At 37.3% G+C, this 56,687-nt stretch carries 64 protein-coding genes and 1 tRNA gene; 51 read left to right on the forward strand and 14 right to left on the reverse strand.

The window, feature by feature from the left end; genetic code table 11:
* Positions 1–109 precede the first annotated feature (109 nt).
* The 3 genes from GHI93_RS07135 to GHI93_RS13010 all read right to left on the reverse strand — a co-directional run bounded on the left by GHI93_RS07135 (position 110) and on the right by GHI93_RS13010 (position 1,848).
* Positions 110–640 (reverse strand): hypothetical protein, encoded by a 531-nt coding sequence (locus GHI93_RS07135; RefSeq protein ID WP_153496369.1) that lies wholly within the window; start codon positions 638–640, stop codon positions 110–112.
* 93 nt (positions 641–733) lie between these two features.
* A complete protein-coding gene (locus GHI93_RS07140; RefSeq protein WP_031561246.1) occupies positions 734–1,102 on the reverse strand; it encodes a TIGR02328 family protein in 369 nt (122 codons plus the stop codon).
* A 140-nt stretch (positions 1,103–1,242) separates the two neighbouring features.
* Positions 1,243–1,848: a helix-turn-helix domain-containing protein gene (locus GHI93_RS13010; protein WP_211368884.1), complete on the reverse strand. Its 606-nt coding sequence runs from the start codon at positions 1,846–1,848 to the stop codon at positions 1,243–1,245.
* 464 nt (positions 1,849–2,312) lie between these two features.
* On the opposite strand from GHI93_RS13010, the gene GHI93_RS07155 reads away from it, so the two are divergent.
* The 15 genes from GHI93_RS07155 (at position 2,313) to GHI93_RS07220 (ending at position 10,864) form a co-directional block, all read left to right on the forward strand.
* A complete protein-coding gene (locus GHI93_RS07155; RefSeq protein WP_153496371.1) occupies positions 2,313–2,516 on the forward strand; it encodes a DUF1655 domain-containing protein in 204 nt (67 codons plus the stop codon).
* Positions 2,513–2,665 carry a hypothetical protein gene (locus tag GHI93_RS12835; RefSeq protein ID WP_170272413.1) on the forward strand — a complete coding sequence of 51 codons (153 nt, stop codon included), beginning with the start codon at positions 2,513–2,515 and terminating at the stop codon, positions 2,663–2,665. Before GHI93_RS07155 ends, GHI93_RS12835 begins: the two co-directional genes overlap by 4 nt.
* Complete coding sequence (locus GHI93_RS07160; protein WP_153496372.1) at positions 2,662–2,943, forward strand: hypothetical protein; 282 nt, start codon at positions 2,662–2,664, stop codon at positions 2,941–2,943. Before GHI93_RS12835 ends, GHI93_RS07160 begins: the two co-directional genes overlap by 4 nt.
* 41 nt (positions 2,944–2,984) lie before the next feature.
* Positions 2,985–3,218 carry a hypothetical protein gene (locus tag GHI93_RS07165; RefSeq protein WP_211368885.1) on the forward strand — a complete coding sequence of 78 codons (234 nt, stop codon included), beginning with the start codon at positions 2,985–2,987 and terminating at the stop codon, positions 3,216–3,218.
* Positions 3,215–3,463, forward strand: coding sequence for a hypothetical protein (locus GHI93_RS07170; protein ID WP_153496373.1), 249 nt, complete (start codon positions 3,215–3,217; stop codon positions 3,461–3,463). The genes GHI93_RS07165 and GHI93_RS07170 overlap by 4 nt, the downstream gene beginning before the upstream one ends.
* A 2-nt stretch (positions 3,464–3,465) precedes the next feature.
* Complete coding sequence (locus tag GHI93_RS07175; protein WP_153496374.1) at positions 3,466–3,771, forward strand: hypothetical protein; 306 nt, start codon at positions 3,466–3,468, stop codon at positions 3,769–3,771.
* Positions 3,771–3,962 (forward strand): hypothetical protein, encoded by a 192-nt coding sequence (locus GHI93_RS07180; protein WP_153496375.1) that lies wholly within the window; start codon positions 3,771–3,773, stop codon positions 3,960–3,962. Before GHI93_RS07175 ends, GHI93_RS07180 begins: the two co-directional genes overlap by 1 nt.
* Positions 3,949–4,275, forward strand: coding sequence for a hypothetical protein (locus tag GHI93_RS07185; protein WP_153496376.1), 327 nt, complete (start codon positions 3,949–3,951; stop codon positions 4,273–4,275). Before GHI93_RS07180 ends, GHI93_RS07185 begins: the two co-directional genes overlap by 14 nt.
* 9 nt (positions 4,276–4,284) lie before the next feature.
* Positions 4,285–5,079 (forward strand): bifunctional DNA primase/polymerase, encoded by a 795-nt coding sequence (locus tag GHI93_RS07190; protein WP_153496377.1) that lies wholly within the window; start codon positions 4,285–4,287, stop codon positions 5,077–5,079.
* A 10-nt stretch (positions 5,080–5,089) separates the two neighbouring features.
* A complete protein-coding gene (locus GHI93_RS07195; RefSeq protein WP_153496378.1) occupies positions 5,090–6,718 on the forward strand; it encodes a DNA primase family protein in 1,629 nt (542 codons plus the stop codon).
* Between the two features lie 221 nt (positions 6,719–6,939).
* Complete coding sequence (locus GHI93_RS07200) at positions 6,940–7,122, forward strand: hypothetical protein (protein WP_153496379.1); 183 nt, start codon at positions 6,940–6,942, stop codon at positions 7,120–7,122.
* 26 nt (positions 7,123–7,148) lie between these two features.
* Positions 7,149–7,757, forward strand: a complete 609-nt coding sequence (locus GHI93_RS07205) for a V-type ATP synthase subunit I domain-containing protein (RefSeq protein ID WP_153496380.1) — start codon at positions 7,149–7,151, stop codon at positions 7,755–7,757.
* An 8-nt stretch (positions 7,758–7,765) separates the two neighbouring features.
* Positions 7,766–8,356 carry an HK97 family phage prohead protease gene (locus GHI93_RS07210; protein WP_153496381.1) on the forward strand — a complete coding sequence of 197 codons (591 nt, stop codon included), beginning with the start codon at positions 7,766–7,768 and terminating at the stop codon, positions 8,354–8,356.
* A 500-nt stretch (positions 8,357–8,856) separates the two neighbouring features.
* Positions 8,857–9,165: a sigma factor-like helix-turn-helix DNA-binding protein gene (locus GHI93_RS07215; RefSeq protein ID WP_153496382.1), complete on the forward strand. Its 309-nt coding sequence runs from the start codon at positions 8,857–8,859 to the stop codon at positions 9,163–9,165.
* Between the two features lie 691 nt (positions 9,166–9,856).
* On the forward strand, positions 9,857–10,864 hold the full coding sequence (locus GHI93_RS07220) for an alpha/beta hydrolase (protein ID WP_153496383.1): 1,008 nt from the start codon (positions 9,857–9,859) through the stop codon (positions 10,862–10,864).
* A 122-nt stretch (positions 10,865–10,986) separates the two neighbouring features.
* Here the strand turns inward: GHI93_RS07220 and GHI93_RS07225 are convergent, their stop codons facing one another.
* The gene (locus GHI93_RS07225) at positions 10,987–11,874 is read right to left on the reverse strand and encodes a DegV family protein (RefSeq protein ID WP_153496384.1); all 888 of its coding nucleotides are present in this window, start codon (positions 11,872–11,874) and stop codon (positions 10,987–10,989) included.
* Between the two features lie 149 nt (positions 11,875–12,023).
* Here GHI93_RS07225 and GHI93_RS07230 point away from each other — a divergent pair, with 149 nt between their 5' ends.
* Positions 12,024–12,752: a pseudouridine synthase gene (locus tag GHI93_RS07230; RefSeq protein ID WP_153496385.1), complete on the forward strand. Its 729-nt coding sequence runs from the start codon at positions 12,024–12,026 to the stop codon at positions 12,750–12,752.
* Positions 12,753–12,859: 107 nt separating this feature from the next.
* On the opposite strand, the gene GHI93_RS07235 is transcribed toward GHI93_RS07230, so the two are convergent.
* Positions 12,860–13,474 carry a TetR/AcrR family transcriptional regulator gene (locus GHI93_RS07235; protein WP_153496386.1) on the reverse strand — a complete coding sequence of 205 codons (615 nt, stop codon included), beginning with the start codon at positions 13,472–13,474 and terminating at the stop codon, positions 12,860–12,862.
* Positions 13,475–13,782: 308 nt separating this feature from the next.
* Here GHI93_RS07235 and GHI93_RS07240 point away from each other — a divergent pair, with 308 nt between their 5' ends.
* The 8 genes from GHI93_RS07240 (at position 13,783) to rpiA (ending at position 24,365) form a co-directional block, all read left to right on the forward strand.
* Entirely contained in the window at positions 13,783–18,072 is a 4,290-nt protein-coding gene (locus GHI93_RS07240) for a 2-hydroxyacyl-CoA dehydratase (protein WP_153496387.1), read from the forward strand.
* 51 nt (positions 18,073–18,123) lie between these two features.
* Entirely contained in the window at positions 18,124–18,630 is a 507-nt protein-coding gene (locus tag GHI93_RS07245) for a YkgJ family cysteine cluster protein (protein ID WP_153496388.1), read from the forward strand.
* Between the two features lie 105 nt (positions 18,631–18,735).
* Positions 18,736–19,596: an Rgg/GadR/MutR family transcriptional regulator gene (locus GHI93_RS07250; RefSeq protein ID WP_153496389.1), complete on the forward strand. Its 861-nt coding sequence runs from the start codon at positions 18,736–18,738 to the stop codon at positions 19,594–19,596.
* Between the two features lie 180 nt (positions 19,597–19,776).
* The gene (locus tag GHI93_RS07255; RefSeq protein WP_153496390.1) at positions 19,777–20,649 is read left to right on the forward strand and encodes a hypothetical protein; all 873 of its coding nucleotides are present in this window, start codon (positions 19,777–19,779) and stop codon (positions 20,647–20,649) included.
* A complete protein-coding gene (locus GHI93_RS07260; protein WP_153496391.1) occupies positions 20,642–21,457 on the forward strand; it encodes a hypothetical protein in 816 nt (271 codons plus the stop codon). The genes GHI93_RS07255 and GHI93_RS07260 overlap by 8 nt, the downstream gene beginning before the upstream one ends.
* Positions 21,458–21,819: 362 nt before the next feature.
* Complete coding sequence (locus GHI93_RS07265; protein ID WP_153496392.1) at positions 21,820–22,620, forward strand: hypothetical protein; 801 nt, start codon at positions 21,820–21,822, stop codon at positions 22,618–22,620.
* A 507-nt stretch (positions 22,621–23,127) separates the two neighbouring features.
* Positions 23,128–23,376: a hypothetical protein gene (locus GHI93_RS07270; protein ID WP_153496393.1), complete on the forward strand. Its 249-nt coding sequence runs from the start codon at positions 23,128–23,130 to the stop codon at positions 23,374–23,376.
* A gap of 308 nt (positions 23,377–23,684) precedes the next feature.
* Positions 23,685–24,365 carry a ribose-5-phosphate isomerase RpiA gene (rpiA, locus tag GHI93_RS07275; protein WP_153496394.1) on the forward strand — a complete coding sequence of 227 codons (681 nt, stop codon included), beginning with the start codon at positions 23,685–23,687 and terminating at the stop codon, positions 24,363–24,365.
* Positions 24,366–24,409: 44 nt separating this feature from the next.
* On the opposite strand, the gene GHI93_RS07280 is transcribed toward rpiA, so the two are convergent.
* Positions 24,410–24,856, reverse strand: coding sequence for an NUDIX hydrolase (locus GHI93_RS07280; RefSeq protein WP_153496395.1), 447 nt, complete (start codon positions 24,854–24,856; stop codon positions 24,410–24,412).
* 176 nt (positions 24,857–25,032) lie between these two features.
* Here GHI93_RS07280 and mreC point away from each other — a divergent pair, with 176 nt between their 5' ends.
* From mreC to GHI93_RS07320, 8 genes are all read left to right on the forward strand, one after another.
* A complete protein-coding gene (gene mreC / locus GHI93_RS07285; protein ID WP_153496396.1) occupies positions 25,033–25,896 on the forward strand; it encodes a rod shape-determining protein MreC in 864 nt (287 codons plus the stop codon).
* Positions 25,896–26,429 (forward strand): rod shape-determining protein MreD, encoded by a 534-nt coding sequence (gene mreD, locus GHI93_RS07290; protein WP_153496491.1) that lies wholly within the window; start codon positions 25,896–25,898, stop codon positions 26,427–26,429. Before mreC ends, mreD begins: the two co-directional genes overlap by 1 nt.
* Positions 26,430–26,523: 94 nt before the next feature.
* Positions 26,524–27,852, forward strand: a complete 1,329-nt coding sequence (locus GHI93_RS07295) for a coiled-coil domain-containing protein (protein WP_153496397.1) — start codon at positions 26,524–26,526, stop codon at positions 27,850–27,852.
* 80 nt (positions 27,853–27,932) lie between these two features.
* Complete coding sequence (locus GHI93_RS07300; protein ID WP_153496398.1) at positions 27,933–29,111, forward strand: peptidoglycan bridge formation glycyltransferase FemA/FemB family protein; 1,179 nt, start codon at positions 27,933–27,935, stop codon at positions 29,109–29,111.
* 15 nt (positions 29,112–29,126) lie between these two features.
* Positions 29,127–30,398, forward strand: a complete 1,272-nt coding sequence (locus GHI93_RS07305) for a carboxylate--amine ligase (RefSeq protein WP_153496399.1) — start codon at positions 29,127–29,129, stop codon at positions 30,396–30,398.
* A 28-nt stretch (positions 30,399–30,426) separates the two neighbouring features.
* Positions 30,427–31,167 (forward strand): class A sortase, encoded by a 741-nt coding sequence (locus GHI93_RS07310; RefSeq protein ID WP_153496400.1) that lies wholly within the window; start codon positions 30,427–30,429, stop codon positions 31,165–31,167.
* A gap of 118 nt (positions 31,168–31,285) precedes the next feature.
* Positions 31,286–32,413 carry a molecular chaperone DnaJ gene (gene dnaJ, locus GHI93_RS07315; RefSeq protein WP_153496401.1) on the forward strand — a complete coding sequence of 376 codons (1,128 nt, stop codon included), beginning with the start codon at positions 31,286–31,288 and terminating at the stop codon, positions 32,411–32,413.
* A 70-nt stretch (positions 32,414–32,483) separates the two neighbouring features.
* Entirely contained in the window at positions 32,484–33,011 is a 528-nt protein-coding gene (locus tag GHI93_RS07320; RefSeq protein WP_153496402.1) for a YqeG family HAD IIIA-type phosphatase, read from the forward strand.
* Positions 33,012–33,233: 222 nt separating this feature from the next.
* On the opposite strand, the gene zwf is transcribed toward GHI93_RS07320, so the two are convergent.
* Together zwf and GHI93_RS07330 are read right to left on the reverse strand one after the other, a co-directional pair.
* Entirely contained in the window at positions 33,234–34,742 is a 1,509-nt protein-coding gene (zwf, locus tag GHI93_RS07325) for a glucose-6-phosphate dehydrogenase (protein WP_153496403.1), read from the reverse strand.
* Between the two features lie 77 nt (positions 34,743–34,819).
* On the reverse strand, positions 34,820–34,999 hold the full coding sequence (locus tag GHI93_RS07330; protein ID WP_153496404.1) for a hypothetical protein: 180 nt from the start codon (positions 34,997–34,999) through the stop codon (positions 34,820–34,822).
* 184 nt (positions 35,000–35,183) lie between these two features.
* Between GHI93_RS07330 and GHI93_RS07335 the strand changes: the two genes are divergently transcribed.
* From GHI93_RS07335 to GHI93_RS07350, 4 genes are all read left to right on the forward strand, one after another.
* A complete protein-coding gene (locus tag GHI93_RS07335; RefSeq protein ID WP_153496405.1) occupies positions 35,184–36,044 on the forward strand; it encodes an MIP/aquaporin family protein in 861 nt (286 codons plus the stop codon).
* Between the two features lie 92 nt (positions 36,045–36,136).
* A tRNA-Leu gene (locus GHI93_RS07340) sits at positions 36,137–36,219 on the forward strand.
* A gap of 60 nt (positions 36,220–36,279) precedes the next feature.
* Complete coding sequence (locus tag GHI93_RS07345) at positions 36,280–36,486, forward strand: hypothetical protein (RefSeq protein ID WP_153496406.1); 207 nt, start codon at positions 36,280–36,282, stop codon at positions 36,484–36,486.
* A gap of 32 nt (positions 36,487–36,518) precedes the next feature.
* Positions 36,519–37,400 carry an NAD(P)-dependent oxidoreductase gene (locus tag GHI93_RS07350; protein WP_153496407.1) on the forward strand — a complete coding sequence of 294 codons (882 nt, stop codon included), beginning with the start codon at positions 36,519–36,521 and terminating at the stop codon, positions 37,398–37,400.
* Between the two features lie 55 nt (positions 37,401–37,455).
* Here the strand turns inward: GHI93_RS07350 and GHI93_RS07355 are convergent, their stop codons facing one another.
* Together GHI93_RS07355 and GHI93_RS07360 are read right to left on the reverse strand one after the other, a co-directional pair.
* Complete coding sequence (locus GHI93_RS07355) at positions 37,456–38,076, reverse strand: DUF4230 domain-containing protein (RefSeq protein WP_153496408.1); 621 nt, start codon at positions 38,074–38,076, stop codon at positions 37,456–37,458.
* Positions 38,077–38,431: 355 nt separating this feature from the next.
* Positions 38,432–38,641 carry a Sec23/Sec24 zinc finger-containing protein gene (locus tag GHI93_RS07360; protein WP_153496409.1) on the reverse strand — a complete coding sequence of 70 codons (210 nt, stop codon included), beginning with the start codon at positions 38,639–38,641 and terminating at the stop codon, positions 38,432–38,434.
* Positions 38,642–39,042: 401 nt separating this feature from the next.
* Here GHI93_RS07360 and GHI93_RS07365 point away from each other — a divergent pair, with 401 nt between their 5' ends.
* Positions 39,043–39,201 (forward strand): UTRA domain-containing protein, encoded by a 159-nt coding sequence (locus tag GHI93_RS07365; RefSeq protein WP_153496410.1) that lies wholly within the window; start codon positions 39,043–39,045, stop codon positions 39,199–39,201.
* Positions 39,202–39,315: 114 nt separating this feature from the next.
* On the opposite strand, the gene GHI93_RS07370 is transcribed toward GHI93_RS07365, so the two are convergent.
* Genes GHI93_RS07370 through GHI93_RS07380 form a run of 3 tightly spaced genes read right to left on the reverse strand, consistent with a single transcriptional unit; the run spans position 39,316 to position 41,573 of the window.
* The gene (locus tag GHI93_RS07370; RefSeq protein ID WP_170272414.1) at positions 39,316–39,891 is read right to left on the reverse strand and encodes a hypothetical protein; all 576 of its coding nucleotides are present in this window, start codon (positions 39,889–39,891) and stop codon (positions 39,316–39,318) included.
* Between the two features lie 3 nt (positions 39,892–39,894).
* Complete coding sequence (locus GHI93_RS07375) at positions 39,895–41,049, reverse strand: SPFH domain-containing protein (RefSeq protein WP_153496412.1); 1,155 nt, start codon at positions 41,047–41,049, stop codon at positions 39,895–39,897.
* Between the two features lie 11 nt (positions 41,050–41,060).
* Complete coding sequence (locus GHI93_RS07380) at positions 41,061–41,573, reverse strand: zinc finger Ran-binding domain-containing protein (protein ID WP_153496413.1); 513 nt, start codon at positions 41,571–41,573, stop codon at positions 41,061–41,063.
* Between the two features lie 212 nt (positions 41,574–41,785).
* On the opposite strand from GHI93_RS07380, the gene GHI93_RS07385 reads away from it, so the two are divergent.
* Positions 41,786–42,091 (forward strand): helix-turn-helix domain-containing protein, encoded by a 306-nt coding sequence (locus tag GHI93_RS07385; RefSeq protein WP_153496414.1) that lies wholly within the window; start codon positions 41,786–41,788, stop codon positions 42,089–42,091.
* A 196-nt stretch (positions 42,092–42,287) separates the two neighbouring features.
* On the opposite strand, the gene argS is transcribed toward GHI93_RS07385, so the two are convergent.
* Positions 42,288–43,976: an arginine--tRNA ligase gene (gene argS / locus GHI93_RS07390; protein WP_153496415.1), complete on the reverse strand. Its 1,689-nt coding sequence runs from the start codon at positions 43,974–43,976 to the stop codon at positions 42,288–42,290.
* Positions 43,977–44,136: 160 nt separating this feature from the next.
* Between argS and argR the strand changes: the two genes are divergently transcribed.
* From argR to glnA, 13 genes are all read left to right on the forward strand, one after another.
* Positions 44,137–44,583, forward strand: a complete 447-nt coding sequence (gene argR, locus GHI93_RS07395; RefSeq protein ID WP_153496416.1) for an arginine repressor — start codon at positions 44,137–44,139, stop codon at positions 44,581–44,583.
* A complete protein-coding gene (locus GHI93_RS07400; protein WP_153496417.1) occupies positions 44,573–44,923 on the forward strand; it encodes a YlbF family regulator in 351 nt (116 codons plus the stop codon). The genes argR and GHI93_RS07400 overlap by 11 nt, the downstream gene beginning before the upstream one ends.
* Positions 44,924–45,022: 99 nt before the next feature.
* Positions 45,023–47,545 carry a DNA mismatch repair protein MutS gene (mutS, locus tag GHI93_RS07405; protein ID WP_153496418.1) on the forward strand — a complete coding sequence of 841 codons (2,523 nt, stop codon included), beginning with the start codon at positions 45,023–45,025 and terminating at the stop codon, positions 47,543–47,545.
* Positions 47,546–47,620: 75 nt separating this feature from the next.
* Entirely contained in the window at positions 47,621–48,208 is a 588-nt protein-coding gene (locus GHI93_RS13080; RefSeq protein WP_246177061.1) for a hypothetical protein, read from the forward strand.
* A gap of 101 nt (positions 48,209–48,309) precedes the next feature.
* Entirely contained in the window at positions 48,310–50,214 is a 1,905-nt protein-coding gene (mutL, locus tag GHI93_RS07415; RefSeq protein WP_153496419.1) for a DNA mismatch repair endonuclease MutL, read from the forward strand.
* An 18-nt stretch (positions 50,215–50,232) separates the two neighbouring features.
* Positions 50,233–50,823 carry a Holliday junction branch migration protein RuvA gene (ruvA, locus tag GHI93_RS07420; RefSeq protein WP_153496420.1) on the forward strand — a complete coding sequence of 197 codons (591 nt, stop codon included), beginning with the start codon at positions 50,233–50,235 and terminating at the stop codon, positions 50,821–50,823.
* Between the two features lie 36 nt (positions 50,824–50,859).
* Positions 50,860–51,861 carry a Holliday junction branch migration DNA helicase RuvB gene (gene ruvB / locus GHI93_RS07425; protein ID WP_170272415.1) on the forward strand — a complete coding sequence of 334 codons (1,002 nt, stop codon included), beginning with the start codon at positions 50,860–50,862 and terminating at the stop codon, positions 51,859–51,861.
* A 346-nt stretch (positions 51,862–52,207) separates the two neighbouring features.
* A complete protein-coding gene (locus GHI93_RS07430; protein WP_153496421.1) occupies positions 52,208–53,371 on the forward strand; it encodes an ABC transporter permease in 1,164 nt (387 codons plus the stop codon).
* Positions 53,371–53,988 carry an AAA family ATPase gene (locus GHI93_RS07435; protein WP_153496422.1) on the forward strand — a complete coding sequence of 206 codons (618 nt, stop codon included), beginning with the start codon at positions 53,371–53,373 and terminating at the stop codon, positions 53,986–53,988. Before GHI93_RS07430 ends, GHI93_RS07435 begins: the two co-directional genes overlap by 1 nt.
* A gap of 11 nt (positions 53,989–53,999) precedes the next feature.
* Complete coding sequence (locus GHI93_RS12840) at positions 54,000–54,164, forward strand: hypothetical protein (RefSeq protein WP_170272416.1); 165 nt, start codon at positions 54,000–54,002, stop codon at positions 54,162–54,164.
* A gap of 179 nt (positions 54,165–54,343) precedes the next feature.
* The gene (locus GHI93_RS07440) at positions 54,344–54,820 is read left to right on the forward strand and encodes a low molecular weight protein-tyrosine-phosphatase (RefSeq protein WP_153496423.1); all 477 of its coding nucleotides are present in this window, start codon (positions 54,344–54,346) and stop codon (positions 54,818–54,820) included.
* Positions 54,821–54,891: 71 nt separating this feature from the next.
* The gene (locus GHI93_RS07445; protein WP_153496424.1) at positions 54,892–55,260 is read left to right on the forward strand and encodes a MerR family transcriptional regulator; all 369 of its coding nucleotides are present in this window, start codon (positions 54,892–54,894) and stop codon (positions 55,258–55,260) included.
* A gap of 55 nt (positions 55,261–55,315) precedes the next feature.
* Positions 55,316–56,656 (forward strand): type I glutamate--ammonia ligase, encoded by a 1,341-nt coding sequence (gene glnA, locus GHI93_RS07450; protein WP_153496425.1) that lies wholly within the window; start codon positions 55,316–55,318, stop codon positions 56,654–56,656.
* Positions 56,657–56,687 lie beyond the last annotated feature (31 nt).

Genomic DNA, 56,687 nt, shown 5'->3' on the forward strand with positions numbered 1-56,687 from the left:
AAACAAAAACTTTTGGAAGTGTGCTATTATAAGTCATATAAGTCGTGCGCTTTCTAATGCTTAGTGGTTTAAGATTAGGATAGCACGACTTATTTATTTTCCAATGAAATTAACTAGCAATTCGGGTATAACCTAGAACAACTTTCTTATAAGTTTCATTGTGATTATCCAACAACCAAAAAAGAATATTTTTCATTTTTCCGAAAGTCATTTTACTAATGTATCGCCACGTCTCCTGTCCTATATAATCATCAAGGTTTTCGATTTTAGCATTTGCTATAATTTCAACTATTTCATTATATTGTCTGGTGGTCAATACATCTTTTTCTATAAGTTCACCAACATAAAAAGCCGTTCTACTATTAATAATTCTTTCAAATTCGATAAGGTTACTCATTAAATACTCGCTTACTTGGCAATCCGTATCGAAGTAATCACACCACTCTATGAAGTCATGTTTTTCATAAACGTGGCTTTTTTTGTTTATATCAAGCGCAAATTTAACTTTTCCGCAAGATATTAAATTGTAGTAGTTATAATCAAGCAAAATATTTTTGGCGGTATCTCTATCTTGAAACTCTATATTTTTATTGTCATGCAAATAATCTATTTGCTCATCTAAACTTTTAAATTGTTTCATAAACTTATTTCATATTTTCCTTTCACGCGCCAAGGCGCTTTTTTATTTTGCGTTCCTAAAATTTAGAACTTACTATTTATGATTTGAATTTATTTATAACTGAATAATAATATTTTTTTCTTTTAAATTTTCGAGACATTCAAATAAATAGCTATTATTGTGTTCAGAGTATATCGGTTTAGTAATTGGTACTTTTTCAATATTTTCATAACTTGAACAACTTGTCCCTCTATAAAAAGAATTTTCCCAGTCAACAGAAGGTTTATATCCTCTTTTTTTCATCTCATTCATAACGAGCTGATGGTATTGAAAGAGTTTATAAGGTGAATAATTAAAAACATAATTAACTGTTGAGTGAGGCTTTCCCCATCCATTACCACGCAACGCACAACATTCACGGTGTTGTCCTAAGAGTTGTTGTCTTGGAAGCTTCTCGATTAAATCTTCATGCCAAAGTCTCATATTATTTCCTCCTTTATCCTACCAACTCAAAATAGCACAGCTCATACAGCAACGCACGTTCATACTTATTAATACCTATAATACAGTAACGTTAATGAATGTTAGTTTTAAAACTATCTATCTTTTATCATAAAGATTTATTATGACTTGCTGGTGTTTTGCGTATCCAATAGATTTTTATTAACTAAAGAGTTTAGGTAGTTCAGATTCGCTACGTCAGTTATATAACTCAGTATTTTTTTAGTACCATTTTTATCCAAAATGTTTAATAAACTAACAATATAAACTAATGATTCTATATCTATTTTTCCTGAATTGATTGCATTAATGTAAGTATAAATAAAATCGTTATTTTTAGTTGCAGAATTTTCACTTATATATTCTTTATTGAATTCCTCAAAAGTTGGAATTCTGTTAAGGCTAGTATTTAAATTTTTAACTATTTTACTAGAAAAAGCTTTATTAAATTGGATCTCTGATCTATTTTTGGAGTATTCATTACCAGTAATCCCCCTTAAATGAGCTTCAGACGTTTCAAAAATTTCAGCAATAATTTCCCAAATCTTTACATTACGAGGCGATCTCTTTCCATTCTCGTAAAAAGAAAGCTGGCTATCTGTAACTTGAAGAAGCTTGTTATTAACTAAGATATTTTTTTCTTTGAGCTTTTGATTGACCTCATCTCTTAAGTTAATTAAAGTCATATTTTTTGATTTTCTAAGTTTTTTTATATTATTCTCTACCATATTTGTTAATATCCTTTATCTTTATATTATATACATTTATGAAAATAAATCAATAAAAACTTTTCATTTTGAGAGTTTTTTATTTGACATAATCAAATTGAAAGTGTAAAATTAGTTTATTATCAAATTGAAAGTGAGAAGAGAAATTGTATCTAACACCAGAAATCAAAACAGCTCTACGCAAAAAGCGCGGAGTATTGAACTTAACTAAAGGCGAGGCAGCCGATCAACTGGGCATTAATCGTTTGACTTATGGAAGGCTAGAAAGTCCAGAGAGGAACGAAAAAGTAAGACAAAGCACATACGAGCGTATAACGTTATGGCTTGCACAAGACTATTAAAAAAATATGCACAAAAAAAGCTTGACCCGACCAAGAGACAGCTTTTAATCAAATTAGAGTAGCAAACCGTGAAAAACACGCGCTTTCTATCTCTAATTATAACAAATTGGAGAATAAAAACAAATGAATAAACCAGTAAACAAAGAAACTTATATCCTTGACGATTCAATCGCTTTCGAGCTGATGGACTTATTAAAAGCCAAAGCAAGACATTTTATAAAACTAAACGAGTATGTCTATCGCTTATTTGATGGCAAGACAGTCGTTACTTTCACAACTTTAGAGCATGAGATTCAAGTAGAAAAGATAAGCGGAGGTGTGGCATGAAATTTATAAAAATGGACGTTGTCAGAAACGATAAAATTAGTGTTTGGTGGATTAAATTCCACCATGCCGAGGTTAAACGCTTGTTGATTGTAAATGAATCTAAAGCGCCAAAGTGGCATCTACATCTCAAACGAGGAGGCAAGGAATGAATGATAACACTTTAACAAACCTTGTGGCTCGTGGTTTAGTGGATAAAGTCATTCATCTATTTAATAAGTACCTTGGCACACAGCTCAAAATCAGAAATGAAAACCGAGTATTGCCATATATCTCTAAAAAGCGTGTCATGGAGGATTTAGATATTTCAGACAGTACCCTTGATAATTGGGAAAAAAACGGTTTGAATCGCTATAAACCACGCTATAAAACGTCACTCGTTTATTATTTGATTGATGATGTGTGTCAATTCATCGCATTAGAGACTTAAGTTTTGTCAGGCAAGGCAACTTTTAAGAGAGGATTGAAGAGATGAAAGAAATCATAAACGCTTGCCACTATGTGGCAGGAGTTCACAGCAGGGGCATGAAGCAGATTAAAGAGGAGTTTGAAGAATTAACCGCAGAACAAATTAAACAGCGCGACAGCTTAAATTTGGACTTCTTACGCCATGCTAAAAGACCAAGAACGAACAAAAGCGGGATTCGTTTTGATGGAGAAAAAGAGGGCGGAGAAATTAACCTATTTGATGAGGTGGCAAAATGATAGAACACTACCAAGGTTACACAGCTATGAAACGACATGGGAAAAAGCACTACCGCCCGATAGGAAAACACCCATTTAAGATCATTCACAATGCACAAGTGGTTAAAATTGACCTATTGCAACAGTTTGAAGCGAGTACAGGCATAATCTTACCCAGCGGAGTAAAAAACAACTTATGCACGCAACCAGTACCATTTTTAGGCAAACAACTGGCTATTATGGAACTACAAATAAAGGAAAATTAAAAATGACATTAAGAAAAATAAGTGATGAAGAAAAACAACAACTATCAGACTTAGATATGGGGGAACTTATTCAAGACCTCAAAGATAGCGGAGAAATTAAAGCAAAAATAATTACAGTTGAAGCATTATATAAAGATGATGACTTGTTAGCAATAACACCCGATTTTGATGATATCCCGAGCCTTGAAGTTGGTAGTATCTTGCTTAATATGTTAGTGGCTGACGCAAGGCAGTATACAGACATAGATAGTTTTATCAAGACGATTGTTTCTACATGGGGAACGTATGACGAAGCGGAGGGAAACTAATGGAAATTACTATAGAAACAAAAAGAGACGAACGAAACCAAGAACAAGAATATTATATAAGCGATACCAGCACGGAAGCCATCACGATTATAATGTTCGCGTTGATTGGAGTAGCAAAACAAAAAACGAGCTATGAGCAATTTTTAGAAACAGTGACAAGAATTTGGGGGTGCTTAAATGAAAATGAATGAATTACAGCCAATAGACCAAGCTATTATAAAAGCCCTTGTAGCGCATAAAGGAGTAGACCGAGCTATTAAAGGCAAAGACTTATCACGCTCCTTAGGTATTGATTTACGGACTTTACAGGCACGTATAGAGATACTGCAAGGCAAAGAGTGCGCTATTTGCTCCATTGATAATATTGGCTATTTTGCTCCACTTACTGAAGAAGAGCGCACGCGAGGCATTACAAAAAAAGAAAGTATGGCCTACAGTACGTTAAAAGCCGTCATGGGTGTACGAACCGCTTCTCTAAATTGGTTAGAAAAAATGATGGATTAGGGGAAATTCATGACACCTAAAGAGCAGGCACTAAACTGTATAAATCGCGGGTTTTCTGTCATTGCTGGTTATCCAGTGGGAAAAAGTGAACGGGCAATCATAAAAGGAACGTCAGAGGGAACAACAGACACCGCTATTATAGAAAGATGGTTTGATGAAATACCGAACCGAAACATTATGATTAATCTTAGAAATAGCGGGATTATTTGTATTGACTTAGACCAACACCAAAACGGACAAAATGGGCGCTTAACTTTTAGCAGAATGTGGCACGAAAATAGCAAAATAAAGGATTTGAACACCTATGTAGAAAAAACACCAACGGGGAACGGCTTACACGTTTTCTTTAAAGTTCCGAAAGAGCTATTTAATCAGCCGATTGTCAGTGAACTAGCGGACGGTGTAGAGATAAAAACACACTTCACACCCATATACCCAAGTAAACGGCATGACGGAGATTATACGCCTTTAAATGATACAGAAACAGGCGAGCCGTTAACCTTTGATAATATTTGTGATTGTCCTAGCTGGCTACTTGAAAAGCTAAAGCGAACACCGACACAAGTAAATACAACGACAATAAATCGAACGTATAGCGCCGAAATGTGGGAGTTATTCAACCAAGGAGCGCGAAAAGGTAACCGAAACAATGACACGAACCGCATACTTCACTACTGGAGAAAGATTGGCATTGTCCCGCCTGACTGCATGGACTTGTTGCGAACGTTTAACAGCCGAACCAGTCCATCATTACATGATGATGAACTGGCAACCATTTGGAAAAGTGTATTCAAGATGAGATAGAAAGGAAATCATGACAGACCAATTAGAAAAACTTGTGGCAGAAACACCACAGGAAAACGTAAGAAGTCCCAAACCTCAAATAGAGAACTTCACAGATTATGGAGAGGACGGGATAAAAACATTTAGTCAAACAGCTTACACCGAAGCAATAGTAAACTGGATTGAGCAGGAACGTGACATCATAAATAGTTATGATTACATTCAAGAACATACGCATAATTTAAAGAAAATTAAAAAATTATTCTTTGAACACCGCGCATTATTTCTAAGTACACCGAACAAAGACGGAAACACACCCAAGTCACTAAGTCCATTAGATACAGCTAGAATTATATATAAAACGCTGACAGTCATTAAATTAGACCATCAAAACGGGCTGTTAGGCGTTTATAATCCTGAACTAGGAATATACGAAACAAACGAAAATTTCTTTCATCGGCTCATTTACTGGCTAGAGCCGTCTTATAGTCAAGCACGTTCTAAAGAAGTTCTCTTTAAACTTGAAACCTTAGCAGAGGTTAAGCAACAAACCGCAGAAGCTCATCTTATCCCAGTTGCGAACGGTATTTTCAATAAGAAAACACAACAATTAGAGCCATTCAGTGCTAAGTACGTTTTTACCTCAACCATTGCGACCAAGTACAACGCAAAGGCAAAAGTGCCTAACATTAACGGCTGGAACGTAGACGACTGGCTACTCGATTTAATGAGTGGAGATAAAGAGCTTGTCAGTCTCTTATGGCAGATTATTTCCGCAAGCACTAACGGCAATTACTCCTATCGCAAAGGAGTTTGGCTAGTCGGTAAAGGAAATGACGGCAAAGGGACTTTTCAGAGCCTCATCATGAACTTAATCGGACGTGAGAACGTCGCAAGTGTCAAAGCAGAACAGTTTTCGGAACGGTTCGCCCTTTCCCAAGTCGTTGGGAAGACTTGCATTATTGGAGATGACAGCCAAGTCAGCTATTTAGACAATGCAGGGAACTACTTTTCTGTGGTTACTGGCGACCCAGTACCGATTGAAGCGAAAGGAAAGCAACCAACTTTGGCAGTATTTAACAAGCTAGTTATTCAATCGACTAATTTCTTACCCAAGTTTAGAAACAAGTCAAATGGAACATACAGACGTTTGCTTATCGTTCCCTTTAACAAGTCTTTCACGGCAGATAATGACAACTGGAAAATCAAAGATGATTATATTAAACGCAAAGACGTTTTAGAGTATGTCCTTAAAATTGCTTTATCGCTTAACTTTGATAAGTTTGATGAACCGAAAGCTACACAAGGGCTATTAGATGATTTTAAAATCTCTAATGACAATGTACTGGCGTTTGTAAATGATATGTTTGAGGAGTTCGTCAGTGATTTTCTACCGACTGCTTTTCTAAGTGCTTTATATCGAGCGTGGTGTGAAGATGAGGGAGTGAAACCCTTTACTAAGCGAGAGTTTGAGAATAAACTACCTGATTATGTCAAAGACCAATGGAAAAAGACCGTGCAAAGACCAAATAGTGCAGGCTTTAATAGAGCTGTCGATTTACACCGAGCAAATGAAATGGAATTGTTTAGACGGTTGTTTTATTGGGACGATGAGAAACATAAAAAAGTCACTAAAGGTTATTCCCGCAAGAAAAAATAAAAGTGTTACTGAAAATCGGTAACACGTTACTGTTAGAAGTAACAGCTTTAACCCTATGGTTAAGCCGTTTGTAGGTGTCTGTTACTCTGTTACCGCAAAAACACCTACTCGCTAGAAATTTATCAGAGGAAATAAAAACATGAAAAAAGTACGATGTCCGACAAATTGAATTTACTGACAGAACCTAGTAAAACTTAACATAAAAAATCGGAGAAAATAAAATGGAAAAGGAAACAAAAAACTTAGAAATCCCAGTCGCTGAAAATGAGAGAAATAAAGCAGTTGAAAATCTTCTATCATTAAAAGAATACTTTAATAACCAACTTCAAACAGATCAAGAAACTTATCAAGCCATCGCGACATTAGGCGATAAGTTGGGCGTTCTTTGGAATGGCGATAAATAATAAATAACGAAAAATGGAGAAATAAAATGCAAGTAAAATACATTGAAGAAGCAAAAAACAAACTCGAAAAACAAGCTAAACTAATCACTCAAAAAGTGGATAAAACGAATCAATTAATTTCTGAATTAAAAAACAAAATTGAAAAAATGGAAAACCTTTCTCAACATGAGGATATTGATGAATCACTCAAAGCCTTATCTGAATTGAATAATGCTAAGCAATTACTAGAAACATTAGAAAAACGGCGGGCGGAGGAACAGAAAGAGCTTGATGTTTTCTGGAGTTCTCAAGAAGTTGATGATACTCTTAGAGAAGCATTAAGCCAAGCAGATAATTTAAGTGACATTGAGCTAGATTTATTAAAAAGTACCGTGTCTGAAGATACGAAGAAAAAACTAAAGGAATATAACAAGGAAGTTGATGACCAACGTTATCGCCTTCAGGAATCAGGGAATTACTTACTAGAAAAATCAAATGTTTATTCTCGAAGCTCATTAGCTAATTTAATCGGTCAAAAAAACGGAAGTCACAAAAATAACTTTTTCTTTGGAATTGTTAGAGCAATGGCAGGTCAATATGAAAAAGAACTGATGACATTTCTAAAATCTGAAAAAATCCTGACTGATTTAGATTAGGAGATTAAATGACTAAAAAAACAGAAATTAATTTTGGAATTGATAGCAAACTAGAAATCAGAGACGCAAATAAAAAAGCAGGGTTTATTGGACAAATTGCAGGGTATGCCATTGTATTTAATAAGCCAAGTGTGCCTAATGCACCGTTTATTGAGTATATTTCTTCATCGGCGCTCAATAATGTTGACCTAAGCGATGTACTGGCTTTATATAATCACGACTATGCAAATGTGCTAGGCAGAGTTGATGCAGGAACTTTAAAGTTAAGCATTGATAAAATCGGCTTGCATTTTGTTTTGGATATGCCAGATACAACAGTCGGGCATGATGTCTATAACAATATAAAGGCTGGAAACCTTAAAGGTATGAGTTTCGGCTTTGTCGTGGCAGACGGTGGAGATTCATGGCAGCAAGGAGCAAGTAAACCTATCCGAACAATCAACCAACTTCAAACATTAGGAGAAATAAGTGTCGTAAGTAAACCTGCTTATGATGATACTTCTATCAATGTCACTCGTTCTATCAAACAATTTGAAGACGAGCGTACACGAAAGTATAAAGAAAAAGTAAGAGCTTATCTTGACGGATTGAGTGATTAGATTATAATAAAAAAACCTAGTCTTTATTGGCTAGGTATTTATTGTTAATGTCAGAAAAAGTTAAAATGATACCGTAGTTCGGTAACACGTTACCGATAGCTGTAACAACTTAAACCGCATGGTTAAGCAATTTGTAGGGCTTTGATACCGTGTCACCGTACTTTTCCTACTTCGCTAGGAATTTATAGGATAGATCAAAGTGATGAAAAATATTAGATATCCGACTTGTTAAAACTTGTTATTTTCTTAGAAATACAATAGCTAATAAAAAAGCCCCTCGTTAACAACGGGGAACTTTTCCAACTATTAAGAACTAAGAATTAAGAATTTAAACTGCCTGTACAATTATTATATCAAAGATTCTCTGATAGAGAAGTAGCAAAGAAGATTAACAAATGATATAATAGAACTATCAAAAGTCGCAGAGATGCGCATGGTATAATAAGTTCAGGAAAGTATCTCTAATTATGGGGGTGCTTTTTTGTTTGGAGGATTATATTATGAATGAACTAGAGTTTAATATCAGATTATACCTCACAGGTACAATGAAGTCATGGACTGATAGGATAGACAACACAGACCAACTAACACCACAACGCTTTATATTCAACGCAATGACAGAGCTGTTTGATTCATTGAGTGATGATGACCTAGAGTTAATAAGACTTAGATACATGGAACGCTTGACGCTGGCAGAGATTGCAAGCCGTTATCTTATAAATGAAAGTACCGTTAGACACCACACGAACCCAACAATTAAGCAAGTGAAAAAGATTATAAAAAAAGGTAATGAACTTTCGATAAAATAAAAAAGCCCGTGAATTTTCACGGACAAATATAAAGAAAAGTAGTAATAATTTACCTAGCTCTATTATACCACTTTTTCTCTATAATTTTTAGATCCCCCCCACCTACTTATTTAGGAATACCGTATACCAATAGTGGCTCCCTGAGCAAAAAAGTGATTTTTCAAAACTTTTTTTCTGAAACGAAATCGCTCAACTGCAACGTTCACAAGGATAATTGACCCCTAAAAGTTATACAGTAAAAAGGAGGAAAACCAGCTAAATTTATTTGTGAGACACGCTACCAATGATCATTAGTGCTAAAACGACGTAAAAAAAGGCAAGAAAGGGAAGTATTTTTCCCTTTTTTTGCCTATAAACGTGATTAAATCAATGTTTTAAGATTTTGACCCCCCTATGCAAAAATTTTAAAAAATCACTTTTTTGTTCAGGGAGCCACTATTAGTATACGGTTCTCCTAAAAGCGATGACGGGGGGGTATTTTTTATTTTTTAAAACTTTTTTTCAGCAAAATAAAAAGCCGTATATCATGGATATACAGCACCTTGCCTGACAAAAATTTGTTAACGCGTTTTACTACGTTTTCGTTGGGGTCTATTGGGGTCTGGTGGGGTCTATTTTTTAAAGAATCGCATAAAACCGCATTTGTTGGGGTCTGTTGGGGTCTGTTGGGTGCTTATGGTATACTAAAGTGATGAAAAAAATACTTATAAAATTTATTTTAATTGTGGGAGGGGTGTTGGTTTGTCTGGTAATTTTTGTCATGCTTGCCTTTCACTTTTCACCTAAACCAGGGGCAATGATCATTAGACATCTCTTTAGTTCGGAAGTGAAAATAACGGATGAATCAGGATTTGAGAAGGTAAAATCAAAAGTAGCACTGACTAAAAATCACAACTACAACTCAAAATTTGGTTCAAATACATACGATTTATACCTTCCAAAAGGAGTGAATCATCCAGTAGATGTGCTGATATGGGTACATGGAGGAGGATTTGTTGGGGGAGACAAATCAGGTGTTAAAGAGTTTGCAACCAAGCTTGCCTTTGATGCACAAATGGCTGTCATTGCGATGAACTATAAAAGAGCACCAGAATCTCAATATCCAAATCAGTTGATCCAAGTTGGAGAGTTAATCAAAACGCTGAAAAGTCAATCCGACTCAAGATTGAATCTGTCTAAACTGATGTTTGGAGGAGATAGTGCGGGCGCTCAAATTGCCTTGCAATATGCACTCACACAAACCAATCTCTCTTATGGCAAAGCCATTTCTATCCCACATCTCTTAACTAAAGGTGAGATTAAAGCAACGCTATCTTACTGTGGTCCAGTAGATTTGCAACAGGTTGCTCACACAAAATCAGAAAATAAAGCCATGCAATACTTCGTTAAGACAGTAGCGTGGTCAGAACTAGGGACGAAAAAATGGGAAAGTGATCCTAAATTGCAAGAGGCAAGTTTAGTACAGCATCTGACAAACACATTTCCTCCGACGTATATCACAGATGGTAATGCGTATTCATTTCAAGATCAGGGTATTGCGTTTTCTAATCAACTTAAAACACTCGGTGTTCCAGTATCTCAACTGTTTTTTAAGACGTCAAAGCAAACCATTACTCATGAATATCAATTTGATTATGCTAAAAAATCAGCTCAACGCTGTTATGATGAAACACTCGCTTTTGTTCGGAAATATCAGTAAAAATTCACCGATTTCATCGGCTTGTTTTGAGTAAAGAAAAAGAGCTTGTTTTGGATTTAGAACAAGTCCTTTTTGTGTAGTTTTAAAATGAATTTTGTAACGGTTTGAATCACGCGAGTTTTTTATTTTTCGCGTTTACTGCCCCAAAAAAAGAGTGCAACGGTGCCTGGTCCTGTGTGGCTACCAATGGTTGTTCCGACATCATTGATTTCCACTTTTCCGTTAAGTTGAGGAAAAGTAGAGGTTACAAGTGATGCTACTGCTTTGGCATCCTCAAGGCAAGCAGAATGGGAAATGTAGCATTTGTCAGTGTAGGCGCTGTTATTTTGGGCGTAGCGTTGCATTTGTTTTACGATTTGCTGAATGACCTTACGTTTTCCTCTGATTTTGTAACGGGGAATGAGTTTTCCTTCGCTATTCATGTCAAGGAGAGGGCAGATGTGTAAAATATTTCCAATCGCACCCGAAGTTTTAGAGACACGTCCTCCTTTGATGTAAAACGTCAAATCTGTTGAAAAAAACCAATGGTGAAGGGTTAATTTATTTTGCTCAAGCCAATCATAAACTTCAGTAATATTCAATCCAGCATCTCTTAAATCGGCTGCTTTATCCAGCAATAATCCATATCCAGACGATGCTGCAAGAGAGTCAACAATCAAAATTTTTCGCTCAGGATATTTTTCTTGAAGCGTTGCTTTTGCGATATTGGCTGAATTGATTACGCCAGAAATCCCAGAAGAAAGACTGACATGTAAAATGTCATAACCGTCCTTCAAAAAAGGCTCGAAGTAGGCTTCAAATTCATCTGCGTTGACTTGTGAGGTTTTCGTTTCAGCTCCGTTTTCCATTGCGTTATAAAAATCAGTAAAAGAAAGGGACTGCCCTAAATCATCGGCATATTGTTTTCCATCAAGTTCATAATGAAAGCAAATGTAATGAATCTCACGCGCATCAAAATGCTGTTTTGTTAAGTCTGCTGTGGAACAACAACTAATAATGTATTTGTTCATAACGGTCTTTTACTCCTTAAGAATGTCAATTTGATTTGGATCTACTGTGCGCACTAATGAAACAAATTGTACCATTTATTCTTTTGATTTTCAATGCTCGTTATAAACTTCGATGGCGATCTGGCGCAGTTTTATGATAAAATAAAACCATGAGATTAGATAAATATTTAGCACAAGTTGGGCTAGGGACGCGAAGTGAAGTAAAAATAATATTAAAAAAAGGGCGCGTGAGTGTGGGTGGTGAATGTGTCAAAGATGGGCGATTTCAGGTGGATAAAAATGCGACAACTGTGATGTGTGATGGGAAAACAGTGACGTATCAAGCTTATTATTATTATTTATTGAATAAACCTCAAGGGGTGGTTTCTGCAACGAAAGATAATGTTTTTAAAACAGTGGTTGAGTTGTTAAATAAAGAGGATTTGAGAGCTGATATTTTTCCTGTTGGTCGTCTTGATAAAAACACAGAAGGTTTATTGATTTTGACGAATGATGGTGCTTTAGGACATGACCTGACCCAACCCAAAAAGCACGTTGAAAAGGAATATTTTGCACACATTGATGGGGAGGTGACAAAGGATATCATTGCACAATTTGCGCAGGGATTGACATTGAAAAATGGTGAAAAAGTAAAACCTGGGGAATTGTTTGTTGAGAAAACTTATCCAGCACAGACACAAAGTGGATGGATGAGCGAGATAAGAATCATCATTCATGAAGGAAAATTTCATCAAGTGAAACGGATGTTTGAAGCGGTAGGAATGTATGTGCTTTATTTAAAGCGCACGCGCATGGGCAATTTGAGCCTTGATGATCAGCTTGAAGTGGGAAAATATCGTGTTTTGAGCGCTGATGAGATTGAACGCTTGAAAAAATGATCTTATATTTTCTGTCAGTACTGACAGAACGCCAGAATCGTAAAAAAAAGGTGTCAAGTGCACGCTTTTAAAGATTAAAATTTTCTGTCAGTACTGACAGAATTTTTTTATTTTTCACGATTAATATTGACGCCAAGAACAGTCAAATGTCCGTTAGAGATGAGCTTGATGATCAAATGTGCAAAATCAGCTGCTCGCATTTTTTTAGAATCCATCACCCACCACTTTAGCGTTCCTACCAAAATAGAGACGATGTAGTTGATTACAAAATCAATCGGAATTATCACATCCTGCTCACGAACTTCTAATTTTTCAAACAGTTCAGCGTAGCGTGCGTTCAAAATATCTAAAAAGCGGTGAATAATTGCGGGATCTTGTGCTTTATCTGTGACAATTTGCGCAACTTCAGGATACTTTCTTACAAAATCATAAAACCGTGTCAAAATTTCCTCAATCTCGACCACATGAACATTATTGCCTTTGATTGGACTATTTTCATCAAGCATTTCTGTAAAATCAATCAAAAAGTCCTCAATTAAGCTATCATACAAGTCTTGCTTGTCGGAATAGTGAGCATAAAAAGTAGCACGATTAATCATTGCATGATCTGCGATTTCCTGGATTGAAATTTTTTCAAATTTTTTAGTTCTGAGCAAACCAAAAAAAGCTTGTGTGATGAGTTTTCTCGTTCTTTTCACTCTTAAATCTTCTGCTTTGACCATTTTTTCTCTCTTTTGTGTAATATATGCAACATTTATTGTCGATTTGTTGCTTTTATTATAGTCTTTTCTTTTCGAAAATTCAGGGCTTAGGACTGTCAAAACTCTTTTCCATAAATGTCAAACAAATTTTCCAAAAACGACATGGCGTTTATTATTGTTGTCTAACCGTACAAGGAGCAATGATTTGCTGGTTGTAAAATATTTTCAGCGTGATAAAATAAACACTAGATAAGATAAACAACAGCCTGTTAAAATAGAGCTGAAAATCACAGATAATGAAGCATTTCTCACATAACTAGGAGACTCTCATGATAAAAAAATATAAAGCAGGAATTGACGTTGGGTCAACGACTGTAAAACTCGTTGTTTTTGATGAACAATTTCATCTCATTTTTTCACGTTACGAACGTCATTTTTCTGATGTAAAAGCGGCAACGATTCAAGTGCTTAATGATTTAATTTCTGAACAAGGCGATTTAGATTTAACGCTTGCCATTACAGGATCTGGCGGAATGGGGCTTGCTGAAGTGATCAAGGTGCCATTCATTCAAGAAGTCATTGCAAGTTCCATCACGATTGAAAAATTCATTCCTCAAACAAATGTGATGATCGAATTGGGTGGGGAAGATGCGAAAATGACATTTTTTGACAATGGCAGTCAAGAACTACGGATGAACGGGACGTGTGCAGGTGGAACAGGTGCGTTCATTGATCAGATGGCGGCGCTTTTAAAAGTGGATGCTAATGGAGTCAACGTTCTTGCAAAAAACTATGAAAAAATCTATCCGATTGCGTCACGGTGTGGTGTATTTGCCAAAACAGATGTGCAACCACTACTTAATGAAGGTGTGCGAAGAGAAGACATCGCCGCATCCATTTTTCAAGCAGTTGTCAATCAAACGATTGCAGGATTGGCATCTGGACGGAAAATCAAAGGAAATGTTGCATTTTTAGGTGGTCCACTTTATTTTATGAGTGAACTTCGCAAACGTTTCATTGAGACACTTGATTTAGCTCCTGAAAATGTAATTTTCCCAGAACATCCACAACTTTTTGTGGCAATGGGTGCAGCGCTGTCAGAAGACACCACGGATCAATCTGTTACAGCACTGATTTCTCATCTTGAAAATGATAAGAGCGATAATCTAATTCCACAAGATACAATGGATCCACTATTTGGAAATCAAACAGAGCTGGATGAATTTCGCGCACGTCATGCAAAAGCAACCGCCAACTATAAAAATCTGAGTGAACATCATGGCGCAGCTTTTCTTGGCATAGACGCAGGATCAACAACAACAAAAGTGGTTTTGATTGATGAAGAAGGAAATATTTTATACGACAGTTATGGCTCAAATAATGGTGAACCATTAGAGTCTGTCATCGCAGTTTTAAAAGATGTTTACAAGAAGTTACCTGATGATGTTTATATTGCAAAGTCAACAGTGACAGGATATGGTGAGCATTTGATCAAAGCAGGGTTACACGTCGATTATGGTGAAGTTGAAACAATGGCGCACTATAAAGCAGCAGATTATTTCAATCCTGGCGTTGATTTTATTCTTGATATTGGTGGACAGGACATGAAAGCCATGCGCATTCGCGATGGGGCGCTGTCTTCTATTCAGCTCAACGAAGCTTGCTCTTCTGGTTGCGGTTCATTTATTGAGACTTTTGCGAATTCTTTGAAACACGATGTACGGGATTTTGCTCAAAAAGCATTGCTTGCAGCACATCCAGTGAATTTAGGGTCACGATGCACGGTTTTTATGAATTCAAAAGTGAAACAAGTCCAAAAAGAAGGCGCAACTGTAGGGGATATTTCTGCTGGTCTTAGTTATTCTGTCATCAAAAATGCACTGTACAAAGTCATCAAAGTCAAACGTCCTGAAGAATTAGGGAAAAAAATTGTCGTACAAGGTGGGACATTTTATAATGAAGCAGTGTTGCGTGCTTTTGAAAAGATTTCAGAACGCGAAGTTGTACGTCCCTCTATTGCTGGCCTGATGGGTGCTTATGGTTGTGCTTTGATTGCCTTAGATAAAGAAGAAGTCGGAAAAAAATCGGATCTTTTGACGCTGTCAGAGCTGACAGATTTTAAAACACATAAAGAATTCATGACGTGTGGGCTATGTGAAAACATGTGTAAAATGACACTCACGGTCTTTAATGATGGGTCAAAATTTGTGACTGGAAATCGATGTGAACGGGGGGCTGAAAAAGCCACACAAATCAAAATTGACAAAAAAGAGAAGAAAGTAAATCTTGTTGATTATAAATATAAAAAACTTTTCAAATATCACAGTTTGAGTAAGAAAAAAGCCACTTTGGGTGAAATTGGTATTCCGCGTGTTCTTAATATGTACGAAAATTATCCGCTTTGGCACACAATGCTGACAGAGCTTGGTTTTCGCGTCGTCCTCTCTCCAAAATCAGATAAAGAACTTTATGAGCAAGGCATTGAGACGATTCCGTCAGACACCGTTTGCTATCCTGCAAAAATGACACACGGACATGTCATGAGTTTGATTCATTCGGGTGTTCCAACGATTTTTTATCCTTCTGTTCTTTTTGAGCAAGAAGAGCAAAAATCTGCTCAAAATCATTATAATTGTCCGATTGTGCAATCTTATCCCGAAGTGATTAAAAATAACATTGATGAGATTCGTGACGGAAAAGTGGGTTACATTCACCCGTTCATCAATCTTGCAGATCCTTTAGGCGTCTCTAACAATGTGTTGTCAGCACTGACGAAAGCTGGATTTTCTCTCACAGAAGATGAGGTCAAAAACGCAGTCACTCACGGGTTTGAAGCACTCGAAAATTTCAAAAAAGATCTCCGTCAAAAAGCAGAAGCGTTACTTGTTAAAGTAAATTTGAATAAAGAAAAGGCGATTGTGCTGGCAGGACGTCCATATCACCTTGATCCAGAAATCAATCACGGCATTGCTGACATTATCACTCAAGAAGGATTTCACGTCATTCCAGAAGATGCGATTTCACATCTTGAAGATGTGGCAGGACTTCGTGTGGTCAATCAATGGGTTTATCACAGTCGTCTTTATGCAGCTGCGCAATTCGTCTGCAAAAATAAAAACCTCGAACTCGTTCAGCTTAATAGCTTTGGCTGTGGACTTGATGCTGTCACGACAGATCAAGTCGAAGAAATCATGCGTGGACATAATAAGCTTTACACGGTTCTCAAAATTGACGAAGGAAGCAATATGGGTGCTGTCCGCATTCGTCTTAGAAGTCTAAAAGCAGCTGTAAACGAACGCACAAAGCACCACATCGAGCCGTCAGTACTGACAGAAATTGTCCAACCAAAATCGCCAGTATTTACTCCAGAAATGGCAAAAAAACATACCTTATTAATGCCAATGCTCAGCCCAATTCACCAAGCAGGACTGCTTGATACAGCATTTGAAGCTTCAGGATATAATGTTGTCTGTCTTCCAGAGACAAAAACTTCTGTCAATAACGGACTCAAATTTGTCAATAATGACAGCTGTTATCCAGCAATCATCACGATTGGTCAGCTCATTGAAGCGCTTCAATCAGGTCAATATGATGTCAATCACACTTCTGTCATGATGACACAGACAGGTGGAGGATGTCGTGCTACAAACTATATTCCACTTCTTAGAAAAGCATTGATTGACGCAGGATTCCCTCAAGTTCCTGTAGTCAGCCTATCAATGGGAAATCAAGGCACTGAAAAAGGATTCAAATTTACCGTCTCATTACTTACACGATTCATGATTGCTGTACTTTATGGGGATCTCTTTGAGCGTGTCGTTTACCGCACACGCCCGTACGAATCCACAAAAGGCACTGTCGATGCGCTTCATGAAAAATGGCTCAAAGCAGCACAGCACAATGTAAAATCAGCCAGTATTTTTGAATTTAATAAAAATATGAAACAAATCATTCGCGAATTTGATACCATTGAACTTCTCAATATCAAAAAACCGCGCGTTGGTGTTGTTGGTGAAATCCTTGTCAAGTATAGTAAAACGGCGAATAATGACATAGTAAATATCATTGAAGAAGAAGGAGGCGAAGCTGTAGTACTTGATCTGATTGGATTTATGAATTATTCTCTTTACAATCAGATTTGGCGGACTGACGAAATCGGATTTGCCAAGAAAAATAAACTGATGGCAAAAACGTTGCTTGGCATCATTAACATGCTTGAAAAGCCGATGAATACAGCCCTGACAAAGTCTGAACGATTTGATGGGATTGAAAGCATTTATGACATTGCTTCAAATACAGAAGATATTATCTCTGTGGGGAATCACACGGGTGAAGGATGGTTTCTTACGGGTGAGATGATCGAGCTTCTCCAAAAAGACGTCAAAAACATTGTCTGCCTCCAACCTTTTGGCTGCCTGCCCAATCACATCGTTGGTAAGGGAATGATGAAAGAGTTGCGTCGTCAGTATCCAGGAGCCAATATCGCCCCCATCGATTACGATCCAGGCGTTTCAGCGGTCAATCAGCTCAACCGCATCCGCCTCATGATGGCAACCGCAAAAAAAAGAATGACTGAAAAAAAAGTGGTGCATGAAACACTTGTTATGGGGTCACATTAATGAACGTCAAAAGTCGCGACGGTGCGACTTTTTTGATAAAATAGAAACCGTATGAAACACAAAGTAAATGAAATAGATATTGCGCATTATCGCTCGCTTGCGCTCCAGCATCAAAAAGAGCATCGACAAGTCCTAGCAAAATTAAAGAAAAAACCGCCCAAAAATCTGGATAAAATGGCATTAGAAATTCACGACTCTGTCTTTTCACGCATTGATTGTCTGACGTGTGCAAATTGCTGTAAGACGCTCGGACCAGACTTAAAAGAAGCAGATATTGAGCGTATTTCAAAGTTTTTACGAATGAAACCCGCAGCATTTGAAGCCACTTATCTTCGTGTCGATGAGGATGGAGATAAAGTCCTCCAAACGATGCCGTGTCCTTTTTTGGGAGCGGATAATTACTGTTCGATTTACGAAGTTCGCCCGAAAGCCTGTCGCGAATTTCCACACACAGATCGAAAAAAAATCTATCAAATTAATCACTTAACGATTCAAAATACCGTTTATTGCCCTGCAGCATACGAATTTGTAGAAGCCTTAAAATATCGTCTGAAATAAATCGCATTTTTGGACGATTTTTTCTTTAACCTCAAGATCTTTCCTAATTCAAATTATTTTTGGTATAATCATTTTTAGATTACTGATTACATTTGAAGGGCAATAATGAAAGAAAAATTTTCAAAAGAATATGGTGAAACCTTTGCAAGGTTGAGAGAACAGCGCCACTTTTTATTAACTGATTTCAAAGCGGTAGGACTTAGTGTATCAACGCTTTCACGCTTTGAAAATGGCGAGCAGATCTTACGCTATCATCAACTTGATGCTAGCTTAGAATTGATGAAGATAGAAGTAGGAGAGTTTGAGTACTTTACTAATGGTTTTGAGTCAGATTATTTTATTGAGATTTGTAACCAAATCGAAGAAGCAAATTATCAAAAAAATCATGAAAAATTAAGAGAAATCTATGAAGAAAGCACAAAATACAATCAACGCTTGATTTCATTAGCAACAAAAAATCTTTTGAAAGAGTTGACGCCACTTGAAAAAGCAGAGATTAGAGACCATCTTTTTGCCATTACAGAGTGGAGCTTTTTTGAACTGTCCATTCTTTCTTTTGTGATTGAGCAACTCTCAAGTGTGATGCGTGCTTCTATCTTGAAAGATTTTTTAAAAAATAATGTGCATTATATGAGTGTCTCCAAGTATCGCGAAAAAATTTTTCAAATTATTTGTCGTGCTGCAGTGGGAGAAATCCATCATGGCAATAGAGAAATTTCACAAGAACTTCTTGAAAATGTGAACATGCGTTTAAACATAAAGGACGTTTTTCCTCGCTGTATGTATCTTTTTGTCAAAGGCATTTGGGATTATAACTATGGGGAACAAGCTTCTGGGAAACAAGAAATGGAAGATGCAATCGCCGTTTATACAACTTTGGGAAATGGTGTTTTAGCGAGTTACTATCAAGGAATTTATAGACAAGAAACGAAAGTTTTTAAAAAGAAAAATAAAAAAATAAAATAACCATTTTCAGTTCTGAAAACGGTTATTTTTGCGTGGTAAAATGAAATTATAAAAGATGAAACACATAGAAAACTTGCAAGAATTCTATCGTCACAACATTGCTAGTATGAATAAAAAGCTTCAAATTTTATTCATCCCCTTATCAGGAAAAATCTGATTAGAAATTTTGGAGAAAATGTTGTGAACACGAAAAAAGTCTTTATTGGAATGCTTTCTTTATCAGCACTTTTTGTTGCAAGCGCATTTGCAACTTCCGCTCACGTTTTTGCGGATGATACAGTCCCTACAACCCAAGATGTAGCACCAGTGATTGATACAAGTCAAAGCGGAGATAGAACACTTTCAGTTCCTGATGATGCAGATAAAGTCATCAAAGATACGGATAATCAAGTAGAATATCAAGTCAATGATGCGGTAAGCGTTGATAGTAGTTCGGGACCAGATTTAACCGCACCAGTAACTGTGGATAGTCAGATTACTTCGGATAAGGGAGGTACGACAGAGGGAATGACGAGCTATACTGTCAACTTAAATCAGATCGGAAAGCGTTCCGATAGTGCTAGTATAGGAAATTTATTAAATTCTAGTGCAGAATTTCTGGGGAGTATATTTACTACTAAAGCATACGCTGCGACAACGACAAAAGAAATAACAAAAGCGCGTACAATAAAGAAAGATAATAGTCTTGCAGTAAAGGCTTCATTAACACTCTACTGGACTGAAACGACAAATGGGACAACAGGAACAGCTAAAGCAACTAAAATAACGGGAGGTTACAGCAACCAAGATCCCACCATTTCAGTTTTATCTAGCACTTATGCCAATGTTGGAGAAGAAAGTAGAAATTTAATAGTACATCAAAATACTTATTATCCAGGAGCGAATAAAAGTTGGAGTCATAATGTAGATATGCCGTCAATTGATTTTTCGGGGGCAACGAGTATGGAATCAAATTATTATGTCAAACTTCATCGAGGAAAAACGAATTGGACGGTTTGGATGCAAGCGATAGCTTTTGGAGGGTCAGATTATGTAAGTGATCTTAATGGATAAAAAGATTATTGAAAGAAGATTTATTATGAAAAAAATAAAATTGTTTTTGCCAGTGCCACTGACACTACTCTATATTTTTACTTTATTTCTTAAAAATAGAAAAGTTTATTGGTTGGCACAAAATAAATGGTTGAATGGTTGGGAAATTTGGCTACATTTCAGGGAGACGAGTAGTATTGTTGTTTTTGTGTTACTAGTTACGGTGTTATCTTTTTTCCTGTTTAGAAAGTTTAGCCTTTCTCTTTTGTGTTTGTTACTTTCTTCATATATCTTGAAATTTTCAGCTGATGCGGGAGGTTTGTTTTTAGTCACGCGTTTTGGCGGAGAAAATCAAGGAATAACACCTATTTTCTACTTGAATTTTATATTGGGGATTTTTGGTATTATTGCTTGGATTTGCCATGTCATACCAGAAAAGCGAGTGCCGACACGAGTGGTTAAATCAGGGAGCATGAGAGTGCCGATACTTGTGAGTGCTATTTATTTTATGTTTCTGATAGCGACAAGTCGTCTCGATTTTTTGACCTTTTTGGATAAGTCATCATTTGCGGCAGGAGATATAACGCCTGTATTAACTTGGCGACTATTGCTAATCATCTTAGTTGTATTGCTGGTTTTAGCGAATTTATTTTCTAAGTATTGGACATTTCCGATGGTTGTTGCACTTTTTGGGACGTTCAACTTCCGATACATTATGACACTATTGTCTCATTATGGAAATGTAAGTTTTTATGCTTTAGCTCTTTTAGGGAATATTTGTCTTGTGATATGGCTTGTTTATTTTTATAAATTAAATGAAAGAAGATAAGAAGATTTAAACGGACACTATCGCTCCTGTGCTTGCGATTACTTTCTATGCAATGAGTATCGTTTTGATTGTTTATGCTGTGTTGACGGAATTTGAGCTTGTGGGACAGCGGGTAAAAGATAGGAAATAAATAAACAGAAAAAAATAAAATAATTATTTTCAGTTCTGAAAACGGTTATTTTTGCGTGTTATACTAGAAGCATGAAAGATAAAGTACATTGCGAGTGGGGATAAAAAGACTTCAAAATTTTTATCCCTACCTTTGTCAGAGAAATATGATTAGAAATTTTTGAGAAATGTTATGAACAGGAAAAATCTTTATTGGAACGCTTGCTTTATCATCACTTTTTTAGGAGATAAAAATGAAAAAAACTATAAAATACATCATTGCTATATTTCTTTCCTTGCTTTATCTGTTCAGCCTGTTTCTACCCAATCACGAGAATACTTGGGAGCTACAAACGAACTTTTTTAATGGTTGGCAGATGATGGCGAAGTATCCCAACGGTGCGATTATTTTTGCGCTGGGGCTGTTGTTTTGCTTGATTTCTCTTGTTTTCTTTCGAAAACTGGTTGTGCCTGCTTTTTGTGCGTTGCTTTCACTTTTTGTTCTTAAAACATCGTTAGAGATTGGTGGGATTGATTTGTTAATGACTTTTGGTGGAAAATCTGAGTATGGTTGGGGTGTTTTGCTTGGTTTTCTGTCAGGATTTTTGGCAATTACAGCTTGGATTGTATGCTTTCAGGGGAAAGTTGAGTTGGATGAAAATGCAGTGATCAGATGGCGCTTGCCAGCAGTTGTTTCGGCGATTTATCTGCTTATCTTAGCGATTTTAACTGTGAAAGAGAAGTTTAAAATTATTTCTTTTCTTGATTGGGTTGCACTGCGAAATGGTGATATTGCTCCCTTTGTCCTCTGGCTTTTCTTGCTTATCTTTTTGATTTTGCTGTTTGTTTTGTCTGTGAAATTTTTCAGGAGATGGAGCTTTGCGTTGTCGTTGACCTTACTTGTGAGTTTTTTACATAAATATCTGGACGATTTCTTGGCTCATCTGACACACCCGATTTCTTTCTGGCCGCTTGCTTTGCTTGGTGGGTTTGCGCTGTTGTTATGGGGGCTAGCATTGGTAAAAACCGTGAAAATAAAGGAAAATAGAAAATAAAACATTTTGACAGTTCTGAAAGCGGTTATTTTTGCGTGGTAAAATGAAATTATAAAAGATAAGTAATCCATGGAGGGCAAAAATACAGATAAAAAAATAACAAAAATGTCTTTAACAGTTGTTTTATCACTATTATTTTTCTTTCTTTCTTTTTATAAAATTCTTTGTTTTATTTGGTGAGCAACAGGTCGGAGTGTCCAGAACTCAATTTCTGTTTAATCCTATGGCTAAAGGTAAAGGTAAGATAAAAATAATATTGCTTTGATGTGGAGTGAAACGAAAACAAAAAAGGGTCTCGAAAAGCTACTTAGGAATGTATGCAGATGTTTATGTTACTAAAACTTTATATGAAGTTATCTCTGGTGGGGTGTTCTCTTCTAAAAGTTATGAAACCAATTATTCAGTAAGCAATAAGTATTTAAGGGCATCTCGAAAAACTGTTATTTTTGAGTTTTTCGAGATGCCCTTAAAAGTTGTTTATCCATAAAAAGGCAGGAGGATTTTCTAATGAAAAAAGCATCAAACGATTCAGCAAAAATATTTTTTACTTTAGGTTTACTCATGGCTTTTATAGGCTTTGTCATTGGCATTGAGGGGAGACCTTTGATTTCAAATTATGCCTATGCTTATACTAATCCAGTAAGCCATTTGCTGCAAGAATTACTTCATAGTGGAACATTTTATTTAATGTTACCTTCTCTCATTCCGTTTTTGATTTCTTTCTATTTTTATAGAAAAGAAAAAATTGAAAAATAAGAAATATAATAATCGTTTTCAGTTCTGATATGCCTCCAAAAGTTAAAGTGTTTACTCTAAACTTTTGGGGGGCACATCATATTGGCAACAGGGTTATTTATTTTGTCTTTTTACGGACAATCAAAAAAGAATTAAAATAAAAAAAAACGATCCATTGCTCATATAATTTGCTATAATTGAGTTTGAACAAATAAAAAGTGTTTGAAAAGTTGAATTAAAATTTCTTCTTGATTTTCCCTTTTTATGTCAGTTGTACTGATGTCTTACGATATGGTATTATTATTTGTATAGCAAATACAGGAGAAGATATGGAAACTCTAAAAAAACAGGTAGGGATTAAAGCTGCAGAATTTGTCACATCAGGAATGATTGTTGGGCTTGGAACGGGGTCAACGGCAGCGTTTTTTGTGGAAGAATTGGGACGGCGCGTGGCTGAGGAAGGACTCGATATTATTGGGGTGACCACTTCAAATGAAACCAGTAAACAAGCGCGGCGTTTGGGAATTCCGTTAAAATCGATTGATGAAGTTGATGAGGTTGATTTAACGGTTGATGGAGCCGATGAGATTGATGCAGAACTTAACGGCATCAAAGGTGGCGGTGCTGCGCTTTTGATGGAAAAAATTGTTGCAACATATTCAAAAGACTACATTTGGATTGTTGATGAGCGCAAATTGTCAGATCATTTGGGGACGTTTAAAGTTCCTGTTGAAGTGATTCCGTATGGCTCACAACACGTCTTTCGTCAGTTTGAAAAAGCAGGATATGCACCTACTTGGCGTTTTGTCAGTACTGACAGTAAAGAAAAATTGCTGACAGACATGAATCATTATCTTATTGATTTGCATATTAAAGAGATTCAATCACCTGAAAAATTAGCAGCAGAGTTGGATTTGATGGTGGGAGTAGTTGAGCATGGTTTGTTTAATCAAATGGTCAAAAAAGTGATTGTTGCAGGACATGATGGGATTCGGATCATTGAGAAATAAAAGATAAGAGAATTAAAAAGAGTGAATCCAAAGGACACTCTTTTTTAGAGGTGTTTTTTCCACTGCTCAACGCCCCATTTGTGACTGCCACGTTTGAGTTTTGAGATGGCGGTGTCCACATCAAACCAGAAGATCGTATTAAAATCCTCGAGTGGTGCTTGATCAAATCGAACGGCTTTTGTCTCGTAGATGTAGGCAGGATTATGATAATAAGTATCGCGATGTGAACTGTAAAAATATTCATCAGCTTGTCCAAAATATTGTCCAACCTCAGCATGAACACCAAGTTCTTCAATCAATTCACGTTTGAGTGCCATTTCTTGATTTTCACCAGCCTCGATTCCGCCACCAGGTAAGAAATAAGCTCCGTTTGGTGCTTGAATCAGGCAAATTTCACGGTGATCCAAGCGTGAAACAATCCCATACACACCATAGCGATCGACATAGTCAACATCGGTAATTTTTTCGCCAAAATAAGGAATTTCAGTCATCTTTTTCTCCAAATCTAACCCTTCATTTCACTCAAGGAGTGAGTGAAATAGGTGATGTTTGCAATAATAAACGCTTACAATAAAATTATTTATCACTATTCTATCAAAAACTCTCGAAATTTGATAAAATAAAGTACTAGTGGGAGCAATTGGCTCTGTTCGAGAGGGATACCAAATTGAAAAAATTCAACCTGAGTAAATTAATCATTATTGCCTTAATCATTATCATTGCCGCGCTATCAGCAATTGTCATTTCAGCAAAAAATTTCAAATCGGATAAAAATCCTGCTGCGATGACGCAAGTCATCAATGATGGGACGGGTTTTGTCGATAAAGTGGTCGCAGCACCAATTCATTTTGTTCAAGATCAAGCCAATGTGATCTCAAATTTAATGGATACATATAAGCAAAATGAAAATTTGAAAAAACAACTGTCAGATTTGACAGATGAAAAAAATAAATTGGCTGGGGCAAAGTCTGAAAATAAAGAATTAAAAACAGCGCTCAAGCTTCAAGAAACACTGACGGATTATGAAACGACGTCTGCAAATGTGATTACAAGAAATCCAGCGTCTTGGAATGATACGCTGATTATTGATCGTGGTTCAAAAGATGGGCTTCAAAATAATATGCTTGTTATGGCGAATGGGGGGATTATTGGGCGAGTCAGTCAAGTGAATCCAACCACTGCTAAGGTCTCACTGCTCAGCTCATCAAAAGGAATCGAAAATAAAATTCCTGTTCGTTTGGGTGCGACTGATTCTCCTTCATACGGCATTTTAACGAGTTATGACAGTACACAAAATACTTATCTTATCACTCAAGTGACCACCACAACAAAATTTGAAAATGGTAGTCAAGTCTTTACAAGTGGTCTTGGAGGCGGTGTGGGAAGCGTGCGTGATTTGCTCGTTGGAACAGTCGTGGGTGAGAAAAATGCGACAGATGGTTTAGGGCGTCAAATTTATATCAAACCAGCAAGCAATCTTTATGATATTCGTTTTGTTTCTGTTGTGAAGCAAATGATTGGAGGAAAATGATGAGCCGATTTACGTTTCAATTTTTTACTCCACTTTTACTTTTTTTAATGATGCTACTTGATGGACAATTGACCACTGTTTTTCAAAATTTAAGTGGAGGAACGTTAACGCCAGTTTGCCATTTACTTTTGATTTTTTTGGTTTATTCTGTGACACAGCATCGCCATAGCTACGTCGTGATTGTAGCGCTCTTTTTGGGGGTCGTTTACGACAGTTATTATGTTGGAATTTTGGGGATTGCGACCTTATTACTTCCTCTCATTGCACTTTTTGTATATAATATACAGAGTGCCGTTTTTACTAATCGTTGGACGAGATTGTTTACATTGATTATTATTGTCACTCTTTTTGAGGTAGCGAGCGCCATTATTACGAGCGCTTTTGGGTTTTCAAAGCTCAATTTTCTTGACTTCGTTGTTCATCAATTGGCACCGACGTTACTCCTAAATGTCGTACTTGCAATCATTTTGCAATATCCGTTGGAGTTATTTTATAAGTTAAGGAAAAGTCATCCTCGTTATAATTTGAAATGAAACTGTATCTGTTTTGTAACATATCATTTCAAAAGGAGTGTTATACTTAAATCAATCACCGAACCTAACAGGGAGGAAAGAAAAAATTATCGTTATGAAAAAAAGGATTATCTCTGCATTATTATTATCGACAATCGTCTTATCCGCTGGAGCGAGTGTTTCAGCTGTAAGCGCAGATTCTAGTGATACTGATGCGAAAATTGCTCAACAAGATCAAACTATTTCGAGTGCGCAAGACGCTAAAGCACAAGCTCAAGCACAAATGTCTAGCCTTCAGTCATCTGTTGAGAACTTGAAAGCAAAACAAGCAGATGCCCAAGCGAAACTTGCAGCAACTCAGAAAGCTGCGGATCAATTGAATGCGCAAACTGCTAAACTGAGAGATAGCATTAAACAAAGAAGTATTGCATTGCAAGCGCAAGCGCGCGATGCTCAAGTCAATACCTCAGCTACAAACAACATCACCACTGTTTTGGATTCTAAATCTTTGACAGATGCGATTCAAAAAGTAGTTGCAATGGCAACAGTTTCAGGTGCAAACCAACAAATGTTGCAACAACAAGAGCAAGAAGAAAAAGAATTGCAAGCAAAATTGGTTGCAATGCAAAAAAATGTGGGTGAGTACGATCGTTTGACGTCAACTTTGGCTTCACAAGCTAAAGATTTGTCAGATCAACAAGCACAACTTCAAGTGGCGACAATCAATTATCAATTGACCATCACTACTGCTCAAGACAAGAAAGATTCATTGCTTGCACAAAAAGCTTCAGCAGAAGCAGCAGCTAAAAAAGCTGAAGAAGCAAAAGCTGCTTATGTTGCACAACAACAAGCTGCGCAACAACAAGCCACGCAAAGTGAGTCAAATTCATCAAGTTCGAGTTCATCAAGTTCTGATTCATCAAGTTCAAATTCGAACTCAAACTCGTCAAATTCGAATTCATCAAATTCGAATTCATCAAATTCAAATTCATCAAATTCAAATTCGTCAAATTCAAATTCGTCAAATTCGAACTCATCAAACTCAAACAATAACAAACCGTCGAATCCTGTGAACCCCCCAATAGGTGGAGGATATAACAACTATGCCTTGTATAACTGTACGTGGTATGTTTGGAACTACTTCAACAATAATTACGGAATACAACTTCCTGCATCTTTGGGAAATGGTGCTGATTGGGCTTATTCATTACCTGGCACAAGCAAACACGTTGGTGCAATCGTTTCTTATGCTGGTGGCACATACATCCAATTTGCAAATAACGGTGGTGGATTTAGAACAGCTGCTCGTTATGGTCACGTTGCTGTTGTTACTGCAGTTTATCCTGATGGTTCTTATCAAATCTATAGCGGATCAACTTCAGGTGTGGATTCTTACCACGTCACAGCAAGCACTCCTGCTACATTTGTTTCAGGTGGCGTATAATTTTGTAAATCAAGTTCATTTAAAAGTCTCCTTGTTCGGGAGGCTTTAATTTTATGCTCTTTTTTGCTATAATAAATAGCATGTACACGACTAAAATCGGCTTAGCGCCAGCAATTCATGATAGTTTTATTGCATCAGAGCCTTTGGGGCATTTGCTGCAGTCATCAAAATGGCAGGAGATTAAAGACAATTGGAATTCTGAGATTATTGGTTTTTTTGATGATGATCAATTGGTGGCGAGTGTTTCAATTTTGATTCGTCCGTTGCCTTTAGGATTTACAATGCTTTATCTTCCACGCGGCATTGCGATGGATTATGAAAATACAGCATTATTGGATTATATTTTTGAGGCATTAAAAAAATATGGGAAATCACAAAAAGCTATTTTTATTAAATTTGATCCCGCGATACAAAATTTACCTGAAAATGAAAAAGTGATTCAAAAATTAAAAAATTTGGGGGCGAAATGGATGGGATTGACGGCAGAAATGCACGATACAATCCAGCCACGTTTTAATGCGGTAGTGTATAAAGCTGATTTTGATGAGGAAAAATTCAATAAAAAAACGCGTCAAGCATTGCGTAAAGCGAGAAACTCACACACGATTGTCAAATTTGGACGTGATGAATTATTGGATGATTTTTCAGAAATGATTCAAAAAACGGAGCATCGTAAAGGGATTAGCTTGCGCAATCGTGATTATTTTGAAAAATTAGTAGATACTTATCAGGCGGATGCGAATATTACAATGGTTTATTTGGATTTGAAAGCGTTGCTGATTGAAGCACAAACGATGTTTGATCAGGCACAAAAGGCTTTTGAGACCAAAGAAACAACGAATGAAAAGAAGATTAAGCAGCTTGAAAATGCCTGCAGTAAAGCAAAAAAAGATCTGTCAGTACTGACAGATTTGGTTCAAGCAAATGGGGACATTGTTGCAGTCTCGTCAGCACTGACAGTGAATTTTGGGACGCACACAGAGCATTTGTATGCAGGCACAGATACAGATTATCAGAAATATTATACGGCTTATTTGGCATGGTTCGAATCTATCCAGTACATGTTTGATCGGGGTGCTGAGACGGTCAATATGGGAGGATTGGAAAATTCGTTACTTGAAACAGATGGACTATTGAAATTTAAGAAAAATTTCAATCCTAAGATCGAAGAGTATGTTGGCGAATTTGATATTCCAGTCTCTCGCTTGCTCTACCCTATCGTAAACAAGCTTTATATGATGCGCAAAACACGCATCTAAAGAGAGGAAAAAACGATGACAGAAGAATTCCAAGCGATAATCGTGGGTTCTGACATAAGTGCTTATGCCTTTGCACGTGAATTAAATGATGAATATGGCATTAAACCAATCATCTTTAGTCGATTTTCACAAACCGTTTTGATTGATTCACAAATTATCACACCTTATCAAGCGGATACATCAACGGATGAAAAAACGATTACGGCATTGCTTGAATTAGGTGAAAAATTAAAATCAGAAGCACCATTACAAAAACGCTTTTTACTTGCGAATTCGGACAACTTGATTGTGTTGTTGGCTGAAAATCGTCAAAAATTGGAAGCTTATTATATTGTTCCGACACCTGCGCTGGATGCAATTGCAAAAGTGGCAGATAAACAGTCTTTTGAGACATTAGCGACTGCTGTGGGAATGAAGGTTCCTGGTTCATTTTATGTTCATTTTTCGGAAGTGACAAAAGAAAATGTGAATCAATTTCTTCCTTCTAGTGATTTTGTTTATCCTTTGATTGCAAAACCAGCGAACAGTTCAGAATATGACTTGCTTCGCTTGAATCATGGCTTTAAAAAAGTTTATGTCATTACTGACGAAAAAGAATTGCTTGATTTGTGGCATGCGTTGTATGATGCGGGATTTAAAGATAAGTTTATTGTTCAAAAGTTCGTGAAAGGCGCTGAAACTGCACTTTTTTCAATTACGACTTACGTGGATTCAAAGGGAGATGTGACGCTATTGAGCTCAGCCCATGTTTTACTTCAAGAACATCAGCCTTCTGCTTTGGGGATTCCTTGTGCGATGATTACGACATCTTATCCTATTTTGTTTGAGCAGGTTCAGCGCTTTTTTGCAGCATTGAAAGCGCAAGGGTTTAACTATTTTGGATTTGCCAATTTTGATGTAAAACGGGATGAAGAAACGGGAGAGTTTTATTTCTTTGAAGTGAACCCAAGGATTGGACGGAATCATTTTTATGTGACTGGTGCAGGAGCAAATCCAATGAAATATCTTGTTTCTGATATTATCGAACATCATCCTCTCACACGCATGGTGACGTCAAAAAAGACACTTTATACGATTATTCCAAAATTTCTTTTATTGCGCTACATCGATGATCCAGCATTGAAAAAGGAAATCAATGCGTTGTATCGACAAAAGAAAGTGATCAATCCAACATTAAACAAAAATGATAATCGTCTGAAGCGTCGAATTTATCAATATTTATCAATGCTAAAGCAAGTCAAGAAATTTAAAACATATTATCCTAAATTAACAAAATCAGGATTCTGATTTCACTCATTTTGAGAGGAGAAAAACAATGGAAAAAAAGAAAAAACGGCGGTGGCCACTCAATCTTGTGATTATTCTCTTGTTTTTGGCTGGTATCGCCCTCATTTTTAATAGTCCTATCCGAGATTTTATCATTTCGCAAAACTCAAGTCGTTACCATCTTGCAAAAGTTTCGCGGACAGAAATTGAAAAAAATGAGAAGAAAAAAGTTTCTTATGATTTTAATGCCGTGAATGCGTTGAGTTTTCAGTCTGTTTTAGCGGCTCAGCTTAATGATCAGCCACTTCCAGTGATTGGCGGTGTTGCGCTTCCAGATGTGAATATTAATCTGCCGATTTTTAAAGGCGTCAATAACACCTCGCTTATGTATGGCGCAGGGACGATGAAGCCTGATCAAGTGATGGGGCAGGGAAATTATGCCTTAGCCAGTCACACGTCAAGTGGGTTTGCGGGGATTAATCAAGGGAATTTATTCACGCCGCTTCAGCACGTGAAAGATGGAATGATGATTTATATTACGGATAAAGCAAATATCTATGAGTATAAAATTACCAGTGTTCGAGTGCTCAATCGGAGTCATATCGAGGTGATTAACGATCAAGCGAATCGAAAGATGGTGACTTTGGTGACTTGTGAAACGCGAGGCTCTGAGGATCGAATCATTGTTCAAGGCGATCTGACAAAAGAAATTGCTTTTTCATCTGCTCCTAAAGATGTTTTGAAAGCTTTTGAGTTGGATTATAATGTGTATTACAAACCAGGGCAATAAAAACGGACATCATGTGTGAAAATTAGCACTCTAATAAAAAGAGTGCTAATTTTTTTGCTAATTTTAAGAAAAAGTGTTAAAATAAGGCTATTGAAAAAAATATGATAAAGGACTAGATATGGATAATACAGAATTTTATGAACGCTTGGGTGTGGATAAAAATGCCAACTCAGATGAAATTAAAAAAGCTTATCGCAAAATGTCAAAAAAGTATCATCCGGATTTGAATAAAGAAGCGGGTGCTGAACAAAAATATAAAGATGTTCAAGAAGCTTATGAAACACTTTCGGACGATCAAAAACGCGCAGCTTATGATCAATATGGCTCAGCAGGTGCAAATGCTGGTTTTGGCGGTGGTAATGGTGGCGGCTTTTCTGGCTTTAGTGGCGGGGGCAGTGGTTTTGGCGGTTTTGAGGATATTTTCTCAAGTTTCTTTGGTGGTGGCGGCGCTCAAGTCAATCCTAATGCACCACGACAAGGAGATGACCTTCAATATCGGATCAATTTGAAATTTGAAGAAGCGATTTTTGGTGTGGAAAAAGAAATCAAATATAATCGTGAAGAATTGTGTCATACGTGTGCTGGTTCTGGAGCAAAGGCTGGAACACACGCACAAACCTGCCATAAATGTAATGGTCGTGGCCAAATTAATGTGGTTCGCGACACGCCAATTGGTCGGATGCAATCGACTCAAGTCTGTGATGTTTGTCATGGTACAGGAAAAGAAATTAAAGAACCTTGCCCAACATGTCATGGAACTGGACATGAAAAAGTGGCTCACACAGTGAAAGTGACTGTCCCAGCTGGAGTAGAATCTGGACAACGCATGCGTTTACAATCTCAAGGAGATGCAGGAACAAATGGCGGAGGGTATGGTGATTTGTACGTGATTTTCCAAGTTGCTGCCTCAGATAAATTTGAGCGAGACGGTTCTGAGATTTATTATCAAATGCCACTTGAATTTGTTCAAGCAGCATTGGGCGATGAAATCGAAGTTCCGACGGTTCACGGAAATGTTAAATTGAAAATTCCTGCAGGAACTCAAACGGGTGCAAACTTCCGACTTAGAGGAAAAGGTGCACCAAAACTTAGAGGTTCAGGGAATGGGGATCAATACGTTGTGATCAACATTACGACACCTAAGAATTTGAATAATTCACAAAAAGAAGCGCTGCAAGCTTTTGCAAAAGCCAGCGGTGTTGAGATGTCGAGTGGAAAAAAAGGATTCTTTGATAAATTTAAATAAAAATGAATTCTGTCAGTACTGACAGAATTTTTTAATGCAATGACACGTCATTTTTGGTATAATAAGGCTTATGAAATTGGATAATTATAAACCAGATGAGTTGATTGAAGCGGTCTATCAGCTTGATAGCAAGAGTTTGAAAAAAATGGGAATCAAAGCGGTCATGGTTGATTTGGATAATACCTTAATTGCGTGGAATAATCCTGATGGGACAAAAGAACTTTTGGATTGGCTAAAAGAAATGCGCGAGAATCACATTAAGGTGATTGTTGTTTCAAATAATAAAGCTTCACGTGTTGCTCGAGCTGTGGAAAAGTTCGGAGTGGATTATATTTCTCGGGCGATGAAACCATTTGCTTTTGGGATTAATAAAGCATTAAAACAATTTGGTGAACAACCAAAAGAAGTTGTGATGGTCGGAGATCAGCTGATGACGGACATTCGTGCTGCACATCGTGCTGGAGTCAAATCGATTCTTGTCAAACCCTTGGTTTCTTCTGACGCGTGGAATACCCAATTCAATCGGTGGCGTGAGCGGCGCATGTGGAAAAAATTGATTGCAAGGGATGGAAAGCCCGTGTGGAAAACAAAATTATAAAGAGGATGTAGCGTCCTCTTTTTTATTTAAAAAGCAGTGGAAAAAAGAAATACACAAGATTAAGCTTGATTTTAGGCGATTATGAGAAAAGTTATTCACAGTTATCCACAAAAAATAGGTACCTTTCCACAATCTTGTGGAAAACTGTGTAAAACTCTGTGGAAAAGCATCAAAAAAACCTGTCAGTACTGACAGGTTTTAAAATAGAAAAAATTGCTTTGCTCACTTGTCAAAATAGCCACGTTCACGATACCATTGATCAGGTTGCCAATGCCAAGTTCGTCCATCTTTGTTAAGTAAATCAAATGCTTCTTTGGGTCCCATGGAGCGTGCGGGATAGGTTGGAAGAGGATCAGATTGTGCATCCCATGCATTTCTGATCACATCAATCAGCTCCCATGCACGTGCCGCTTCTTCCCAGTGTGAGAAATTTGTGCCATCGCCTTTTAAGACATCAAGAAATAATTTTTCGTATGCTTCAGGAGAATTTCCTAGAAATTCAGAATCATGGCGATAACTCAAACGCAAGGGATCCAATTGGAATCCCTGACCAGCGGCTTTTCCGTTGACGGATAAAGAGAATCCTTCAGTCGGTTGAATATAAATCGTTAAAACATTTTGCACGGGTTCATCACAAGAGCCTTCGAATAAGTTATTTTTTGATTTCTTGAAAATGATGTTAATCCGCGTTCCTTTTTCTGTCATCCGCTTTCCTGAGCGAACATAAAAGGGAACACCCTCCCAACGTTCGTTATCAATGAGAAATTTCCCAGCAGCAAACGTTTCTGTGCGGCTGTCAGTACTGACAGCTTCCTCATCTTTATACGCGAGATAAGTTTCACCATCAAATTTGCCAGAAGCATACTGTCCACGTACAAAATTTTCTAGTGCTTGTGTGGAGGAGTACTGACGAATTGCACCCAATGCTTTTACTTTCTCTTTGACGATATGAGCCTCATCAAACGCCTCTGGCTTTTCCATTGCAATCAGACTGAGCACCTGTAAAACGTGGTTTTGGATCATGTCCTTTAAGGCACCAGAAGTTTCATAATATCCAGCACGATCCTCAACACCAATAAACTCAGCAAACGTGATTTGAACGTTGTCGATGTGCTTGCGATTCCACAAGGATTCAAAAATTGGATTTGCAAAGCGAACCGCAGAAACAGCTTGAATCATTTCTTTTCCTAAATAATGGTCAATTCTAAAAATTTGTTCTTCAGTAAATACTTTTGAAAGACTGTCATTGAGTGTTTTTGCTGTTTCATAGCTTGTCCCAAACGGTTTTTCAATGACGATTCGCTCAAATCCTTTGCCATTTAAAATGCCTTGAGATTTTAAATGCTCTGCAATGGTTCCAAAGAATTGAGGGGCCATCGCCAGAAAAAAAACTTGATTTCCAGCTGTTTTGTATTGATTTTCCAATGTTTCGCCCAATTTTTTTAAGGTGACATAATGCTTTGCATCAGAAACGTCATGACTTTGATAATAAAAATGGCTTGCAAAAGCTTGCGCTTCAGTCTTTGAACGCATCAAATCTTTGATTGAATCAAGCACGACAGTACGATAAAATTCATCAGACCATGCTCGACGTGCCGTTCCAATCACGGCAAAATTATTTTCTAACTCACCTTTTTTGTAAAGTCTAAAAAGAGAGGGGTAAAGTTTACGCTTTGCCAAATCTCCAGTTGCTCCAAAAATGGTAAATAGTACTGATTGAGTCTCAGTCATCTCTTCTCCTTTAATTTAAGTGTCAACCGATGTGTAAACTTATTGTCAACCAAGTTGACAGATTAAGTAGAGATCGGTTACACATCATTTTCGGCATAATCAATATACTCATCCACATAATCCAAATATTCTTTTTGTAGCTGAGTTTTTAACGCTTGAAATTCCAACTCTGTGTACTCTCGTTGCGTAATTTTGGCATTATAAAAAGGTAAATTTAACTCTTTTCTTAGTCGCGTTTCAACTTCGTCTTTTGTCATAAAAAACCTCCATTTTAATTGAATATTATCTCTATGTCATTATATCACAAGAAGTGAAAAGCAGTATCAACAAACCTTCTTAAAGTTAATATTTCCATTTCACAACGCTCAGTTAAGGTCAATTTAGTAAAAAAATGGTAGAATGGAGAAGTATAATTCAATTTGAAAGGATATTGAACTTATTATGACAGATTCTTGGATGATCAAATACCTTGCCGAGGGAATTGGAACAATGCTTCTTGTTTTGATTGGTAATGGTACGATTGCAGCCGTCACGTTGAAAGGCTCCAAAAACAACGGCATGGGAGGACTTTCCATCGCTTGGGGATATGGCATTGCGCTGATGTTTCCAGTTCTTGTGTTTGCGAATGTCTCAGGTGCTCATGTCAATCCGGCGGTGACTCTTGGTCTTGCTTCTGCAGGATTATTCCCTTGGGCACACGTGGCTCAATACATTTTGGCTCAACTGATTGGTGCGATTGTGGGACAACTTTTAGTGGTTGCGATTTATAATCAATACTATCTTAAAACAAACGATGGTGCGATTGCTTTGGGAACATTTGCAACAACAAATGCGCTTGAAGAAGATGGCCACACAAAAGCAATGATCAATGGTTTTATTAATGAAGCGATTGGAACATTTGCACTTGTTTTTGGGATTATCGGATTTACAACAAATTTCTTTGGTGCTGAATCCATCAAGTGGTACATGCAAGCAGCGGCAAAACAAGGTGCAAACACTAGTTCTCCAGATGTCATGAGTCAAATTTGGGCTTCTGTTTCTGGTGCTTCTGCCTCAAAAATGGTTGGTGCTTTGGCGATTGGATTGTTATTGGTCGGATTAATCACTTGTTTTGGTGGTCCAACAGGCGCTGCGCTTAATCCAGCACGTGATCTTGGTCCCCGTTTGGTTTACATGGTTATGCCCCAAAGTGTGGTTGGCGAAAAAACAGATTCAAAATGGTGGTATGCGTGGGTTCCTGTAGTTGCACCAATCGTAGGTGGTGTGATTGCAGCTACTGTATTTAAACTGATGTTTAAATAAGCGCTTGCTTCAAAAATTCTTGCAAAATACTCATGAAACTGTTATCATAGTAAAGTACTCTGGATCATGCGATTCATGTAGTGCAGTTTTGTGGGGAAGTGGCGGAATGGCAGACGCGCATGCTTCAGGTGCATGTACTCGTTAGGGTGTGGGGGTTCAAATCCCCTCTTCCCCATAAAAAAGGAGGCGGTTGGCTGGAAAAGCGAGCCGTTTTTTGTATTTTAGAGGAAAAATCATGAGAATAACAAAAGCAGCATTACAACACGTCATTGATGAAAATCCATTGCACTCTTTAGGACATCTTGCACAACGCTTAGAGAGTTCACACAGTGAGATTGAGAAATTATTGAAAACGTATCACTTAGAAGACTATCGTTTGGATAAAATTAAAAAATTGCGGAGAAAAGAAGGACGCAAAAGAAGAGATAGCGTTGAGCGATAAATCATTAAATCAAAAATATGGAGGGTAGAAAAATGAAAATTGGTTTTATTGGTACTGGTGTGATGGGCGCTGCGATGGCGCAACATCTCCTTTTAGCAGGAAATGAACTGTATGTCTATAATCGGACAAAGTCAAAAACAGATGCGTTAGTTGCAAATGGTGCAACGTATTGTGATACGCCTAAAGCAATCGCTGAGCACTCAGAAATTGTCTTTTCGATGGTGGGGTACCCAAAAGATGTTCGTGAGATTTATTTTGGAGAAAATGGTGCTTTGAAAGCAAAAGGATCTGGAAAAATCTTTGTTGACATGACGACAAGTGAACCAGATTTGGCTGTTGAAATTTATGAAGCAGCCAAAAAAATAGGATCAGAAAGTTTGGATGCACCCGTGTCTGGAGGAGATATTGGTGCAAAAAATGCAAGTTTGACGATCATGGTTGGAGGAGATGCCGCTGTTTATGAACAGCTTGTCCCACTTTTTGAAAAACTCGGAAAAACGATTGCTTATCAAGGTAAGGCTGGGAGTGGACAACATACAAAGATGGCCAATCAGATTGCGATTGCTGGGACAATGACTGCAATGACAGAACTTTTAGTGTATGCGAATCAGGCTGGTTTAGATGTGGAAAAAGTCTTGAATACTGTTGGTGGAGGATCTGCGGCGACATGGAGCATGACAAATTATGCACCGCGAATTTTGCGTGAGGATTTCACACCTGGCTTTTTTGTGAAACATTTTATCAAAGATCTCGGGATTGCGCTCGGTGAATCTGCTAAAATGGGGATTTCTCTTCCAGCGACAGCAGGGGCCAAAGCCTTATATGATCAACTCGCAAATCAAGGTTATGAAAATGATGGCACGCAAGCTCTGATCAAACTCTGGTGGAAAGATGGACATCGTCCACATCAATAAAAAAACGTGCTGAACTAAAAATCAGCACGTTTTTTTCTGTCAGTACTGACAGAAATTAGTGATCGAAAGTAAACGTTAGAGAGAGCTTTGGATCAACGGCTTTAAAAAGACTGGTGTAATAGTTTTTTGCAGATTGATCCATTTGTGTTTGGTATTGTTTTAAAAATTTTTCTTGTTTTGTGTTAGATAAAGCTGTTGTGACCAGTGCTCCAGTATCAATATTTTGAGTTGGATCACTCAAAATTTCTCCAGATGAATCGTATAAAACATACGGCTTTTTCGAATCTAATGCAATGCCAATCACTTCATAATTCGGGATTTCGATGTGGTATTTGTTTTTTCCTGTCGCAGTAATTTTGGCAGGTGTTTTTATCCCAAGTTTTGCATTATAATTTAAAATGATTAATGCTTTTTTTTCTGTCAATGGAATTCCAATTTTTGTCCAAGGAATTTTAGTATTCGTTGTTTTCGTCTCTACATCTTGAATGCCAACATTTAAAAAAACCTGCGCATTAGTTTCTTGAATCGATTTAACCATCAGATAAGATTGAGAAGTTTCAGCTGTTTTTAATAGTTTTGATTGTGCTAAAAAGAGCCCTAAAAAAGTGAGAATCACTAACAAAAGGACCCACACATAAATTTTTGCATTGAATAAGAATCGAACCATCGTTTTCATTTTTTCTCCTCAAATTTATTTTAGCATAAATGAGAAGAAGTTTAGTAAAACAATGATTACCAAAATCTGGAAAAAGTTGTCAGTACTGACAACTTTTTGTAATGCTCTAAACTTGGTGTGAAATGAGCGGGGAGCGTCAGTGAAACTTTGTTTAGATTGTTGTTTTTTTAGATTTATCGGCTTATGCTGTCCATTTTCTTGTTTTTATTGCGAAAACTCTGTAAGGATGAGAAATTTTTTCGAGTGCTCTCCCACTCAAGTTTGAAAAACTGATAAAACTAAAAAGACTTGTCTGAAATCAAAAACAAGTCTTTTGTTTTACCCCAAGGTCTAATCAGACCTTTATTTTTAAAAATTAATCGAAAATATTATCTTTAGATATACTACTTTTAAAACCACATTCCGTACATTTCCAAGTATATTTGTGATCATCAAACTCCGTTTGATCATTTAAGTGGGCTCCACAGTGATCACACCACCAGTCGATATCAGGAAATCTTTCGTTTGTCGAACTACTAACATCAATAGTGTCAGAGATTTCACTTAATAAATCCCAAAATGACATATTTTTCTCCTTTAAATTTCTTCGACTTCAAAGTCAACATCAGCGGGATCTGTGTAAGTTTCACCGGCAAGATCCAAAACTTCAGCACCACTAGAAAAATCATTATAACTTTCTCGTGCATAATCAGAAGCTTCTTCATAACTGTCAAAAACCTCATCTAGGTCTAAGCCTGGGGAGAATGATTTTATTTGCCTTTATCATACCAATAATGACGGTGAAGGACGCGAAGGATGAGCGGTCCTTTTGTAAAGGAATTGAGTCAAGATGAATTGGAAAATTTTATGGTTATTAACCAATTTCAAGGCTCTACGGCGACTTTTTCGGATAAAAAACAATGAGTGATGTGTTGACTTTTGAGGTTATATCAGCAACGCCAGTTATCACGGATTAATTGGGTGTTGATGGGGAGACCAAGGTTGTTGGAGCTTGCTGAGGGAGATATGGTGGTTATTGCTTCGCAGACGGCTTATTTGACGGATGGACGAGTATTTGAATCCTCCGAAAATGTGCATCGTTATGATAAGTATGGTTTTGAGATTGTGCTGATACGGAACAATTAAAAAAAGTCTGGAGTTTCAGGCTTTTTATGATATAAAATATTGTAAGAGGGATTGAGAAATAAAAGATGGTTTATAATTTTTACGGAAAAATAATTGAATATTTTTCAAGTTTAGCTAACCAATTTGTGTTCCACAATATTCACACTCTGCAATTTTTCCGACGATGCCTTTATTATTGGCACCGCAAGCGGGACATTTTACGATTCTTTCTTGTTGAATGATATCTTCATGAGACTTAACTTCAGGAGCGAGGGGAACATTATAATTTTGAGGAAGATAGCCAGCAGCAATCATTTCATGGATATCTCTATCCACGGTTGAAGGGGAGATTCCTAGTTGATTTGCAATTTGATTTGAGTCTGTTATTTGTTGATTAACAATCAAATTGAGATAAGATTTATATTTTGCCGCCTTTCTTTTGGTAGAGTTTGCTTTTTGTAAAACAAAATAAGCGCCTGCACCGTAGAGAATTAAACTAAACAAAGCTGTTCCAAAATGTGTGAGATTTCCAAAAAATCCTAGCACTGCAAATAGAGCAAGAATGATGCCTGAAATGGTCAAAATATTTGAATTTTCTGACATTAGAGCAGATCTATCGTTCCCCAGCCGTTTGAATAAAAGATAAATTCCAATGGGCCAGAAAACAATGATCAAAAATATAATCCAACCCCAACTTTTTTTAGTTTTCATTTTTTATAGTCCCATAATTTCTTTCTTCTTAATGTCAAATTCTGATTGAGATAAAATTCCCAAATCTACTAAATCTTTTAATTTTTTCAGAGTTTCAATTTGTTGATCGATTGACAAGGGAGGTGTTGATGAAGTTTGGGCTTGTCCGCCCATGTTTTGAGCCATGTTCATGCCGAAAACCATGCCAGCACCATCTCCAAGACCATTATCTTGAATTCCTTGTGCAATTTTTTGTTGTGCAGCAATATTTGCCGTGTGCTGTGAGATGTCATCAAAGGCTTTGACATTCATTTTATTGGCAGAAAATTGTTTAACAAGTGCGCGAGAATCTTCAGAGAACTCAATGTTTTCAATTCCAACCTTTGTTACTTCAAAGCCAAATCTATCTGACCAAGTTCCAGCATTATCAGAATCAGTAGCAATTTTTGAAGAAATTTCGTTTGTGTGCGCAGGGAGTTGTGAGATTCGATAAGTGGCTGATAATGAGTTGACAGCAACTGTGAAAGATTGAATGAATTCAGAGGATATTTGAGCTTTGGTATTTTTATCATCGAAAGAAACAAAATTAACATTTGCGGGGACAAATTTTTTGATGAAAGTAATAGGATTGGTAATTTTCATTGAAAATGCGCCGAAAGCTGTGATTTCGAGGTCAACACCGTAAAATAAATCATTATATACTAGAGGACCGTGGGTTCCAAATTTGATTCCTCGAATCTCACGGAGATTAACAAAAGCAATCCTTTTTTGTTCGGAACTTTGTCCACCAAAACCTACACGATCAGCAGATTGTTTTAATACAGAGGTTCCACGATCAATCATTTGGTTAAAAAGGGAGCTTCCGTTAAATTCTTTATCGTTAAAAATGCTGGTTTGCCCATCTTGATAATCAAAGCTACCAGGTTCAGTAATGATATTTTCGATTCCGGATTCACTAAAAATAAAAGCGGCGGTATTTTCGGGGACAAATATTTTTGAGCCATTTGAAATAATACCATCGGAACCGTATAAATTTGTACCTCGTCCATTATTTGTTTTTTGAAGAACACCTGGAACAACAAGGGTACGCTCGTCAAAAGTTCCAGCTGTAATTATGTCTTTCCATTGATCAGCTAATGTGCCACCAATGGCATCTGAGATTCCTTTTAAAATTCCCATATTTTTTTCTCCTATTTTTTAGCGCCACACTGTGAGCATTTTATCAATTCTGCAGGATTTAATGAGTTACAATATTCACAGTTCCAATCTTGTGGTTTTTCTGTTTGAAATGCAACAGCTTCATTATTTGGTTTGGGAGCAAAACGGTCCAAGACAGAGTTGGCAGCAGCTCCCATTCGGGTAAACATTGTGTCATTGGCGTGTGGGTCAAGAACAATTTCGCCAGAGGCATGATTAATCATGGCATTTTTGAAGGCACCAATGTTCATTAACTTATTTATTTTATTATTCCCTAGGGAAGATGTTTTAATGATTTCTTTTAAAAGTGTTTCGACTTCAAATAAACTTAATCCTGTGACTTTTGAAATTTCATTTAAAGAATAAATTTTTGAAATAATAACGCAAGAAATGACGTTTTCTTTTTTCTTTCTCTTAATTTCTTCTTTTTTCCCGAATTTAAATATAAGAGTATAACTAATAATCAAGAAAATAAATATCCCTGCAAAGCTTAAAAATTCTGCCATAGTAAAAAATCCTCCCAAAAACGATTATACGTTTTCATTATAATATAAATCAAAATGATTATCAACCTAATGATGATAAGAGTAATTTCCTTGATTTTATTATTTTAAATACGCCTCCATTTTACCTTAAACTAATCTAAAAATCAATATAAATGAGTAAGTTCAATTGAAACATATCTTTGCTTTGATAGTTTATTTTTAGAGGTAATGTGATGGGCATGGAATATTTTGGCGACAAGTTGCGCACCTTACGTTTGGAGAAAAAAATGACGCAACAAGACTTGGCGGCTCGGATGGGTTTGGTGAGTGCGTCCATTTCGTCATACGAAAAAAGTCGCAAATATCCATCTGTTGAAATTTTGATTCAGCTTTGCCAAATTTTTGATGTGTCAGCGGATTATCTCTTAGGGCTTTCTGATGATAAAGAAATCAATCTGTCAGCACTGACAGATGAACAAATGCGGATTATTTTACAGCTGATTGCTGAGTTTGAAAATTTTAATGCGTTAAAAGAATAAGTGCTTGATAAAGGTCAAGCTTTTTTTATTTCAACCACAAGAAAAACATGTCCTATGATAGGAAAGGAGATTTTCTATGATCGGACATGAAAAAATAGATCTGTCAGCACTGACAGAAACGCAAATTCAACTCATTTTAGACTTGATTGAACAATTTAAAAAAATGAACAAGAAAAAAGACCGCTAGGTCTTTTTTTTACATTTCTTCAGGTGCTTCAACGCCTAAGAGACGCAGTGCTTCTTTTAGAATGATGGCTGTTGCATTTGCAAGGGCTAAGCGGTTGTTTAGACCATCGTTTTCTTCTAAAATACGCACATGAGCGTAATATTTGTTGAATGCTTGTGCGAGTGAAATCGCATATTTTGCAATTAAACTTGGTTCATATTTGTCAGCGGCACGTTTGACGGTTTCGCTGAAGTTTTGCAGTATTTTTACGATTTCCCAAGCTTCTAATGGAAGTGATGTAAATGTTACAAAGTTTGGGGTAAACGCTGCTTTTCTCAAGATTGAGCGGATTCTAGCGTAAGCATACTGGACATAAGGACCAGTTTCGCCTTCAAATGAGACCATCTCTTCGAGATTGAAATCATAGCCGTTGGTGCGATCAGTTTTGAGATCGTAAAATTTCACTGCTCCGACACCCACTTGATGGGCGACTGTTTCTTTATTTTTAAGGGAAGGATTTTTGCTGTCGATTTGACTTAATGCACGTTCAACAGCTTCGTCTAAAGTAGGTTCAAGACGAATAATGTTGCCTTTACGTGTGGAGAGTTTTTTTCCGTCGCGGGTGACTAATCCAAAAGAAACGTGCTCCATATCATCGGCCCAGTCATAGCCCATTTCTTTGAGCACAGCTTTGAGTTGCTTGAAGTGTCCTGCCTGCTCTCCGCCAACGACATACAAGGCTTTTGCGAAATCATACGTGCGTTTGCGATAGAGTGCAGCGGCAAGATCGCGCGTGATGTAAAGCGTTGCACCATCTGATTTTTTGATGAGTGCAGGATTGAGGTTGTATTTTTCAAGATTGACAATAGTGGCCCCTTGTGAAGGCTGCAAAAGTCCACCTGCATCTAGTAAATCAACGATTTCTGCCATTTTATCATTGTAAAAAGCTTCACCATTGAGACTGTCAAATGAGACATCAAGTTTATCATAAATGCGTTGGAATTCAAGAAGAGACTCATCACGGAACCATTTCCAAAGGGAAAGGGCTTCTTGATCGCCGTTTTCGAGTTTGAGAAACCACTGGCGCGCGTCAGCATCAAGCTGGGGATTTTGCTCTGCTTGTGCGTTGATCCGCACATAAAGTTTTAGAAGTTCATCAATCGGATGAGCTTTTACGGCTTCTTCATCGCCCCAGAGTTTGTAAGCTGTGATGAGCATTCCAAATTGCTTGCCCCAATCTCCGAGATGGTTGATCCGAACAGGTTGGTAGCCCAATTTTTGATAAATATTTGCAAGACTGTCAGCAATGACAGTGGAGCGTAAATGTCCGATTGAAAAGGGTTTTGCGATGTTTGGAGAACTCATATCCAAAACGACATGACGGGATTTACCGATGTTTTGATCTCCATAATTATGCTGCTTTTCTGTGATTTCATTGATCACTTGTGTTGCTACTGCATTTTTATCAAGAAAAAAGTTGACATAAGGGCCAGTCGCAACGACCTTTTCAAAACCATCCGGCAGGATTTTTTCACAAAGATCCAAAGCAATCAGTTGTGGTGATTTGTGCATGACTTTTGCGAGTTGAAAAGCAGGAAAAGCGAGATCTCCCAGTTCAGACGTTTTTGGTTTTTCGATTAATTTTTCAATTTGCTCAAGCTCAAGTGCTCCATCAAGCGCATTGAAGAGAGCTTGAGCGACTAAATTTTTTTCATTCATGTTTTATATTTTATCATATTTTAAGATAAAAAAAGCGATAAAATATTCTTTTTGTAGATAAATTTTGTTTTGTCAGTACTGACAGAAAATTCCCGATGCAATGAAAAAAACGCGCTGTGATTTTTAATTTTTATGTTGAAAATATGTTATAATTATACACATGAAGAGAATAGAACGTTTACAACTTATTACATCGATGATTACAAATCATCGCATTGCGACGCAAGAAGAATTGCAAACGCGTCTTCAAAAAGAAGGCGTTGAAATTACACAAGCAACATTATCACGAGATATTCGTGAATTACATATTGTCAAAAAACGTGAAAATGGAAAGAGTTTTTACTCCTTTTTTAGAAGAGAAAATGGAAGAAATCAGTCAAATTTGCAGCAGCATTTTACACGTTTTGCTGTGAAAGCAGCTGCAGCGAGCGTAATGGTTGTGGTCCATACACATTTGGGAGAGGCGGATCTTCTTGCCAATGCGATTGACAGTGAAAATCGCACGTCAATTTTAGGGACAATCGCTGGAGCGGACACTTTATTAATCACGTGTTCATCAGAAACCGCGGCAAAAACGCTTTTATTGGAGATTAAAGATGCCTTATGATGAGAGCGTTGAGCAGTTGATCCGTGCGATTTCTGAGTTAGATTATGTGAAGAAATTTAAAAAAACGGATGCAAAATTGCACGAAAATACACGACTTTTTGAGCAACAAGAAACGATGAAAGCACAGCAAAAAGAAGCAATTCTCTACCAAAAGATTGGCAAAATCAACGCGTATAAAGTCACGTCACAAGCCGCGCAAAAAATTGAAAAAAGTTTGAAATCGGACATTCTCGTGGCACAATATTTTACAGCACTGCAAGACGTTAATGATTTAATTCAGCACGTGACCAGTGAAATCGAACAAAAAGTGAATGTTTTATTAGAAAATGATGAAAAATAAATGCTGTCAGCACTGACAACATGAGATTTTAAGAAAAAAATAAATTCTGTCAGTACTGACAGCTTTAAAAATTAGAAAAAATAAAGAAAAGAGAAAGAAATGCCTGAGAAAATTTCACCTGGAATGCAACAGTATTTGGACATCAAAAAAGATTATCCAGATGCTTTCTTGCTCTTTCGAATGGGGGATTTTTACGAACTTTTCTATGACGATGCCGTGAATGCAGCGCAGATTTTAGAATTAACATTGACCTCGCGCAATAAAAATTCTGAGCATCCTGTGCCGATGGCTGGCGTCCCACACCATGCCGTTCAAGACTATATTGATCAACTCATTTCACAAGGGTATAAAGTGGCGGTGGCCGATCAAATTGAGGACCCCAAAAAAGCTGTCGGAATCGTCAAAAGAGCGGTCACACAAGTGATTACACCAGGAACAGCAGTTGATTTTTCGGATCGTTCGGAAAATAATTTTTTGGTTGCAATTGATCAGACAAAAAATCAGTTTGCGCTCGCCTATATGGATTTATCGACAGGTGAATTTAAAGTGACTGAACTTACTGATTTTTCTGGAGTTGTAGGAGAAATTGCGTCGTTAAAAGCGCGTGAAGTTGTCGTTGGTTATACACTAACCAGCACACAAGCGCGCGTTTTATCTCAACAGCTCAATTTGCTCATTTCCGAACAATTAGATTGTGAAATCCCGACACTCATCCATTTGTCAGCACTGACAGCGCTGGAAAATCAAGTGGCAAGCAAGTTATTAACCTATGTCAAACGCACGCAAATGCGTGATTTGAGTCATGTTCAAGAAGTCGAACATTATGCCATCAAGGATTTTCTTCAGATGGATTTTGCGACCAAATCTTCACTCGAACTAACGGCAAATAAGCGAGAAGGCAAGAAACACGGGACATTGTACTGGCTTTTGGATGCTACAAAAACGGCGATGGGTACGCGTATGCTTCGGGCTTGGATTGAACGTCCGCTCATTCATGCAGAAGCAATCAACACGCGAGCAGAAATTACTCAGATCTTTATCGATCATTTCTTTGAACGTTCGGATTTAATTGAATCTCTCAAAGGTGTTTATGATTTGGAGCGCTTAGCCTCACGCGTGTCGTTTGGGAAAGCAGTTCCCGTGGATTTTTTACAACTCTCACATTCACTTTCTCATGTTCCATCCATTAGAAAAATATTAGAAAATATGGACCAACCGATTTTGTCAGCACTGACAGAACGCTTAGATGCCATTCCTGAGCTAACTGCTCTAATAGATTCAGCGATTCAAGAGAGCGCAGCGCGTACAATCACTGAAGGAGGGATTATAAAGACCGGTTACAATGCGCAGTTAGACACGTATCGTGAAGCGCTCGAAAATGGCAGTTCTTGGATTGCAAAATTAGAAGCAGATGAGAAAGAAAAAACAGGAATTTCCACGTTACGGATTGATTATAATCGAAAAGATGGCTATTATTTCCATATCACACAAAGTCAGTTAAGTAGTGTGCCGGAGCATTTTTTCAGAAAAGCAACACTAAAAAATTCCGAACGTTACGGATCCAAGGAATTGTCTGAAATCGAAGAAATCATGTTAGAGGCAAAAGAAAAATCGAGTGCGTTAGAATACGATCTTTTTCTAGCAGTGAGAAGTCAAACAGAACAGTACATTTCACGATTACAAGCAGTCGCAAAAGTCATCGCTGAACTGGATTGTCTTCAAAGTTTTTCAGAAATTGCCGAAAAAAAAGGATACATTCGTCCAAAATTAACACCGAACGGGCAAGAAGTAAACATCAAAAACGGACGTCATGCCGTCGTGGAAGCTGTGATGGGAGCACAAGAATACGTTCCAAATGACATTATCTTTGATGAAAAGACGAACATTCAGCTCATTACAGGTCCAAATATGTCAGGAAAATCGACCTATATGCGCCAGTTTGCACTCACGGTCATCATGGCTCAAATTGGTGCGTTTGTCCCAGCAGAAATCGCGGAACTTCCTATTTTTGATGCCATTTTCACGCGGATCGGTGCAAGCGACAATCTCATTGCTGGAGAATCCACTTTCATGGTCGAAATGTCTGAAGCGAATCGTGCCATTACTCAGGCCACAAAGCATTCACTTATTATTTTTGACGAATTGGGGCGTGGCACAGCGACTTATGATGGAATGGCGCTTGCACAAGCAATCATTGAGTTTGTCCACGATCATATCCAAGCCAAAACACTTTTTGCGACCCATTATCATGAGCTGACCACACTCGATCAGGAGCTGTCAGCACTGACAAATGTTCATGTTGCAACACTTGAAGAAAAAGGAAATGTCACATTTCTTCACAAAATCACAGCAGGGCCAGCAGACAAATCTTATGGCATTCATGTTGCAAAAATTGCAGGATTACCAGAAAAATTACTTGAGCGAGCAGACATTATTCTTCAAAAATTAGAAAACAGGCCAGTTTCTGCTAAAAAATTAGATAATCATGATGAACAATTAAGTTTATTTGATTTTGATGAAAATTCCACAGCGATTGTTGAAAAACTGAAATCCGTCAACATGGACAATATGACCGCGCGCGAAGCACTCAATTTTTTGTGGGATTTAAAAGAGCTTCTCTAAAAACACGGTGCGCTCTTAAACGATTTGGATTTTGCATCAAAACTTGATATACTTGAAATAAAAAGAGGTAAATATATGGATGAAAATCAATCAGAACAAAACGAAACACTCACAGAAGACCAACGTTTTGAGGACTTACAGGAGTACCACGTGACACCGCCAGGCGATCCAGAATTTCCTGAATTAGAGTTTTTATTTGAAAAAGAAAGCAGCTCCCTTGTCTCTCCGCTTGATGTGAAATCCCCCCTCACACCAGAGCTAGAGTCAGAGAAGGCCTCAACTCCTACTGACACAGCATCGATCACTCCAAAATGGAATTGGGGCGCATTTGCCTTCCCTCTCTTTTTTGGAGTAGCACATCGTTCTTATCTCGGACTTTTGATTTTATTGGCCGCTATCCCTTGGGTTGGCCCCATTTTTGGCTTAGTGTGGTCCATTATTTTTGGATTTTACGGTGAAAAATGGACGCTAGAAAATCGAGATAATGGGTATCGTGATGAAGAAGAATTCCGAAAAATCATGTCTGGATGGAATCGAGCAGGCTTGGTCGGCTTTATCATCGGACTTGTCCTTGTGGTCTTATTAGGACTGCTTGCTATCGTGTTTTTCATTGTTTTCATCAATCGAATTCCAGCAGGACAAGAGTACTTTTTCAATCCTTGAAAAGCAATAGAACAATTAAATTCAAAGCGGAGAACCGCTTTTTTTGTGCTATAATAAAACAATAACATCAGAAGAAAATTTGAAGAAACGAGGAAACCGAAATGGGCAAAATTATTGAACTTGACGAAGCACTCGCCAATCAAATTGCTGCTGGAGAAGTTGTTGAACGCCCAGCTAGCGTAGTCAAAGAGTTGGTTGAAAATTCAATTGATGCAAAGAGTACAAAAATCACAATCATCATTGAAACATCAGGTCTAAAACGAATTGAAGTCATAGATAATGGAACAGGGATCGAAAAATCGGACGTTTCCATGGCTCTAAAACGGCATGCAACCAGTAAAATCAAAGATAAAACCGATCTTTTTAGAATTCGAACCTTGGGGTTTCGCGGAGAAGCAATTCCGTCGATCGCATCTGTCAGCGATTTTACGATTGAGACCAGTGTTGAAAGCGAAAGTTCAGGAACAAAGCTCATCGCCAAAGGCGGCGTGATTCAAAAAGTTGAGCCAACACTCAAACGACAAGGCACAAAAATTTCCGTTGAGAACCTCTTTTTCAACACACCTGCCCGACTGAAATACATCAAATCACTCCAAGCTGAACTGTCTCATATTACCGACATAATCAACCGACTCAGTCTCGCACATCCCAATATTGCTTTTCAACTGATCAATAACGATCACGAATTTCTAAAAACCAGTGGTTCTGGCGATTTAAAACAGGTCATCGCAGCGATTTATGGAGTCGTCCAGGCAAAAAAAATGCGAAAAATAGATACTCAAGATCTTGATTTTGAAGTGTCGGGATATGTGAGCTTGCCAGAACTCACACGTTCTAATCCAAATTATATTACTTTATTAGTAAATGGCAGATACATTAAAAACTTCTTATTAAGAAAAGCTGTTTTAGAAGGTTACAGCAATCGAATCATGGTTGGGCGCTTTCCATTCGCTGTGATTTCGATTCACATTGATCCACAACTCACCGATGTCAATGTCCATCCAACAAAACAAGAAATCCGTTTATCTAAAGAAAAGGAACTTATGGCTTTAATCTCAAAAGCGATAGCCTCGACACTGCTTGAAGGTGTTTTGATTCCAGAAGCGATTGAAGGGGCGAAAGAAAAAAATACCCCAGCAGCCACAGCAAAACACCCCTCCTTTTCTCAGCAATCGGCACTGTATTATGATAAAGAAAAAAGAGATTTCTTTATTAAAGAAGAAATAAATGAGAAACAATCATCCCAGATCACTTCTCCCACTTTATTTACTGAACGTGCTGAGGTCAATGAATCCGTCCCTCTGATTGAAAAACGAGAAAAAACCGCCACGTCAGATGAACTCACCCCCACACAAGATTCAACCCATCAGCCGGTGATTACTCACTTCCCAGTACTTGAGTATTTAGCACAGTTTCATCGCACTTATCTTTTGTGTCAAGCACAAGAAGGGCTTTATATGATAGATCAGCATGCAGCTCAAGAGCGCATCAAGTACGAATACTGGAAAGATCGGATTGGTGAGGGAGCTATTGATCAGCAAATTTTATTGACCCCTTATTATTTCGATCTCCCAAGAGATGAGGCACTCTTGTTGTCTGAAAGAAAGGAAAAACTCCATGAAGCGGGTGTTTTCTTGGAAGAATACGGGGATACGACGTTTATTCTAAGAGAAAATCCAGTGTGGTTGAGAGAATCGGAGATTGAAAAAGTCATTTATGAGATGATAGATCGTGTGCTTTCATTTGATCAGTTCTCTTTAAAGGAGTATCGTCATGATTTAGCGGCAATGGTGGCCTGCAAGAGTTCGATTAAAGCAGGAGAGCCATTAGATGATCTATCAGCTAAACAGTTAATCCGTGATTTAGAAAAATGTGAAAATCCTTATTCTTGTGCACACGGAAGACCTACAATTCTTCATTTTTCAGAGACAGAAGTGCAAAAAATGTTTAGAAGAATACAAGAAACGCATCGCACCAAAGCAGCAAGTTGGAAAGATGAGCGTTAAAGAAATTAGAGAGAAAAAATGTACGATTATTTTAATGGAAAATTAACAAAAATCAGTCCAACTTCTATTGTTGTTGAGACGCACTCCATTGGCTATTTGATCAATGTTGCGAATCCGTATGCTTGGTCAAGTTTGATGAACACCACAGTCAAAATATACGTTCATCAAGTGATTCGTGAAGACGCGCACACGCTTTTTGGTTTTGTTAGTGAAGCAGAAAAAGCACTCTTTTTGCGGTTGATTAGCGTTTCAGGAATCGGCCCAAAATCAGCACTTGCAATTATTGCAGCAAGTGATAATGAAGGATTGATTCAAGCAATAGATCATAGTGACATTACCTATTTGACAAAATTCCCTGGTGTTGGGAAAAAAACAGCGATGCAGATGATTTTAGATTTAGAAGGAAAATTCGAAAAAATTGGAGCAGACGCACCTTCATTAGGGGATACACGTCACAACAATATTGCACTAGATGAAGCCATAGAAGCGCTTGTAGCACTGGGTTATAAAGCAACAGAATTAACAAAAATTAAAAAAACGTTAGAAACAAAAACAGACTTGACAAGTGAAGCATACATCAAACAAGCATTAAAATTAATGATGAAATAACGCACACTTTTTTTCTTGTGCTATAATAAAACTAAGATGAATGATATTTTAAATAAAGAGCCGATGGGTGAAGAAGTAACGATGGAAAAATCACTCCGTCCGCAACTTTTTAGCCAATATATTGGACAAGACAAAGTTAAAGAACAATTAGAAATCTTTATTAAAGCCGCAAAATTACGTGAAGAAGTGCTCGATCACGTTCTTTTGTTTGGCCCTCCAGGACTAGGAAAAACAACGATGGCGTTTGTGATTGCCAATGAACTTGGGGTTCACATCAAACAAACTGCTGGCCCTGCGATTGAGAAACCTGGCGATTTAGTTGCGATTTTAAATGAGCTAGAACCAGGGGATGTCCTTTTTATTGATGAGATTCACAGGCTTCCCATGCAGGTTGAAGAAATTTTGTACTCGGCGATGGAAGATTTTTACATCGACATTATGCTTGGTGCTGGAGATGGTTCGCGCTCGGTTCATTTAGACTTGCCACCATTTACCTTGGTTGGGGCAACGACGAGAGCTGGGATGTTGTCAAACCCTTTGCGCGCCCGCTTTGGGATTTCCAGTCACATGGAATATTATCAAGAGCGTGATTTGGAAGAAATCGTCAAGCGGACAGCCGATATTTTTGAAGTCGAAGTCATTGATAATGCTGCTTTAGAGATTGCTTTACGGAGTCGCGGAACTCCCAGAATTGCCAATCGTCTGCTTAAACGCGTGCGTGATTTTGCCCAAATCATGGGCGATGGCCGTGTGGATAAAGCAATTACAGATAAGGCTCTGACGATTTTGGATGTGGACAATGAAGGATTGGATATTATTGATCAAAAAATCCTAAAAAATATGATAGAGATGTATCACGGCGGACCCGTCGGTTTATCAACGATCGCAGTCAATATCGCAGAAGATCGTGAAACGATTGAAGACATGTATGAACCCTATCTCATCCAAAAAGGTTTTATCATGCGGACCAAGCAAGGAAGAAAAGCAACAAAACGTGCCTATGAACACTTAGGCTACCAATGGGATCATGAAGAATAATCCTGTCAGTACTGACAGAAAATGAGTTGTCACGTTAAGAGCATAGATCAAAGCGTTCAAGTCACACACTGGTGTTGTGTGACTTTTTGAGTTTTAAATTTAATATAATCGATAAAATAAAAGTGAATAAGAATTAGAATAAAAAAATGAACCTTATCATGAATGAAAAAGAAACAAAACAAACACTAAAAAAACGATAAAAAAGAGTAAAATAAATATAAAGGAAAAATTTGAACAATGAGAGCAAAACATTGAGCAAATGGTGAGGTTTGCTTTTTGTTATTTTTTTTTCGTGATATTAGAAAATCGTCCCCATTTCATTACTTTATATTGAGAGGTAGATCTAATGAAAGATTTTAAATTTGAATTAAAAAAGTTTATCTTAAACAAGAAAAACAGGTACATATTAGTATTGATTTCTGCAATAATTGTAGGTTACAGCACTTATGCCACGATTTCTTTTACGTCTCTTTTTAGTAATAATACCGCATCACTTCTCCAAGATGTACAAGATAACGAAAAATCAGTTCAGGATAACATTAAAAATAATGAGGATATTTTAAAAGATGCGAAAACAAGCGCAGCGCGTGATCAACTGAATGATACACTAAACTATTATAAAGAACAGAATATCATTTATGAAAAACAAGTCACAGCGCTCAATGCTAATCATATCAATGAATATTTTCGTTTGCAAAAGAAAGTGGATCAACTTCTCTTAAATGCAGAAAATGGTCAGGATAAGGCGCTGAAACAGGAAATTAAATATATAACGACGGTACAAGAGCGACATTTGAATTTTGAAGTCATGGCGTCGATGCAATCTCATGCGTTTGGAAATTTTCATCAGCAATTCATTCCGATTTTATCCAGCAGTTTATTTATTGTCTTATTTTCTTCTATGATTTCAATTCTTGTTGCGAGTGGTTATGAATCTAAAGAAAATAGATTTTATCGATTTGCAGGAATTGATTTGCGAAAAAATCTTTTGATAAAAGTTTTATCTGGTACTTTAGCGACATTTGCTTGGATTTTGCTCTCAAGCATTGTATATTTTCTGATTATTGGTGTTGTCAATGGTTTTGGGGCTTGGAATTATCCAGCCTATCTTGGCAATGTAGATTTTATGAGATTTACTCTCACTAACATCACAATTGCAAATGGAATACTGGATTTAGGAAGTGTTTTTTATTTATTCTTTGTCATTTTATTTCTCGCTTCATTAGGTGCTTTGATTTCTGTTTTTGTCAAGCGCAGTATGGTTGTTGTGGGAGTTATTGCTCTATTTGTTATGGGATATTCAATGATAGGAAAAGTTTCGTGGATCATTTCAATAAAGCGATTTATTCCATTTTCTTATTTTGAACCACTTAAACTTTTTGGGAATCCGACGGATTTGTTTGGTCGCTATTCTTTAGTGGTTGGAGCCAGTTATCTCTTTGTTTTAAGTGCACTTTTCTTGAGCATTTCTATCTTCGTTCTTAAAAACCAAAAAATAAGGAGCGTCTAATGGGATTAAAAATAAAAAATTTAAAGATTCCAGATATTTCACCACTTGATTTTGAGATTGTCGAAAATGGACTGTATGGTGTGATTGGGCGAAATGGTATTGGGAAAAGCACTCTTTTTGGAATTCTTTCAGGTGAGATTGGATTTTCCCAAGGAAAAATTGAAAGTGGTCGTGTCGCTTATCTTCCTGATGTAGAATCGTTTGAAGAAAGTTTAAAAATGAAAGATTATTTTGAACTTTTAAAAACAAAAGAAAAAGACAAGGCAAAAGCATTAGTCAGCATTTTCGGTGCTGACACATTTCAGAAAAAGAGAATCGGTCAATTTTCTTTGGGCATGAAACAACTTTTTGCGACAATTTTGTCTTTTTCAATAGATTGTGACCTCCTGATTATTGACGAGCTGTTTAGTGGACTTGATGTTTCAAAAAAAGCTTTAGTGTATGAAGAAGTCAAAAAAGTTGTCCAAGAAAAAATTGTTCTTTTAACTTCACACAATCTCAAAGAAATCGAACATTTTTGCAATCAAACCTATCTCTTATCTGAGTCTGGACTTAATTTAGTCACTGATTTTGACGAAGCGGCCAAAGAAATTGGCTATATGGATGTGTTTTTTTGAAAGGAGAAATCATGTCAGTCATTACACCCGTACCTCAGCCTAAAAGTGATATTTTTAGGGAGGTTGAACAACTCCAAAATGCTTTTAAAAATAGTGAAAGTAAAGTTTGGATTGATCCGAATAAAAAGTATAAAAAATTAAAGGAATCAAAGAAAAAAACTCAACAAAAAGATTAGCGTGAAACGCTTCATTAAAGGATCAAATAACCGCGTATGATGTCAATAAAAAAACTTGCCAAAGATTTGAACAGGTTTTTTTATTTTTGAAGTATTGACAGTATTATCTGATGAAATAGGGTATAATAGAACGAGTGAGCAAAATTTGTGATTGATAATGAGTTAAAGTAAAGGGATTTATGGAAAAAATAGTATTTGTTTGTTTAGGAAATATTTGTCGGAGTCCAATGGCAGAATTTATCATGAAAGAGATGGTAAATAAGGCAGGACTGGCATCAACTGTTCATATTGAGAGTCGGGCGACGTCTTCTTGGGAGGATGGGAATCCCGTTCATTCTGGGACTCAAAAGCAGCTTGAGGAGCATCAGATTACTTTTGATGAGCAAAAGCGAAGCCAAAAAATGAAGCGGGAAGATTATTATGCTTTTGATAAAATCATTGCGATGGATGAAGCTAATATGGAGGCACTTAAAAAAAGAGCGCCAGAAAAAACGAGTCAGAAAATTGGCATGCTTTTAGATCAAGGCGTTCCAGATCCGTGGTTTACAGGTGATTTTCAAGAAACGTATCAGTTGATTAAGAGCGGATGCGAGAGCTTGTTACATGAAATGATCGAAATAACAGAGAAAAAATCAAAAAAATACGGGTTAATGTGATAAAATCTAACATCGGGACTTGACAGTTAGGAATTCAAAGCTTATAATAAACGACATGGAGGGTTAAAAGATTGAAAGAACGCGAATTGAGACGATCAATGGCAGTTTTACCGATTGGAACGGTGATGAAACTGACGGACTTATCGGCGAGACAGATTCGTTACTATGAGGAGCAACGTCTTATTTCTCCTGAGCGAAATGAGGGAAATAGGCGAATGTACTCATTGAGTGATATTGACGTGCTTTTTGAAATCAGCGATTTGCTTTCTGAGGGGAATAATATCGCTGAGGTGAAACAGATTTTTGCAAAACAAAAAGCAAAAAAAGCACGCACGCTTTCGATTAACGAAGTTCATGCTGCTTTGGAAAATGAGTTTGCTCAACAAGGCCGTTTTAACAATCAAACTAACGCTCTACCTTTTAGTCAACCGAGGATGTAGAACACGTTTTAGAGGTAACATTCTGCATCACAATTAAAAAAATAGGAGTATTTCTATGACAATTACAGCAGCAGACATCCGTCGCGATGTGAAAGAAAAAGACATCAAATTTTTACGCTTAATGTTTACCGATATCCTCGGCACACTTAAAAATGTTGAAGTCCCTGCAACAGATGAACAATTGGATAAGCTTTTTGAAAACAAAATGATGTTTGATGGATCATCCATCGAAGGATTTGTCCGGATTAATGAATCTGACATGTACCTTTATCCAGACTTGGACACTTGGATTGTTTTTCCTTGGGGAGATGAGTATGGTAAAGTGGCTGGCGTGATTTGTGATGTTTACACACCAGAAGGAGAACCGTTTGCAGGTGATCCACGTGGGGTATTGAAACGCAACCTCAAGAAAATGGAAGATGCTGGATTTGCAAGTTTTAACCTTGGCCCAGAACCAGAGTTTTTCCTCTTTAAATTAAATGAAAATAGTGAGCCAACGCTTGAAGTGAACGACAAAGGTGGATATTTTGACCTTGCTCCAACAGATCTCGCAGGGAACACACGTCGTGAAATCGTTAATGTTTTGACTGGACTTGGTTTTGAAGTTGAAGCTTCTCACCACGAAGTCGCTGTTGGACAACACGAAATTGATTTCAAATATGCGAATGCACTCAAAGCTTGCGATAACATCCAACTTTTCAAATTGGTTGTCAAAACCATTGCGCGTAAACATGGACTTCATGCAACGTTCATGGCAAAACCAAAATTTGGAATTAATGGCTCAGGAATGCACTGCAATATGTCATTGTTTGATGCTGAAGGACAAAATGTTTTTGCAGATCCAGCAGGAGATTTGGGACTTTCAGATGTTGCGCATAGCTTTATTGCTGGACTTTTGAAACACGCATATAATTTTACGGCCATCACAAATCCAACAGTCAACAGCTACAAACGCTTAGTTCCAGGATATGAAGCTCCTGTTTATGTTGCTTGGGCTGGACGTAACCGCTCACCACTCATTCGTGTTCCTGCTTCTCGCGGAATGTCCACACGTGTTGAACTTCGTGCAGTTGATCCAACAGCAAATCCATATCTTGCCCTTGCAGTCTTACTTGCTTCAGGTCTTGATGGGGTTAAAAATAATTTGGAAGCTCCAGAAGCAATTGAATCTAATATCTATGTGATGACAGAAGAAGAACGTAAAGCTCATGGAATTACTGATTTACCATCAACATTGCATAATGCTGTCAAAGCATTGCGTGAAGATGATGTTGTTATTGAAGCTTTAGGAAATCACGTTTTGACAAGTTTTGTTGAAGCGAAGAAGATTGAATGGGCGTCTTATGCACAATTTGTCACACAATGGGAAATTGATAATTACTTGGAACTTTATTAAGAGAAATCTACTGATTTTTTAACTGAAAAAA

Origin of the sequence: Lactococcus hircilactis (assembly GCF_009601015.1) — a bacterium.
GTDB lineage: Bacteria > Bacillota > Bacilli > Lactobacillales > Streptococcaceae > Lactococcus > Lactococcus hircilactis.

Bases quoted from the DNA above. Each gene is read 5' to 3' on its own strand.
- GHI93_RS07135 (WP_153496369.1), bottom strand. From the start codon at position 640: ATGAAACAATTTAAAAGTTTAGATGAGCAAATAGATTATTTGCATGAC.
- GHI93_RS07140 (WP_031561246.1), bottom strand. From the start codon at position 1,102: ATGAGACTTTGGCATGAAGATTTAATCGAGAAGCTTCCAAGACAACAA.
- GHI93_RS13010 (WP_211368884.1), bottom strand. From the start codon at position 1,848: ATGGTAGAGAATAATATAAAAAAACTTAGAAAATCAAAAAATATGACT.
- GHI93_RS07155 (WP_153496371.1), top strand. From the start codon at position 2,313: ATGAATAAACCAGTAAACAAAGAAACTTATATCCTTGACGATTCAATC.
- GHI93_RS12835 (WP_170272413.1), top strand. From the start codon at position 2,513: ATGAAATTTATAAAAATGGACGTTGTCAGAAACGATAAAATTAGTGTT.
- GHI93_RS07160 (WP_153496372.1), top strand. From the start codon at position 2,662: ATGAATGATAACACTTTAACAAACCTTGTGGCTCGTGGTTTAGTGGAT.
- GHI93_RS07165 (WP_211368885.1), top strand. From the start codon at position 2,985: ATGAAAGAAATCATAAACGCTTGCCACTATGTGGCAGGAGTTCACAGC.
- GHI93_RS07170 (WP_153496373.1), top strand. From the start codon at position 3,215: ATGATAGAACACTACCAAGGTTACACAGCTATGAAACGACATGGGAAA.
- GHI93_RS07175 (WP_153496374.1), top strand. From the start codon at position 3,466: ATGACATTAAGAAAAATAAGTGATGAAGAAAAACAACAACTATCAGAC.
- GHI93_RS07180 (WP_153496375.1), top strand. From the start codon at position 3,771: ATGGAAATTACTATAGAAACAAAAAGAGACGAACGAAACCAAGAACAA.
- GHI93_RS07185 (WP_153496376.1), top strand. From the start codon at position 3,949: ATGAAAATGAATGAATTACAGCCAATAGACCAAGCTATTATAAAAGCC.
- GHI93_RS07190 (WP_153496377.1), top strand. From the start codon at position 4,285: ATGACACCTAAAGAGCAGGCACTAAACTGTATAAATCGCGGGTTTTCT.
- GHI93_RS07195 (WP_153496378.1), top strand. From the start codon at position 5,090: ATGACAGACCAATTAGAAAAACTTGTGGCAGAAACACCACAGGAAAAC.
- GHI93_RS07200 (WP_153496379.1), top strand. From the start codon at position 6,940: ATGGAAAAGGAAACAAAAAACTTAGAAATCCCAGTCGCTGAAAATGAG.
- GHI93_RS07205 (WP_153496380.1), top strand. From the start codon at position 7,149: ATGCAAGTAAAATACATTGAAGAAGCAAAAAACAAACTCGAAAAACAA.
- GHI93_RS07210 (WP_153496381.1), top strand. From the start codon at position 7,766: ATGACTAAAAAAACAGAAATTAATTTTGGAATTGATAGCAAACTAGAA.
- GHI93_RS07215 (WP_153496382.1), top strand. From the start codon at position 8,857: ATGAATGAACTAGAGTTTAATATCAGATTATACCTCACAGGTACAATG.
- GHI93_RS07220 (WP_153496383.1), top strand. From the start codon at position 9,857: ATGAAAAAAATACTTATAAAATTTATTTTAATTGTGGGAGGGGTGTTG.
- GHI93_RS07225 (WP_153496384.1), bottom strand. From the start codon at position 11,874: ATGAACAAATACATTATTAGTTGTTGTTCCACAGCAGACTTAACAAAA.
- GHI93_RS07230 (WP_153496385.1), top strand. From the start codon at position 12,024: ATGAGATTAGATAAATATTTAGCACAAGTTGGGCTAGGGACGCGAAGT.
- GHI93_RS07235 (WP_153496386.1), bottom strand. From the start codon at position 13,474: ATGGTCAAAGCAGAAGATTTAAGAGTGAAAAGAACGAGAAAACTCATC.
- GHI93_RS07240 (WP_153496387.1), top strand. From the start codon at position 13,783: ATGATAAAAAAATATAAAGCAGGAATTGACGTTGGGTCAACGACTGTA.
- GHI93_RS07245 (WP_153496388.1), top strand. From the start codon at position 18,124: ATGAAACACAAAGTAAATGAAATAGATATTGCGCATTATCGCTCGCTT.
- GHI93_RS07250 (WP_153496389.1), top strand. From the start codon at position 18,736: ATGAAAGAAAAATTTTCAAAAGAATATGGTGAAACCTTTGCAAGGTTG.
- GHI93_RS07260 (WP_153496391.1), top strand. From the start codon at position 20,642: ATGGATAAAAAGATTATTGAAAGAAGATTTATTATGAAAAAAATAAAA.
- GHI93_RS07265 (WP_153496392.1), top strand. From the start codon at position 21,820: ATGAAAAAAACTATAAAATACATCATTGCTATATTTCTTTCCTTGCTT.
- GHI93_RS07270 (WP_153496393.1), top strand. From the start codon at position 23,128: ATGAAAAAAGCATCAAACGATTCAGCAAAAATATTTTTTACTTTAGGT.
- rpiA (WP_153496394.1), top strand. From the start codon at position 23,685: ATGGAAACTCTAAAAAAACAGGTAGGGATTAAAGCTGCAGAATTTGTC.
- GHI93_RS07280 (WP_153496395.1), bottom strand. From the start codon at position 24,856: ATGACTGAAATTCCTTATTTTGGCGAAAAAATTACCGATGTTGACTAT.
- mreD (WP_153496491.1), top strand. From the start codon at position 25,896: ATGAGCCGATTTACGTTTCAATTTTTTACTCCACTTTTACTTTTTTTA.
- GHI93_RS07295 (WP_153496397.1), top strand. From the start codon at position 26,524: ATGAAAAAAAGGATTATCTCTGCATTATTATTATCGACAATCGTCTTA.
- GHI93_RS07300 (WP_153496398.1), top strand. From the start codon at position 27,933: ATGTACACGACTAAAATCGGCTTAGCGCCAGCAATTCATGATAGTTTT.
- GHI93_RS07305 (WP_153496399.1), top strand. From the start codon at position 29,127: ATGACAGAAGAATTCCAAGCGATAATCGTGGGTTCTGACATAAGTGCT.
- GHI93_RS07310 (WP_153496400.1), top strand. From the start codon at position 30,427: ATGGAAAAAAAGAAAAAACGGCGGTGGCCACTCAATCTTGTGATTATT.
- dnaJ (WP_153496401.1), top strand. From the start codon at position 31,286: ATGGATAATACAGAATTTTATGAACGCTTGGGTGTGGATAAAAATGCC.
- GHI93_RS07320 (WP_153496402.1), top strand. From the start codon at position 32,484: ATGAAATTGGATAATTATAAACCAGATGAGTTGATTGAAGCGGTCTAT.
- zwf (WP_153496403.1), bottom strand. From the start codon at position 34,742: ATGACTGAGACTCAATCAGTACTATTTACCATTTTTGGAGCAACTGGA.
- GHI93_RS07330 (WP_153496404.1), bottom strand. From the start codon at position 34,999: ATGACAAAAGACGAAGTTGAAACGCGACTAAGAAAAGAGTTAAATTTA.
- GHI93_RS07335 (WP_153496405.1), top strand. From the start codon at position 35,184: ATGACAGATTCTTGGATGATCAAATACCTTGCCGAGGGAATTGGAACA.
- GHI93_RS07345 (WP_153496406.1), top strand. From the start codon at position 36,280: ATGAGAATAACAAAAGCAGCATTACAACACGTCATTGATGAAAATCCA.
- GHI93_RS07350 (WP_153496407.1), top strand. From the start codon at position 36,519: ATGAAAATTGGTTTTATTGGTACTGGTGTGATGGGCGCTGCGATGGCG.
- GHI93_RS07355 (WP_153496408.1), bottom strand. From the start codon at position 38,076: ATGAAAACGATGGTTCGATTCTTATTCAATGCAAAAATTTATGTGTGG.
- GHI93_RS07360 (WP_153496409.1), bottom strand. From the start codon at position 38,641: ATGTCATTTTGGGATTTATTAAGTGAAATCTCTGACACTATTGATGTT.
- GHI93_RS07365 (WP_153496410.1), top strand. From the start codon at position 39,043: ATGGGGAGACCAAGGTTGTTGGAGCTTGCTGAGGGAGATATGGTGGTT.
- GHI93_RS07370 (WP_170272414.1), bottom strand. From the start codon at position 39,891: ATGAAAACTAAAAAAAGTTGGGGTTGGATTATATTTTTGATCATTGTT.
- GHI93_RS07375 (WP_153496412.1), bottom strand. From the start codon at position 41,049: ATGGGAATTTTAAAAGGAATCTCAGATGCCATTGGTGGCACATTAGCT.
- GHI93_RS07380 (WP_153496413.1), bottom strand. From the start codon at position 41,573: ATGGCAGAATTTTTAAGCTTTGCAGGGATATTTATTTTCTTGATTATT.
- GHI93_RS07385 (WP_153496414.1), top strand. From the start codon at position 41,786: ATGGGCATGGAATATTTTGGCGACAAGTTGCGCACCTTACGTTTGGAG.
- argS (WP_153496415.1), bottom strand. From the start codon at position 43,976: ATGAATGAAAAAAATTTAGTCGCTCAAGCTCTCTTCAATGCGCTTGAT.
- argR (WP_153496416.1), top strand. From the start codon at position 44,137: ATGAAGAGAATAGAACGTTTACAACTTATTACATCGATGATTACAAAT.
- GHI93_RS07400 (WP_153496417.1), top strand. From the start codon at position 44,573: ATGCCTTATGATGAGAGCGTTGAGCAGTTGATCCGTGCGATTTCTGAG.
- mutS (WP_153496418.1), top strand. From the start codon at position 45,023: ATGCCTGAGAAAATTTCACCTGGAATGCAACAGTATTTGGACATCAAA.
- GHI93_RS13080 (WP_246177061.1), top strand. From the start codon at position 47,621: ATGGATGAAAATCAATCAGAACAAAACGAAACACTCACAGAAGACCAA.
- mutL (WP_153496419.1), top strand. From the start codon at position 48,310: ATGGGCAAAATTATTGAACTTGACGAAGCACTCGCCAATCAAATTGCT.
- ruvA (WP_153496420.1), top strand. From the start codon at position 50,233: ATGTACGATTATTTTAATGGAAAATTAACAAAAATCAGTCCAACTTCT.
- ruvB (WP_170272415.1), top strand. From the start codon at position 50,860: ATGAATGATATTTTAAATAAAGAGCCGATGGGTGAAGAAGTAACGATG.
- GHI93_RS07430 (WP_153496421.1), top strand. From the start codon at position 52,208: ATGAAAGATTTTAAATTTGAATTAAAAAAGTTTATCTTAAACAAGAAA.
- GHI93_RS07435 (WP_153496422.1), top strand. From the start codon at position 53,371: ATGGGATTAAAAATAAAAAATTTAAAGATTCCAGATATTTCACCACTT.
- GHI93_RS12840 (WP_170272416.1), top strand. From the start codon at position 54,000: ATGTCAGTCATTACACCCGTACCTCAGCCTAAAAGTGATATTTTTAGG.
- GHI93_RS07440 (WP_153496423.1), top strand. From the start codon at position 54,344: ATGGAAAAAATAGTATTTGTTTGTTTAGGAAATATTTGTCGGAGTCCA.
- glnA (WP_153496425.1), top strand. From the start codon at position 55,316: ATGACAATTACAGCAGCAGACATCCGTCGCGATGTGAAAGAAAAAGAC.